General features: G+C 41.5%; 50 protein-coding genes (1 of these 50 running past the window's edge). 31 read left to right on the forward strand and 19 right to left on the reverse strand.

The features are described 5' to 3' along the window. Window positions 1-277: 277 nt before the first annotated feature. The 3 genes from RMX89_RS09405 to RMX89_RS09415 all read right to left on the reverse strand — a co-directional run bounded on the left by RMX89_RS09405 (window position 278) and on the right by RMX89_RS09415 (window position 6,248). Entirely contained in the window at window positions 278-1,336 is a 1,059-nt protein-coding gene (locus RMX89_RS09405) for a zinc-dependent dehydrogenase (RefSeq protein WP_322688818.1), read from the reverse strand. Between the two features lie 161 nt (window positions 1,337-1,497). Further along, complete coding sequence (locus RMX89_RS09410) at window positions 1,498-2,922, reverse strand: efflux RND transporter periplasmic adaptor subunit (protein WP_322688740.1); 1,425 nt, start codon at window positions 2,920-2,922, stop codon at window positions 1,498-1,500. Between the two features lie 89 nt (window positions 2,923-3,011). Next, window positions 3,012-6,248, reverse strand: coding sequence for an efflux RND transporter permease subunit (locus RMX89_RS09415; RefSeq protein ID WP_322688741.1), 3,237 nt, complete (start codon window positions 6,246-6,248; stop codon window positions 3,012-3,014). Between the two features lie 452 nt (window positions 6,249-6,700). Here RMX89_RS09415 and RMX89_RS09420 point away from each other — a divergent pair, with 452 nt between their 5' ends. Together RMX89_RS09420 and patX are read left to right on the forward strand one after the other, a co-directional pair. Continuing rightward, entirely contained in the window at window positions 6,701-8,446 is a 1,746-nt protein-coding gene (locus RMX89_RS09420) for an FAD-dependent oxidoreductase (RefSeq protein WP_322688742.1), read from the forward strand. 107 nt (window positions 8,447-8,553) lie between these two features. Continuing rightward, window positions 8,554-8,781 carry a heterocyst-inhibiting protein PatX gene (gene patX / locus RMX89_RS09425; protein WP_322674719.1) on the forward strand — a complete coding sequence of 76 codons (228 nt, stop codon included), beginning with the start codon at window positions 8,554-8,556 and terminating at the stop codon, window positions 8,779-8,781. Between the two features lie 833 nt (window positions 8,782-9,614). Here the strand turns inward: patX and RMX89_RS09430 are convergent. Then, window positions 9,615-10,514, reverse strand: coding sequence for a ferritin-like domain-containing protein (locus RMX89_RS09430; protein ID WP_322674718.1), 900 nt, complete (start codon window positions 10,512-10,514; stop codon window positions 9,615-9,617). A 391-nt stretch (window positions 10,515-10,905) separates the two neighbouring features. Between RMX89_RS09430 and RMX89_RS09435 the strand changes: the two genes are divergently transcribed. Next, window positions 10,906-11,106 (forward strand): hypothetical protein, encoded by a 201-nt coding sequence (locus RMX89_RS09435; protein ID WP_100899525.1) that lies wholly within the window; start codon window positions 10,906-10,908, stop codon window positions 11,104-11,106. Window positions 11,107-11,221: 115 nt separating this feature from the next. Here the strand turns inward: RMX89_RS09435 and glnA are convergent, their stop codons facing one another. Next, entirely contained in the window at window positions 11,222-12,646 is a 1,425-nt protein-coding gene (gene glnA / locus RMX89_RS09440) for a type I glutamate--ammonia ligase (RefSeq protein WP_322674717.1), read from the reverse strand. A gap of 356 nt (window positions 12,647-13,002) precedes the next feature. Between glnA and apcB the strand changes: the two genes are divergently transcribed. From apcB to RMX89_RS09460, 5 genes are all read left to right on the forward strand, one after another. Continuing rightward, window positions 13,003-13,512 carry an allophycocyanin subunit beta gene (apcB, locus tag RMX89_RS09445; RefSeq protein WP_322674716.1) on the forward strand — a complete coding sequence of 170 codons (510 nt, stop codon included), beginning with the start codon at window positions 13,003-13,005 and terminating at the stop codon, window positions 13,510-13,512. 150 nt (window positions 13,513-13,662) lie between these two features. Beyond that, entirely contained in the window at window positions 13,663-13,788 is a 126-nt protein-coding gene (locus tag RMX89_RS34485; protein ID WP_416211975.1) for a hypothetical protein, read from the forward strand. After that, a complete protein-coding gene (locus tag RMX89_RS09450) occupies window positions 13,776-14,111 on the forward strand; it encodes a XisI protein (protein ID WP_322688743.1) in 336 nt (111 codons plus the stop codon). Before RMX89_RS34485 ends, RMX89_RS09450 begins: the two co-directional genes overlap by 13 nt. Window positions 14,112-14,250: 139 nt before the next feature. Beyond that, window positions 14,251-14,685 (forward strand): DUF29 family protein, encoded by a 435-nt coding sequence (locus tag RMX89_RS09455; RefSeq protein ID WP_322688819.1) that lies wholly within the window; start codon window positions 14,251-14,253, stop codon window positions 14,683-14,685. Continuing rightward, window positions 14,686-15,504: a TlyA family RNA methyltransferase gene (locus RMX89_RS09460; protein ID WP_322688744.1), complete on the forward strand. Its 819-nt coding sequence runs from the start codon at window positions 14,686-14,688 to the stop codon at window positions 15,502-15,504. Window positions 15,505-15,646: 142 nt separating this feature from the next. On the opposite strand, the gene RMX89_RS09465 is transcribed toward RMX89_RS09460, so the two are convergent. Together RMX89_RS09465 and RMX89_RS09470 are read right to left on the reverse strand one after the other, a co-directional pair. Then, window positions 15,647-15,904 (reverse strand): Calvin cycle protein CP12, encoded by a 258-nt coding sequence (locus RMX89_RS09465; protein WP_322688745.1) that lies wholly within the window; start codon window positions 15,902-15,904, stop codon window positions 15,647-15,649. Between the two features lie 332 nt (window positions 15,905-16,236). Next, window positions 16,237-17,592: a GTP-binding protein gene (locus RMX89_RS09470; RefSeq protein WP_322688746.1), complete on the reverse strand. Its 1,356-nt coding sequence runs from the start codon at window positions 17,590-17,592 to the stop codon at window positions 16,237-16,239. Window positions 17,593-18,443: 851 nt separating this feature from the next. On the opposite strand from RMX89_RS09470, the gene RMX89_RS09475 reads away from it, so the two are divergent. From RMX89_RS09475 to RMX89_RS09505, 7 genes are all read left to right on the forward strand, one after another. Beyond that, window positions 18,444-21,080, forward strand: a complete 2,637-nt coding sequence (locus RMX89_RS09475; RefSeq protein WP_322688747.1) for an EAL domain-containing protein — start codon at window positions 18,444-18,446, stop codon at window positions 21,078-21,080. A gap of 73 nt (window positions 21,081-21,153) precedes the next feature. After that, window positions 21,154-22,074 (forward strand): histone deacetylase, encoded by a 921-nt coding sequence (locus RMX89_RS09480; RefSeq protein ID WP_322688748.1) that lies wholly within the window; start codon window positions 21,154-21,156, stop codon window positions 22,072-22,074. Window positions 22,075-22,211: 137 nt separating this feature from the next. Next, entirely contained in the window at window positions 22,212-22,514 is a 303-nt protein-coding gene (locus RMX89_RS09485; protein WP_322674709.1) for a HAMP domain-containing sensor histidine kinase, read from the forward strand. Window positions 22,515-22,743: 229 nt separating this feature from the next. Further along, complete coding sequence (locus RMX89_RS09490; protein ID WP_180277588.1) at window positions 22,744-22,881, forward strand: hypothetical protein; 138 nt, start codon at window positions 22,744-22,746, stop codon at window positions 22,879-22,881. Between the two features lie 176 nt (window positions 22,882-23,057). Next, window positions 23,058-23,504 carry a tellurite resistance TerB family protein gene (locus RMX89_RS09495; protein WP_322674708.1) on the forward strand — a complete coding sequence of 149 codons (447 nt, stop codon included), beginning with the start codon at window positions 23,058-23,060 and terminating at the stop codon, window positions 23,502-23,504. Between the two features lie 147 nt (window positions 23,505-23,651). Further along, window positions 23,652-25,007, forward strand: a complete 1,356-nt coding sequence (locus tag RMX89_RS09500) for a UDP-N-acetylmuramoyl-tripeptide--D-alanyl-D-alanine ligase (RefSeq protein ID WP_322688749.1) — start codon at window positions 23,652-23,654, stop codon at window positions 25,005-25,007. Next, window positions 25,004-25,561: a GNAT family N-acetyltransferase gene (locus tag RMX89_RS09505; protein ID WP_322688750.1), complete on the forward strand. Its 558-nt coding sequence runs from the start codon at window positions 25,004-25,006 to the stop codon at window positions 25,559-25,561. The genes RMX89_RS09500 and RMX89_RS09505 overlap by 4 nt, the downstream gene beginning before the upstream one ends. A gap of 141 nt (window positions 25,562-25,702) precedes the next feature. Here RMX89_RS09505 and RMX89_RS09510 read toward each other — a convergent pair whose 3' ends face one another. Both RMX89_RS09510 and RMX89_RS09515 read right to left on the reverse strand, forming a co-directional pair. Beyond that, the gene (locus tag RMX89_RS09510) at window positions 25,703-26,032 is read right to left on the reverse strand and encodes a hypothetical protein (RefSeq protein WP_322674705.1); all 330 of its coding nucleotides are present in this window, start codon (window positions 26,030-26,032) and stop codon (window positions 25,703-25,705) included. A 201-nt stretch (window positions 26,033-26,233) separates the two neighbouring features. Continuing rightward, a complete protein-coding gene (locus tag RMX89_RS09515) occupies window positions 26,234-26,635 on the reverse strand; it encodes a fasciclin domain-containing protein (protein ID WP_322674704.1) in 402 nt (133 codons plus the stop codon). 169 nt (window positions 26,636-26,804) lie between these two features. Here RMX89_RS09515 and RMX89_RS09520 point away from each other — a divergent pair, with 169 nt between their 5' ends. Together RMX89_RS09520 and RMX89_RS09525 are read left to right on the forward strand one after the other, a co-directional pair. Beyond that, entirely contained in the window at window positions 26,805-27,746 is a 942-nt protein-coding gene (locus tag RMX89_RS09520; RefSeq protein WP_322688820.1) for a putative 2-dehydropantoate 2-reductase, read from the forward strand. A 663-nt stretch (window positions 27,747-28,409) separates the two neighbouring features. Beyond that, complete coding sequence (locus RMX89_RS09525) at window positions 28,410-30,767, forward strand: tetratricopeptide repeat protein (RefSeq protein ID WP_322688751.1); 2,358 nt, start codon at window positions 28,410-28,412, stop codon at window positions 30,765-30,767. A 15-nt stretch (window positions 30,768-30,782) separates the two neighbouring features. Here the strand turns inward: RMX89_RS09525 and RMX89_RS09530 are convergent, their stop codons facing one another. Beyond that, window positions 30,783-31,253, reverse strand: a complete 471-nt coding sequence (locus RMX89_RS09530) for a GAF domain-containing protein (protein ID WP_322688752.1) — start codon at window positions 31,251-31,253, stop codon at window positions 30,783-30,785. Between the two features lie 176 nt (window positions 31,254-31,429). On the opposite strand from RMX89_RS09530, the gene RMX89_RS09535 reads away from it, so the two are divergent. Both RMX89_RS09535 and RMX89_RS09540 read left to right on the forward strand, forming a co-directional pair. Continuing rightward, window positions 31,430-31,972, forward strand: a complete 543-nt coding sequence (locus tag RMX89_RS09535; protein ID WP_322688753.1) for a Uma2 family endonuclease — start codon at window positions 31,430-31,432, stop codon at window positions 31,970-31,972. Window positions 31,973-32,148: 176 nt separating this feature from the next. Beyond that, on the forward strand, window positions 32,149-32,892 hold the full coding sequence (locus tag RMX89_RS09540) for a DUF561 domain-containing protein (protein WP_322688754.1): 744 nt from the start codon (window positions 32,149-32,151) through the stop codon (window positions 32,890-32,892). A gap of 119 nt (window positions 32,893-33,011) precedes the next feature. Here RMX89_RS09540 and RMX89_RS09545 read toward each other — a convergent pair whose 3' ends face one another. Next, window positions 33,012-34,160, reverse strand: coding sequence for a DegT/DnrJ/EryC1/StrS family aminotransferase (locus tag RMX89_RS09545; protein ID WP_322688755.1), 1,149 nt, complete (start codon window positions 34,158-34,160; stop codon window positions 33,012-33,014). Between the two features lie 317 nt (window positions 34,161-34,477). On the opposite strand from RMX89_RS09545, the gene RMX89_RS09550 reads away from it, so the two are divergent. Next, window positions 34,478-35,254: an ABC transporter permease gene (locus RMX89_RS09550; protein ID WP_322688756.1), complete on the forward strand. Its 777-nt coding sequence runs from the start codon at window positions 34,478-34,480 to the stop codon at window positions 35,252-35,254. A gap of 587 nt (window positions 35,255-35,841) precedes the next feature. Then, window positions 35,842-36,060, forward strand: a complete 219-nt coding sequence (locus RMX89_RS09555; protein ID WP_094350008.1) for a hypothetical protein — start codon at window positions 35,842-35,844, stop codon at window positions 36,058-36,060. Between the two features lie 169 nt (window positions 36,061-36,229). Here RMX89_RS09555 and RMX89_RS09560 read toward each other — a convergent pair whose 3' ends face one another. The 5 genes from RMX89_RS09560 to RMX89_RS09580 all read right to left on the reverse strand — a co-directional run bounded on the left by RMX89_RS09560 (window position 36,230) and on the right by RMX89_RS09580 (window position 41,289). Then, complete coding sequence (locus tag RMX89_RS09560) at window positions 36,230-36,886, reverse strand: Uma2 family endonuclease (protein WP_322688757.1); 657 nt, start codon at window positions 36,884-36,886, stop codon at window positions 36,230-36,232. 324 nt (window positions 36,887-37,210) lie between these two features. After that, complete coding sequence (ftsH3, locus tag RMX89_RS09565) at window positions 37,211-39,052, reverse strand: ATP-dependent zinc metalloprotease FtsH3 (protein WP_322674696.1); 1,842 nt, start codon at window positions 39,050-39,052, stop codon at window positions 37,211-37,213. A 139-nt stretch (window positions 39,053-39,191) separates the two neighbouring features. Continuing rightward, complete coding sequence (locus RMX89_RS09570; RefSeq protein ID WP_322688758.1) at window positions 39,192-39,986, reverse strand: aminotransferase class IV; 795 nt, start codon at window positions 39,984-39,986, stop codon at window positions 39,192-39,194. A 17-nt stretch (window positions 39,987-40,003) separates the two neighbouring features. Next, window positions 40,004-40,423 carry a GNAT family N-acetyltransferase gene (locus RMX89_RS09575; protein ID WP_322688759.1) on the reverse strand — a complete coding sequence of 140 codons (420 nt, stop codon included), beginning with the start codon at window positions 40,421-40,423 and terminating at the stop codon, window positions 40,004-40,006. An 80-nt stretch (window positions 40,424-40,503) separates the two neighbouring features. After that, window positions 40,504-41,289 carry a hypothetical protein gene (locus RMX89_RS09580; protein ID WP_322688760.1) on the reverse strand — a complete coding sequence of 262 codons (786 nt, stop codon included), beginning with the start codon at window positions 41,287-41,289 and terminating at the stop codon, window positions 40,504-40,506. A gap of 528 nt (window positions 41,290-41,817) precedes the next feature. Here RMX89_RS09580 and RMX89_RS09585 point away from each other — a divergent pair. The 3 genes from RMX89_RS09585 to RMX89_RS09595 all read left to right on the forward strand — a co-directional run bounded on the left by RMX89_RS09585 (window position 41,818) and on the right by RMX89_RS09595 (window position 44,232). Beyond that, window positions 41,818-42,327: a hypothetical protein gene (locus RMX89_RS09585; RefSeq protein ID WP_322688761.1), complete on the forward strand. Its 510-nt coding sequence runs from the start codon at window positions 41,818-41,820 to the stop codon at window positions 42,325-42,327. A gap of 100 nt (window positions 42,328-42,427) precedes the next feature. After that, window positions 42,428-43,264, forward strand: coding sequence for a hypothetical protein (locus RMX89_RS09590; protein ID WP_322688762.1), 837 nt, complete (start codon window positions 42,428-42,430; stop codon window positions 43,262-43,264). Beyond that, on the forward strand, window positions 43,261-44,232 hold the full coding sequence (locus tag RMX89_RS09595; protein WP_322688763.1) for a hypothetical protein: 972 nt from the start codon (window positions 43,261-43,263) through the stop codon (window positions 44,230-44,232). The genes RMX89_RS09590 and RMX89_RS09595 overlap by 4 nt, the downstream gene beginning before the upstream one ends. Before the next feature lie 266 nt (window positions 44,233-44,498). On the opposite strand, the gene RMX89_RS09600 is transcribed toward RMX89_RS09595, so the two are convergent. Both RMX89_RS09600 and RMX89_RS09605 read right to left on the reverse strand, forming a co-directional pair. Then, the gene (locus RMX89_RS09600; protein ID WP_322688764.1) at window positions 44,499-45,716 is read right to left on the reverse strand and encodes an acetate kinase; all 1,218 of its coding nucleotides are present in this window, start codon (window positions 45,714-45,716) and stop codon (window positions 44,499-44,501) included. A 588-nt stretch (window positions 45,717-46,304) separates the two neighbouring features. Then, window positions 46,305-46,805 (reverse strand): hypothetical protein, encoded by a 501-nt coding sequence (locus RMX89_RS09605; protein ID WP_322688765.1) that lies wholly within the window; start codon window positions 46,803-46,805, stop codon window positions 46,305-46,307. Between the two features lie 716 nt (window positions 46,806-47,521). Here RMX89_RS09605 and ltrA point away from each other — a divergent pair. Both ltrA and RMX89_RS09615 read left to right on the forward strand, forming a co-directional pair. Then, window positions 47,522-49,174, forward strand: coding sequence for a group II intron reverse transcriptase/maturase (gene ltrA / locus RMX89_RS09610; protein WP_322688766.1), 1,653 nt, complete (start codon window positions 47,522-47,524; stop codon window positions 49,172-49,174). A gap of 206 nt (window positions 49,175-49,380) precedes the next feature. Continuing rightward, window positions 49,381-50,259: a M48 family metallopeptidase gene (locus RMX89_RS09615; protein WP_322688821.1), complete on the forward strand. Its 879-nt coding sequence runs from the start codon at window positions 49,381-49,383 to the stop codon at window positions 50,257-50,259. Between the two features lie 138 nt (window positions 50,260-50,397). On the opposite strand, the gene cimA is transcribed toward RMX89_RS09615, so the two are convergent. Continuing rightward, complete coding sequence (gene cimA / locus RMX89_RS09620) at window positions 50,398-52,095, reverse strand: citramalate synthase (RefSeq protein WP_322688767.1); 1,698 nt, start codon at window positions 52,093-52,095, stop codon at window positions 50,398-50,400. Window positions 52,096-52,170: 75 nt separating this feature from the next. Between cimA and RMX89_RS09625 the strand changes: the two genes are divergently transcribed. From RMX89_RS09625 to RMX89_RS09645, 5 genes are all read left to right on the forward strand, one after another. Beyond that, the gene (locus RMX89_RS09625; protein WP_289795169.1) at window positions 52,171-52,509 is read left to right on the forward strand and encodes a 2Fe-2S iron-sulfur cluster-binding protein; all 339 of its coding nucleotides are present in this window, start codon (window positions 52,171-52,173) and stop codon (window positions 52,507-52,509) included. Window positions 52,510-52,526: 17 nt separating this feature from the next. Next, entirely contained in the window at window positions 52,527-52,925 is a 399-nt protein-coding gene (locus RMX89_RS09630; protein WP_322673556.1) for a hypothetical protein, read from the forward strand. 139 nt (window positions 52,926-53,064) lie between these two features. Continuing rightward, window positions 53,065-55,083 (forward strand): glycine oxidase ThiO, encoded by a 2,019-nt coding sequence (gene thiO / locus RMX89_RS09635; RefSeq protein WP_322688768.1) that lies wholly within the window; start codon window positions 53,065-53,067, stop codon window positions 55,081-55,083. 260 nt (window positions 55,084-55,343) lie between these two features. After that, window positions 55,344-55,523, forward strand: a complete 180-nt coding sequence (gene psb34, locus RMX89_RS09640) for a photosystem II assembly protein Psb34 (protein ID WP_322673558.1) — start codon at window positions 55,344-55,346, stop codon at window positions 55,521-55,523. A 266-nt stretch (window positions 55,524-55,789) separates the two neighbouring features. Continuing rightward, window positions 55,790-57,671, forward strand: partial view of a tetratricopeptide repeat protein gene (locus RMX89_RS09645; RefSeq protein WP_322688769.1) — the 5' portion only. The gene runs 332 nt beyond the window's last position; 1,882 of the gene's 2,214 nt are visible here — the first part of the coding sequence; it begins with the start codon at window positions 55,790-55,792; its stop codon lies off the right edge, out of view.

The following is a 57,671-nucleotide window of genomic DNA, read 5'->3' on the forward strand; positions in this document are numbered from 1 at the left end:
TAGTTCTTGATACTCTATTAATTAGTGTACCTCACAAACCTCGAAAGTGCTGTATGTGGGTTTAAGTCCCCCGCTTCTATCAAGCGGCAAGTTTTGCGGTGGGGTTAAAATCCCCATTGCAAAACTTACAGCAGAATTCAGAATTCAGAATTCAGGAGTCAGAAGTAAAACAGGCTTATACTTGGCTTTGAGACGCGAGCTTGTGTACCTCACTAACTTGAAATCTGCTGTAATTACGAATTACGAATTACGAATTATTTAACACTCTCCTATCTCCCTAATCTTCCTTTGACGGATAAATTAAGATTTTATAAGTATCCGGTGTGGGTGCGATCGCAACTTCCACGGCTGCTGATAAATCTTTTAATGGATAGCGATCGCTAATCAATGCTTTTACATCAATTCGTTGATTAAACACAATATCGGCTGATAAATTCTGAAGCCGGTAAGATGAACTGTAACTGCCGATCAAGTCAATTTCCCGACGGTAGAGGATATTTGGGTTAATGGGAATTTCCACTTCATCAGGAAATTCGGCGAAAAACAAGATTTTACCGCCTTTGCGAGTACTATCAAGTGCTTGAAAGAAAGCTTTTTCACTCGGAACCGCCAGCAGTGTAACATCAACGCCTAGTCCACCAGTTAAGGCAGAGATTTTGGCGGGTAAATCGGGATCGCGAGCATCAAAAGCCGCTTCTGCACCGACACTCAAGGCTTTTTCAATTCTAGAGGGTAGTAAATCAGTAGCGATCGCTTTTGCTCCGAAATACTTCACCAACATGATAAACATTAACCCAATTGGCCCAGCACCAGTAACTAATACAGTTTGTCCTGGGGCAATTTGAGCTTTTCTCACTGCCTTCAAACAGCAGTTAGTTGGTTCTACAAAACTCGCTTCTTCAAAACTGATGTTATCCGGGATGGGAATCAACCCACCATTTTCCACAATATGTCCAGGAACCTTGACATAATCGGCAAAACCACCACCACTAGCATTAAAGCCTGCGGTTGTGGAGATGTTCTTGTAAACATCGCACATAGAGAAATTATCATTTAGGCAGTAGGCGCAACGCATACAAGGGATATGGTGCATCACCGCTACCCGTTGTCCAACTTGCCAACCTTTGACATTATTGCCTATTGCTGCGATCGTGCCGGTGGTTTCATGTCCAAAAATGCGCGGCGGTTCATAAAGTGGATAACGAATTTTTTTAATATCTGACTGACACAATCCCACAACCCGCACCTGTACCAGCACTTCATCTGGTTCCACAGTTGGAACTGGGATATCTTCGTAAGACAGTTGATTAACGCCTCTAAATACCTGTGCTTTCACGTTGGTTTTTCCCCGCTCAACCATACTAGATGTAGCATTAGTGGTCAACGTTAAGCTATTTATTATCGGTTAACTTTACTTTGTTGTAACCCCAGTCACTTCGCTTGCTTCCCCATTCGCAGAACGTCCCGTAGAGAGAGGGTACGCTCCAAATTCAAAATTCAATTCTTAGTCTTATGCTTAGATGCAAGTACCTGAACCGATTTCCCATCTTGAAGAGCATCCGTAGGATTAGTAATTAACCTAACATTAGGGCTTAAACCAGAAACAACTTCAACTTCAGTACCATAATCTCTTCCAAGCTCTACTTTCTGGTACTTAACTTTCTTTTCCTTCGTCACAGTGGCTACTTGTATACCATCTGCATTAATCACTAAGGTATTAGCTGGTACTAATAAAGGTGGATTGGCACGTTCAGTCTTAAAAGTGACTTCAGCATACATCCCAGGACGCAAAAGATTCTCTGAATTCTGTACTTCAATTTCAGTTAAAAGAGTATTAGAAGTAGCATCCAAGACATCAGCAGTCCGAATAACTTTACCAGAAAAAGATTTTTTCGGTAACTCACGAACGCGAACAAGCGCATTTTGTCCAGGGTGAATTGATTGCACAAAAGCCTGGGGAACATTAATTCGGATACGTAAATTCTTTGTCTGAGCAATCTTAAATAACCAGGAATTTCCACTATTATTATTGCTACCCGCAGAAATTAAAGCTCCTGAATCTATGTTGCGAGCAGTAATTACACCCGCAAAAGGGGCAACAATTTGTTTGAATGTTTGTAAAGCAGTTATCCGTTGTAAATCTGATTTACTAACACTCCTACTTGCAATAAACGCATTAATGTTAGCTTTCTGGGAATTAATAGCTGCAAGAGCAGTATTTACACTTTCTTGCTCTGAATTAACACGAGCAATTAAAGTATCTACATTAGCTTGACTTGCATTAAAAGCACTTTCACGTTCATCAGCAGCTTGTGTAGTCACGGCTCCTTGCTTTTGAAGTAATTGCCAACGTTGCCAAGTTTGACGTGCTAGCTCTAGGTTAGTACGTGCTTCGGCTAATTCCGCCTGTCTAGCCTTTAAGTTGGCTTTTGTTTGAGAAAGATTACTTTGCTTTTGTGCTAAATCTGCCTGAACTTGAGCGAGATTAGCCTCAGACTTCACCAATTCTGCACGAGCTTGCTGTACATCTTGGTCAGTTTCCGGCGCATCAATTATAGCTAGTAGCTGCCCCTTATTTACGCGCTCGCCAATATCCACTAATTTTTTTTGTAAATAGCCACTGGTACGGGCATAAATCGTGGTTTCTTGGCTGGCTTGAATGCTGCTAGGTAGAACTAATTCGGTGAAATTAGCAGCAACTTTTGGTTTAACTACATTAACCGAAGAAGCTTTTTTTGTTGTAGATTTAGCGAAAGCATTTAATTCTGATTGCTTTTGTAAGCGAGGTATAATACCAAGTGCTAAAAGTCCAGTAACAACAAAAGTAGTCGTAGCAATAATGGTGATAAAATTGAAGCGACTTTTTTTAGTCGTTGCTGCGATATCAGAATTATCAACTTTGGTATTTTCTTGAGTATCCATACTATATAATTCTATTTGATTTGTTGATGAAATTCTTTAAGATCCCCGACTTCTTAAAGAAGTCGGAAATCTAATTATTCCCGAATAATTTACCGATTGGCTACAGTTAATTTGATAGTAGAAGATAATTCTTCCTCTAACTCTAAATTTTGGGGTTGTTTTCTGCGTAAAATACTGTAAATTACAGGTACAAAAATTAAAGTTGCCACTGTTGCTGCTAATAATCCACCAATTACAGCACGTCCTAAAGGAGCATTTTGTTCACCACCTTCTCCTAAACCAAGAGACATTGGCAACATCCCCATAATCATGGCCCCAGCAGTCATTAATACTGGACGCAAACGGGTATAACCAGCAGCTAAAGCCGCAGAAACAGCTTTTTCTCCTATTAGACGTTGCTCATTAGCAAAGGTGACGAGCAAAATACTATTGGCAGTAGCAACTCCAATACTCATAATTGCACCCATCAAAGAAGGTACGCTAAACGTTGTATTCGTCACAAATAGTATCCAAACAATTCCTGCTAAAGCATTTGGCAGTGCCATCATAATAATGAATGGATCAATCCAAGATTGAAAATTGACTACTATTAAGCAATAAACTAATCCAATAGCAAATATCAATCCTACTTCTAATCCGAGAAAAGACGAATTCATCGTTTCTACTTGGCCTTTTACGATAATTGAAGTTCCCCGTGGTAACTTCTGCTGAAATTGTCCAACTATTTTATAAATATCGCTGGCTACACCACCTAAATCACGACCTTGAACATTGGCGTAAATATTAAATACAGGCTGTACGTTGTAATGGTTAACAACAGCAGCAGCTTTCCCACGCTTAACAACAGCAAGATTGCTTAAAAGTTGTGACGAGTTAGAACCGTTAGCTACAGGAGTATTCTGAATTTTTTCTAGCGAGTTAAGTTTGTATTGAGGAACTTGTACTGCTATTAGATAACTGACTCCTTTGATAGGATCAAGCCAAAAATTGGGCGATGTTTGACCACTAGAACTTAATGATGTGAGTAGATTATTGGCAACATCTCGTTGAGTTAAACCGCTACGTTGTGCTTGAGAACGATCTACATTAATACGTAGGTCTGGGGCATCAACGACTTGATGTAAATGAACATCAACTGCTCCCGGAATTTGAGCTATTTGGGTTTTGATTTGTTTGGCAATCTTGTAATTATCCCGACGATTTTTAGCTGGGCCTATGACTTGAATATCAATAGGGGCTGGTAAACCGAAATTGAGAATTTGAGTTACTATATCCGCAGGTTGGAAAAAGAAAGTTAATTCAGGAAATTGGGCGGTTAAGTTTTGGCGTAGTTGTTTAACATATTGCCAAGTAGAATGATGTTTACCTTCTTTAAGACCTACAAGAATTTCTCCATCACCAGGCCCTATGGTTGCTGTGTCGCTAAAAGCCAGGTTGACTCCACCTACAGGTAGACCAATATTGTCAAGAATAATTTCTAATTCTTCCTCAGGAATAATTTGGCGAATCTCATTTTCAACTTGAGTGAAAATCTGTTCTGTCTTTTCAAGTCGTGTTCCCGCAGGAGCGCGGACATGCAACCGAAACTGACCTGCATCTACTTGCGGGAAAAAGTCTTGACCAACAAAAGGTAGTAAAACTAAAGCGCTTACCCAAAAAGCACCAAACATCGCAAAAACTACACCGCGATGATTTAGAGCTTTGGCTAAAGTATTTCGATAGTTTTGGCGAAATTTCTCAAATTGGCGGTTAAACTGCTCATGAATTCGCCAGAAAATATCTTTTTTAGGAATTACATGACCATTACCGTTATTACTTAAATTTTCATGTTCAGTATAAAGATGTAGTTCTTTACCAAGCAGAAACTTTGCCAACATTGGTACTACTGTACGCGACAGTAGATAGGAGGCAAGCATAGCAAAAACAACCGCCATTCCTAAAGGCATAAATAGCGATTGTGCTACTCCTGTTAAAAAGACAATTGGGATAAAAACAATACAGATTGCTAAGGTAGAAACGAAAGCTGGAACAGCTATTTGTTGTGCGCCATCTAAAATAGCTTGTTGCAGAGGTTTTCCTTGTCCTAAATTGCGGTGGATATTTTCAATTTCTACTGTGGCATCATCAACTAAAATCCCAACTGCTAGAGATAGTCCTCCCAAGGTCATAATATTCAGAGTCTGTCCTATCAACTTCAGAGCGATGATAGAACAAAGAATTGATAAAGGGATGGAGATTGCCACAATTAAAGTGCTACGCCAACTGCCTAAGAATAATAAAATCATCGCGGCAGTTAAACAAGCAGCAATCAATCCTTCGGTTAATACTCCGTGGATGGAAGCTTTAACAAATATCGATTGGTCAAATAAGATTTCTAAATCTAATTCTTTAGGTAATGTAGCTTGAATTTTTGGTAGTCTTTCTTTGACTCTAGCTACAACATCTAAAGTTGAAGCACTACCATTTTTGAGAATAGTTAATAAACTAGATCGTCGCCCATCTCGACGAACAATATTGTTCTGCACTGCAAAGCCATCATGGACTTGGGCAACATCACGTATATAAATTACAGTGCCGTTAATTTGTTTAATGGGTAAATTGTTTAACGCGTCTAAGACTTGGGGGCTACTATTGAGTCGAACACTGTACTCGCGATCGCCTAATTTGGCATTTCCCCCAGGTAAGATAAGATTTTGGGCGCTGATTGCGGTTGTGACATCTGTAGCTGAAAGACCTTTGGCAAATAGTGCCTGCGGGTCAATGTCTACCATAATCTGCCGAGGTTTGCCGCCATAAGGTAACGGTACAGACGCGCCTTGAACAGTCGCTAGCTGAGTCCGCAGAAAATTATTGCCATTATCGTAAAGTTCTTGCTCTGATAGGGATGTGCTGCTAACACTTAGCTGAAGAATAGGCACATTAGAAGCATTGTAGCGAATAATTAAAGGAGGTGTAATTCCTGGAGGTAAACCTCGAAGAATTGTTTGAGTGTTAGAAGTAAGTTGAGCTACTGCTGCTTCAATTTTTGCTCCTGGCTGGAAGAAAACTTTAATGACGCTAACACCATTGAGTGATTGTGATTCGATGTGTTCAATATCATTAACAGTGGTTGTAAAAGAGCGTTCGCTCGCTGTCACGATACGCTGTTCCATTTCTTCTGGTGAAACACCACCATAAGACCAAATTACACTGACAACAGGAATATTAATTTCTGGAAAAATGTCCGTTGCCATGCGCGTAATAGTAACTACTCCTAAAACAAAAATAAGTATGGAAGTAATTACAAAGGTGTAGGGGCGACGAAGAGCAAGTTTAACAATCCACATTATTTTTTAGTTTCAAGTCTTCTTTTTTCTTTAGTCTGTCAGTGCGATTTACATTAAAGGAAATTATTATTTAAATTTTAGTTATTCATTGCTAATTGCCAAATGAATACTTGCTGAATGCCTTTATTTGCAATCAGTTAGATTTAAAAGCACTAAAACTTATTAATCCGGTAAGTCGATAGATTTACAGTATTTTATGTAAAATTATCTTTGCATACAGATGTGTAAAATGCAAGACCCTGTAACTTACCAAAACAAATATGTAATATTTCATACGTAATTGCGATAGTACATTTTAAATGTTTGTAGTAAGCACTTTAGTGTTTAGAAAAGTCCTCTTAAACTTGACAAAAGCTGATTTCTAGAGGTGAATTATAAACTCAGCTGATAAAAGTAGAGCCAAGGATCAACCGAAATCAGCTAGATAGCTAACCCTGGTGGAGGACTTGGTCATGGTTCATCAGACATACATAGCTGATGTCTTAGTTGTTGGTGGAGGAACCGGAGGAACTGCGGCTGCTATTCAAGCGGCACGACGGGGAGCCAAAACCATTTTGGTGAGTGAATTTCCTTGGTTGGGAGGAATGCTAACTTCGGCTGGAGTGTCTGCACCCGATGGCAATGAATTAGAAGCCTTTCAAACAGGGTTATGGGGTGCGTTTTTGCAGGAATTGCGACAACGACAGCCTGGAGGATTAGATAACAGTTGGGTAAGCTTTTTCAGTTACGATCCCCGAATTGGAGCAGAGATTTTTGCAGATTGGGTGCAGGAATTGCCCAATTTGCATTGGATTTCTGGACAAGTGCCTTTAGAGGTGTTCCGACAAGGTGATTCTATAATTGGTGTTCGCTTTGCTGATTTTGCTATCACAGCCAAGATTATTCTTGATGGCACAGAATTAGGAGATTTATTAGCTTTAGCTGACATACCTTACCGTTGGGGTTGGGAATTGCAATCAGAGTGGGGAGAACCCAGCGCCCCAGTAACTTTTAACTCTTTAACCCAAAAATATCCTGTGCAAGCGCCCACTTATGTAGTGATTATGCAGGATTTTGGTGAAGCGATTGCACCAGAGATTCCATCTGCGCCTAACTATAATCAATCACAGTTTACAGGTGCTTGGGATGACTATGGAGCAGAGACATTTTTAAATTATGGACGTTTGCCCAGTGGCCTGTTTATGATGAATTGGCCAATCTGTGGCAATGACTACGGCGAAGGGGTAGGACGGTTGATAGAGTCAGATGTATCCAGAGGTGAATTCATCCAAGAATCTCGCTGGCACAGCCAAAATTTTGCTCATTTCATCCAAAAACGGCTTGGTCGTCGCTATGGTTTAGCCGAAAAAGTATTTCCTCACACTTCTACAGCTTTTGCACTGCATCCCTATTACCGGGAAAGCCGCCGCTTGGTAGGGCTAACTACTGTCCGAGAACAGGATATTTTGCCGATCGCAAAAGGTAGAGTTGCATCTATATTTAATGATGCAATCGCAGTTGGTAATTACGCCAATGACCATCATTATCCTGGTGTTCAATTCCCACTGCAACCTAAATCCATCTGCTGGGGAGGGCGTTGGACTGGAACTCCTTTTATAATTCCCTACAGTTGTCTAATTCCAGCCACAACAGATGGTTTCTTGGTGTGTGAAAAGAATATTTCTGTATCCCACATTGCCAATGGCGCTACCAGATTACAACCTGTGGTTATGGGCATTGGTCAAGCAGCAGGGATGGCGGCGGCGATATGTGTTGAATTAAACTGCCAGCCGAGGGATTTACCTATTAGAAAGCTGCAAACGGCTTTATTAGAAGATAATCGCTCAAAAGCGCTAATTATTCCTTTGTTTAATCTTCCCCCCAATCGTTCGGATTGGCGGCACTGGCAACTGTATTACTTAGATAACCCACAAGCCTATCCAGTTAGTGGCGATTGCACTGACTTTGCTTTTGACAAGGCATTAATTCAGGAAAGTAACTGTTTCAAAGGGATTTTTTACCGCTTGGAACAGCAGGAATACAAATTCACTGTCACAGCACCAGCCGCATATCAAGGGCAAAATTGGCAGCTTGTGACTTTGCGATCGCATATTGACGAGCAATTACGCGCTTATCCCCACGAACAATTAGTTACATTGTGGGGTCGTTACAATCGCTCTGGTAATTGGTTATTAGTCGAACATTTAAACGGAGGATAAGAAGAGTTTATTTTCAGTAAAACAGAATACTTTTTGATGAATTGTCCGGATATTAATCAAAAAGCTAAGTATCAGTGAAGTGGAGAGTTCCAAAATAGACATTTGCTATGCGTGCTGCCATTTCACTTTTAGTCTCGAGTCTGGTGTTCGGCCCCTTAGCTTTTAACTGCCAAGCAATGGTCAATCACTTATCAACAGGGCTGCCTTCCACGCCTACTTCGGAACAGTGGCTCTCGGCGGCATCTGAACAAGCTTCAGATGATGCGCCACGTCATCGCGGTAGTGGGCGCAGAGAAGTGACACAAAAAGTCCGAACTATCTATGCTGTGGTTTAACTACTGTAAGGTAATGCCTCTTTTCTCAAAGGAACAGAATTACCAGAAAACAGGATGTTGGGCTAACGTCTTTTACACAGCTTTTCTGGCAAAGATATATACAGTTGACACACGAAAGTCTTCAGCGATCGCTTAGTATTTCAACTGCAAACTTTGTATATATAGTTGGTCTCAATCCTGCCGATCGAAAAGCAAATCAAATTAAGTGCTTGGATCGATAGCATTACCAACTCCTCAAAAGCTCTACAACTGTTGCTCATATTCGATGGAAAGCTTTGCATCTCAATCCTCAACGGCTCTATAAATAGATGTTACTTAGGCTATGAGTTAATCTAAAGCACATCTAATTCAAACATTTTGCTTGTTGAACAAACAGCCTTAGGGCAACTTCACTTTATTTCCCAATAAATTTTCTTCTCATACATCCAGTAGCCGATTATCTACATAAGCAAGTAACCGATCTTTGCTCTGACATCTGTTTAGCGTCTTTTCCCGAAGCATAAAATCCCTTTCGTTTCATCTCTTGCTTATCTAGGTAGGCATTCACACAAGTAGTATAGGTTTATTACGCTTGCTAACAAATTTACTAATGTAAATCTACTTTTGTTCCTTAGTTTGTTCTCTTCGTAGATAGCTCCCGACAAAATAAATGTTAAGAAGGATCTGCCAGATCATCTTAGTCTTTTTAATTATTTTACACCCAAGGCCAGATGCAAAACTTTGCATCTGGTCTTTTTATATGAATTTTCCTTAAAGAAAAGGGAGTGGAGAGTGGGGAGCAGGGGAAAAGTTGCAGTAAGTTTTTCCCCTGTGCCCCTCTGCCCAATGCCTTTTTACACCGTTGTGTTCTTGCGGCTACTTTCTCTTCCCTGGATGCCGTTGAGGAACATTGGCACAAACTTCTCGATGAATGTCTGTGGATCTCGCTGCCAAGCCTTTTGTGCAGCCTGAATCCTAGTAAATTGCAACTCCGGCGCTAGCAAAGTCTGGGGTAAACGTTCCATCAAGTATTGGGGACGTTGCCAAAGCGGCATAGTATTTGCGACTTCCACCAGGTTGGCAACTCCCCGTAGTTCTGCACCCAAGGTGATATCCATTCCTGATTCAAAGGCCGCTTGTTCAATTGCAGTATATTTTCGCTTGGCTTGCTCTACCTTTTGCTGATGTTCTGGACTCTTACGCGCAAGTTCTCCTAGCCAACGATTACCCCAACGGACATGTCCTGCTTCCTCTGGGAGAATTTTTTCAAGAGTTTCCCGAATTTTGATGTTTTCTTCTGTCTGCGGTGCTTGTTTAAGCGCGTGAATGTGAGCAGAGAAATACTCACAACCCCGCTTTTCGGTAATGTTAATTGCGGCCAAGGCAGCAATCATGCCGTCCTCTAGGTTGTGTTTTGGATCGTAGGTGTCTTTGTCGAGCAGCCGATCGAATTCATCAATATAGGAAGTTCCGGGGGGAGTTCCTACATCGCTTCCCAAATCAATCAACAAGTCAGTTAGCCACATGGCATGACGAGCTTCATCTGAGACGTGATGAGACAAATCCCGGATCAGTTCCCGTGGCTGTCCATTCAGTTGTTCAATTACCTCAGTTAGGTCTTTGCAACTGCGTTGTTCGCTGTAACGGTAGCGATTGAGAGTAATTAGATGGATTTCGCGATCGCATACCACCCGTTTTAATATATCTCTGGCACTCAAAACATTCTGAAATTTACGCGGATAGGTAACTGCCATAGTTTATGTAAATTTTTGTAAATCTTTATTCGATCGTAACTTAATTTTTTGCAACTGCTGTATTCGTGTCGCTTCACCGAAAAAAAATCAAAGTTACAAAAATTAATCACTTGAGTTGACCTTAAGTGTAGAAAAAAGTAACGAATAAATGTTCAGCCTTGGGTAAGGTGTGTTTTTTTAGGTTAGACCAATCTGAAGCTAGATGATTTTAGTTATCAAAAGTAGATTGGGAAGATTTTTCCGGCTTTTGGAAACAAATAGTTGATATTGTCAGCAAAGGCAAATATAAACTTTTGCAAAAAGTAGCTTATGTTACAGAATTTTTGTTATATTAGTCTTGTAAGTAAAAAACCAAAAATTATATATTCACAAAATAGAGAGGACTATGGTTATGTCTATCGCAGATAAATCCCGTGCGTTAATGGTGCGCGAACATCAGCAAGTCAAGAATCGCCAACAATCTATGCTGATGCGGGCTGCACAAGAACTTGGTCTTCCTGAAGAAGCATCCCACTACTGGAACCCGATTCAAGGGAAGGTTGATGCTAACACTCGGATGATTTATGGGCCGAGTCATGCTTCCATGAGCTAAGTTTTAAGGTTGATTTTTTGAGTGAATATCTCAACCGACAACTCTAAAAAAAGCCACCCTTTACTCTAGGGTGGCAAAACTTACTTATTACTTTTTAGTTAGATACGACTCTTAATTAAGCATCGTAATAGAGGTAAAACTCGTAAGGATGAGGACGCAGCTGCAACTGTTTGACTTCGTTACCTAGTTTGTAGTCAATCCAATTTTCGATAAAGTCTTCCGTGAAGACGCCTGATTCGGTCAAAAAGGCGTGATCTTTTTCTAGTGCTTGCAGAGCCAACTCTAAAGAACCTGGAGTTGAAGGAACCTTTGCCAGTTCTTCTGGAGAGAGTTCATAGATATTCTTATCTAAGGGTTCACCAGGATGGATTTTGTTCTTGATGCCATCGAGACCAGCACAAAGCATTGCAGCAAATGCCAAATAGGGGTTAGAAGTAGCATCTGGACAACGGAATTCCAAACGTTTGGCTTTGGGGTTAGTACCAGATAAAGGAATACGGATAGAAGCAGAACGGTTCCCTTGGGAGTAAGCCAAGTTCACAGGAGCTTCATAACCAGGTACTAGGCGCTTGTATGAGTTGGTGCTAGGGTTGGTGATTGCCAACAGCGCTGGGGCGTGTTTGAGAAGACCACCAATGTAGTACAACCCCATATCGCTCAAACCAGCATACTTATCACCTGCAAACAGAGGTTGGCCGTCTTTCCAAATGGACTGGTGACAGTGCATTCCCGAACCGTTATCGCCAAAAATTGGTTTTGGCATAAAGGTAACGGTTTTGCCGTATTTCTTGGCAACGTTCTTGATGACATATTTGTAAATCATCAACCAGTCAGCCGCTTCGATCAACTTACCAAAACGGAAACCTAGTTCGCACTGACCACCAGTAGCAACTTCGTGGTGATGCTTTTCAATGGGTACACCTAATTGTGCCATCGTCAACAGCATCTCTGTACGGATATCTTGGAAAGAATCCGTCGGTGAAACTGGGAAGTAACCTTCTTTGAAGCGTGGTTTGTAACCCAAGTTGGGTTTGTTATCTGTACCAGCTTTACCGGAATTCCAAGCACCTTCTTCGGACTCTAAGAAGTAGTAGCCTTCGTTGGCGGTTTGGGCAAATCTAGCACTGTCAAAGATGAAAAACTCAGCTTCAGGGCCAAAAAAGGCTGTGTCACCAAGACCAGTAGAAACTAGGTAATCTACTGCTTTTTGGGCAATAACGCGTGGGCAACGGTTGTACCATTCACCCGTGCGGGGTTCTTTAATACTACAAATTATACTTAGCGTTGGCACTTCCATGAAGGGGTCGATCCAAGCAGTGTTGGGGTCGAGTACCATCGTCATGTCCGATTCGTTGATCGCTTTCCAACCCCGGATGCTGGAACCGTCAAACGGAACGCCATCAGTGAATGCAGTCTCATCGATTTGGTTTTGGTACAGTGTGAGGTGCTGCCAAGTCCCTACTGTATCGATGAATTTGAGATCGATCAGCTGAATTTGTTGGTCTCGGATCAATTCCAAGACTTCTTGTGGTGTTGTCATTGTTACTCCTTCTCTACCAATTTCCTAAAGTAAACCAAAATCTTACATTGCATCCTAACCCTACCGATCTCAATCAGGCCGTGACACACCAGAAATATCTTAAATACTAGACATTAGCTGATTTTGTAGCTTGTGCTACAGATATCTGGATTATCAGGTTATATTAACCTTTCGGCGATCATCTGTACAAAACTGGAAAGTTCATCATATAGGGTCAACTTTGACATAAAATCCTTATGTAGTGGATAGATTGTTTTTGTGCCGAATCTATTTTTAATAGCACAAAAATTTACTGGTGCATAAGTGCAGCCAAATAAATATCAAACCATAAATAGCAATGATTGGGAGAAGAAGGAATGCGCGATGCAGTAACAAGTTTAATTAAGAATTATGACTTAGCTGGTCGTTATTTTGACCGGAATGCGATCGATAGCCTAAAGTCTTACTTTGATAGTGGTACAGCAAGAGTACAAGCGGCGGCGGCAATCAATTCTAATGCGGCTGGACTTGTGAAGCAAGCTGGTTTACAGTTATTTGAAGAACTGCCAGAATTGATTCGCCCTGGTGGAAATGCTTATACAACTCGTCGTTATGCAGCTTGTCTGCGCGATATGGACTACTATCTGCGCTACGCCACTTATGCGCTGGTTGCTGGGAACACCAATGTGTTGGATGAACGAGTGCTGCAAGGGCTGCGGGAAACTTACAATTCTTTAGGAGTACCTATTGGGCCTACAGTTCGCGGTATCCAGATTCTCAAGGAGCTAATTAAGGAGCAAGTAGCAGCAGCAGGTGTGGTTAATAGTGCTTTTGTAGATGAACCATTCGATCACATTACACGTGAGTTGAGCGAGATAGATATTTAGATTTTAGGTGGGCAAGGTGTCTGCCCCGACATAAACTTAAATAGCGATCGCACTTTGGTTTAATGGAGCGATCGCTTTTTTGTGAACTCTAGACGTTGAGAAGGGCTTTATTCAAGATTTTGCCTGCAAAGGGCAAAATCATAACCAGCAATTCCCAAGCGGGTTTACGAAGGTATATTTTCCGAACGCTTTGGTCAGCTAATTCTTAATAGTATAGGAATAAACCTAATTGTCTTTGACGAGCAACTAGAAAGGATTATCAGATGGATAAGCTAGCTCGGTATCGTGAAATTATTCGTCAGTTGATATTTGACTATGCTAGTCACAAGCTTGCTAACGGTCAAATAGACACAGAAGCAGTGATTGACTCGGAGCGAAACCACTACGAAGTGTTACACATTGGCTGGGATGGAGTGCGCCGCGTACATGGTTCGGTGGTACATATAGATATTATTAATGATAAAGTGTGGATTCAATATGATGGTACTTCTCAGCAAGTTGCAGAGGCATTATTAGAAGCGGGTATTTTGCGCGAAGATATTGTCTTGGGTTTCCATCCTGCTGAACTACGGCAATACATCGATTTTGCTGTATCTTAATTATCTGAATATTGTGTATTTGCAAAGAATAATACATTTAAGTAGCGATCGCTCATAGATGAAACGCATTAGCCTATCTTATCTAGACTGGAACCTCTATAAGCCACAATAGAAGTTGCCGATGTTTGAGGCGCTGATGATGGAAGAATTATTAACTCTGAAAGACTTGCTTGTTAAAGGCGATGTTCAAGGAGCATTGATTATAGTTGAAGAATTAGAGGAAATGAGCCGAAATGACATAATCAAAACGATTCGTAGCTATGCAGTGATTTTGCTGTTGCTTCTGATTAAACAACAAGCGGAAAATCGCACGACTCGTTCTTGGGAAGTCTCAATTCGGAATTCAATTCGGGAAATTCAACGAGAAAATAAGCGGCGCAAAGCTGGAGGCTATTATCTTACGCCAGAGGAATTGTTAGAAATCTTAGCAGAAGCCTATTTAAATGCCATCGATCGGGCTTCTCTAGAAGTAGAAGAAGGTCGTTATGAAGCCCAAGAATTAGAAAAGCTGGTTAACCAAGAAGAAATTATCAATCGTGCTTTGGCTTTAATCTTACCAGGAGAGTCTAGTTAATTGGCTAAACAGCGACTCGACACACTATTAGTAGAGCTAAATTTATGTTCTTCTCGCGCCTTAGCACAACGGTTAATTCAGGCGGGGGAAGTTACTGTTAATCAGCAGTTAGTTGATAAACCTGGTACTGAAGTTGATATTTCGGCTCAAATAAATATTAAAAAGCGATCGCCTTTTGTTTCTAGAGGCGGTGAAAAACTCTCCAAAGCTTTATCAGTATTTGCCATTCCCGTAGTAGAGCGCATTTGTTTAGATGGTGGGATTTCTACTGGTGGTTTTACTGATTGTCTCTTGCAAGCTGGAGCAAAACAAGTTTACGGTATTGATGTTGGTTACGGACAAGTTGACTGGCGGTTGCGAAATGATTCGCGGGTGATTTTACGGGAACGCACCAATTTACGGCAACTACGACCAGATGAGTTATATGGCGAAAATGACCCGATTCCTGATTTGGCGGTGGTCGATGTATCGTTTATTTCTTTAACAAAAATTCTGCCTGCTTTGTGGCAACTAACTCAAGCTAACCGAGAAGCTGTATTGTTAGTCAAGCCACAGTTTGAAGTCGGCAGATCCCGTGTGGGTAAAAAAGGTGTTGTGCGCGATCCAAACGACCAAGCTGATGCCATTTTCCAGGTTTTGCAAGCTGCCCACGAATTAGGATGGAAATACAAAGGCTTAACTTGGTCGCCGATCGTTGGCCCTGCTGGGAATATCGAATATCTTTTGTGGTTGGCAATGGAAAGTGAAACACCACCACTTGATTTAGAAGCAATTAAGCGAATAACGCAATCAGCAACAACTGATTTACGCAAGAGTTAAATAAGAATGCAGAATTCAGAAATCAATTAGTCGGGGACTTAAACCCACATGTTCCGCGTTCGACTGAGCGCTCACGCCAAAGTCTGCACTCGAACTCCAATTCATACTGAATTCTGATTCCTGACTCCTGAATTCTTTCTTATTAAAGGTCGTAGATTAGACATTCTACGGAATCTGGATGGCGATCGCAGTAATTTTCCAAAGAGGTTTTCTTGGATTTTGCTTGGTGTTGGTGAGATTTTTCGGCTTGCAATTCTTCCACAATGTCCCAGGCTACAGCACAACCAGCAGAATTACTGCCATCTAGATCGCAAGTTGTTCGGGCTTCATTAATGGCATTAGTAATGGCTTCTTCGAGATTTGCTGCCCCAGCAATTTCAACTTTTAGGGTAGTTGTCATGATACTTTCACCTTATAATTTACAGACAGAGTTATTAGCTGCAAGCTCTTAATGACCTCAATCAGCTCACATTTCTAGTTTAGATAGGCTTCCCACAATAAGTAGTGGTAAACACCGCCATCTTTTTCGCAAAATTGAGTGGGATTACCCTCTTGTCATCTTTAGATTCAAAAAGGTATGGGAATTCTACTAGTTGCGATCGCAAGCAGAGGTGGTCATGTTCTCAATCTTGCATCCCAAATTGAGAATGTCGGTTAATTGTCAGAAGACTTTGATAGAAGTTGATAAACGCTTATAAACGGTAACAAAAAGATAGCAGTTTTTAATTATTCTCAATACTTTATGTTTAACTCTTGTCGCAAACGATACAGAATTGTATTTTGGTCAACTTGAGAGAGAATTTCTTGAATGACGCTGCTAGCGCCTAATTGTCCCCAAGTGCAGCCTTTTTCGAGATAGATTTGGGCAGCTTTGCCAACAGAATATGCGCCATAACCTGCGATACCAGCTTGAGCGATCGCACTGCCAGCAAAAGCAGTAATATTGCTGGGATTGTCACCACTAGTTATTGCGGCAGTACTCTTACCTAAACCCAAAAGAAAACTACTACCTAGTTCTCCAAGTAGCAAACCGCCAGAACTAAATAAAATCGTTTTTAAAATTTTCCCGGCTTCATAGCTAGTCATCGGCAAACCATACAATCTAGCGAGAGCGCGAATTAAAGCTAAATCAGCAACAGTTCCGCCAAGGATATCTAAGAAGGCGATGGGATTGAGCATTACTGCCAAAGCTTTGTATTTGGTAAATTGCCAAATAATTTCTTCGGCTTCCTTTTCGCGTAAATCGATGGTTTTTTGAGTGATCGCGGCTTCTGCATCCCGTGCTTGGATGAGTGCATTTAAAGCCAGAAGCGATCGCCCTTCCCGATTCAGAATATTCAGAATTATCTCTTTGAGTTCGTCTACTTGCGGTGGTGGTGTCTCCCATTCATAAGTGACACGCCCATCAGGCCATTCAACTCGCACTTCTATTGGCGCTGGTTCTGCCGCCACCATGACAATTTCATCAGGTAGTAGAGGTTTTGCTTGAGGATGTCCAGCACCCAGTTGTTGCAAATTTTGGTAAATTGCTCCTTTGTCTGTATCTGGGTAAAGGTCTATTTTGTTAAACACTAAAATCAGGGGTTTTTGCGATCGCCTTAATTGCAGCAGCGCTTGATATTCAGTGCGTGTGATATCACCAGACACGACAAACAAAATCAAATCCGCTTGATGTACTACTTCTCGTGCCATATCCGCCCGTGACTCCCCCTCAATTTCATCTAATCCAGGGGTATCAATTAACTCTACTAGTACCTTATCGCTGGGCTGCCACCGCACGGAACGGGGCCATTGGGTGACACCATTCAGAGGCCCAGTTTGCAAAATCTTGTCTCCCAACAAGGCATTTAAAACTGCTGACTTTCCCCGACTCACCAAACCAAAGACAGCAATTCTAATGACGTTTGAATCTAGCTTGTTGAGTGTGGCTCTCAAAGCTTCCAATTCTGGTTTCATCAAACCTGCTAATTCTGGGTTAGATGATAACTGTCCTGACTTGCGAAGATATCCATACCAAGAAAGCCCTTGTCTGAGACTGGCGCGGGCACGATTTAAGTGAGTTTCTTGCAGATTACGATAAACCGACATAATATCAACGCTTCAGCCTTCACTCTCTCTAAAATGCTCATCCAATGCTCAAAACACTTACTTTCAGCATTCGATTGTGAATAATAGGTATGAATTCGTACTCATTAACCATACTCAATCAATGCTCACTTTTTCAACCCCATTATCAGGGAAAGGAAAAGTTAAACATACTTCTCTATCTTATATCCCTAAGCTCTTGTACTAATAATCTATATATGGGACATAAAAAGTCTCTAAGTTTATGAGGTCGGAGATTAGGTATTTTATAAAGTCTTAAAAAACATGTGACTAATAGATAGCTGTAAAGAGAGACTAACGCCAAAATCTACACTGAGATCGAAGGTGCATTGGCTCCGACTTTATTCAGTTTTAGTCGGCTTTGAAATTTTCTTATGTAACTCTCTTCTCTACAAGAGGCTGCCGCAACATCACGTTACGCCTAGCTTGCTTCCCTGTAAGGGTGCAATTTTCAAATTTTAATTTTGAATTGTTAATCTGGGTATCCTAAGAAAGACAAGGTTAAATGATATAGATGAAGGAACAAAATTTATAACTTATCTATGAGTAGAGAAAAAACTATAATTTCTACTACAAAAACTGATTGAATAATTAGCCAACTCATTCTATAAAAAGAAGAGTGCTGAGTGCGGTCAATCATGAAGGTAAAAGCTCGTTTACACCCTTATACCAATTTTGCGATGCTTGCGGTAAATGCTCGCCTACGCAGATGGTGAGAACTTTGATTGAGCAAGTTTTCCCATAAGTGCAGCCTGAAATTCTGGACTTATAGGAGCAGTCTTTTTCAGACTAAGACATAAATATTAATTATATGAGAAATTTGAGGAACAGCCATGCAAGGAAATGAGCGGGAAAAAATACGCCATCTGTTGGTCATCCAAGACCTAGAAGGGCGGCGAACTGTCCCTTTACGAGAGACTACTTATTCTCTGGGGCGGCATCCTGCAAACACTATTGTCTTGGCTTCCCGCTCGGTATCAATGCAACATGCAATTTTATTGCGAGTCACTGTTCCAGAAACTGACCAATACGGCTTTCAGATTATTGATGGTAACTATAAGGGGAAAGGAAGCACTAATGGGTTATTTGTAAATGGCACTAAATGCTTTTCTCATAATCTTAGGCATGGAGATATCATCGCTTTTGGCAGTAATAAAGCTCAGGCTAAATATTATGCTATTTCCAACATTTCCGAACAAGCATTTTCTGAATCTTTTGATGTTGAAGACTTATCTGGTTTTTTATCAGAGCAAGCCAGTCCTGCCAATCCTTTTCAAACCTTAGCCATCGATCCCAGCTTTGAAGCAGCTAGTGAGTCTGCTCTAGCTCGCCTAGCATCCTTCCCTGAACTCATCCCCAATTCAATTATTGAGATGGATTTCGAGGGAAGAATTACGTATCTCAATCCAGCCGCAGCGATCAAGTTTCCCAATCTTAGGGAAGTTGGGACAGAACACCCAATTTTAACGGGACTGTTGATTGGAGCTAAAAATCTAGAAAACAATTCTTTTGTGCGCGAGGTGGAAGTAGGTACAGAAGTTTTTGAACAATCCGTACTTTATCTTCCAGAAAGTGATTTAATTAGAACTTTTATTATTAGAGATATTACAGAGCAAAAGCAAGCTACAGCCGAACTACGCCAGCGCGATCGCTTGCTACAAGCAGTTGCAGAAGCTGCCAATTATTTGCTAGGAGAAATGAATTACGAAACTGGTATCGATCTAGCTCTAGCTGTAGTGGGTGAAGCTGCCAAGGCAGATCGTGCCTATCTCTTTCAGAACCATCTACATCCTATTACAGAGGAAATGGCAGTCAGCCTACGCTTTGAATGGACACAATCTGGGATTGAATCTACCCTCCACGATTGGCAGAATCAGCTTTATCAAGCTCCTGAATTAGCCCGTTGGTACACAGTTCTCTCTAGCGGCCAGTCAATTAGCGGCATCACTCAAAAATTTCCTGTCGCCGAACAAGAATTTCTGATTCGAGATGGCATTAAATCCCTTCTCTTGGTACCTCTTCGCTTGGATAATCATTTCTGGGGGTATCTTGGCTTGGCAGACTGCACCTTTGAACGTCATTGGTCAAAGCATGAAGAATCTACTCTTTTGACCATGGCCGCCAGTATCATTGGGGCGCGGCAGCGTCAGCAAGTAGAAGAAAAGATTCGCCATCAAGCCCTCCATGACTTGCTGACAGGATTGCCAAATCGTCTACTATTTAACGAATTGCTCAGTAAAACTCTGCCCAACGCCACTCGAAATGGCGAAAGTTTAGCTGTGATTTTCCTCGATTTGGATCGCTTCAAGGTGATTAATGATACTCTGGGTCACACTCTGGGAGACCAATTGTTACAAAGCGTCTCTCAAAGATTAAAAAACTCACTCAGAGATGGAGACACTGTAGCCCGTTGGGGAGGCGATGAATTTACTATTTTACTTCCACGAATCAATGATATTGAAGAGGTAACTTTGGTGGCGCAGAGAATCTTACAAGCCTTAGAGGATGCTTTTCATCTCCAAGAGCATGAACTTTATGTAACTGCTAGCCTCGGTATTGCCTTACTCGATCGCAACAGCCCTGACACCGAAACACTAATCCAGCACGCAGATGCTGCTCTGTACTACGCCAAGGACAAAGGGCGGAATAACTATCAATTTTACAGTGTTTCTCTGAGTGCTAAAAATCCTGAACTCCTGACTTTAGAAAAGAGCTTGCGCTATGCCCTAGAACGCAATGAATTTAAGCTTTACTATCAGCCTCGTGTGAACATTGCCACAGGAGAAATTACTAGTATGGAGGCTCTGTTGCGTTGGCAGCACCCAGAGATGGGATTGGTCGCCCCCAGTGTATTCATTCCTCTGGTCGAAGAAAGTGGATTAATTGTCCCCATCGGCGAATGGACTCTACAGACGGCCTGTAGCCAAAATAAAGCATGGCAAGATGCTGGATTGCCACCGATTAAAATCGCTGTCAATCTTTCTCTGAAGCAGTTCCGTCAACCCAAATTGGTAGAGACTATAGCTAAGGTTTTAGAACAAACGGGTCTGGAGCCGCGCTTTTTAGAATTAGAAATTATGGAAACCACAGCGATTGAGGACTTGGGTTTTACCAGAAGAGTGTTAGAGGAGCTACAGCAGATGGGTGTTTATATCTCCATCGATGACTTTGGTACAGGTCATTCTTCGCTCTCGCGCCTACAGCTTTTGCCACTCCACAATCTGAAAATAGATAAATCTTTCATTCAATATTTGACGCAGGATGCCAAAGTAGCTCATATTATCCAGGCCATAGTTACCTTGGGACACAGTTTGGGATTAAAGTTAACAGCCGAAGGGGTAGAAAAGGAAGAGGAATTGGAGTTCTTGAAATCTATCAACTGCGAGGAGGTACAGGGCTTTTTATTCTACCGCCCACTTTCTGAACAGAAAGCAACAGAAATCCTCGAAAGTAAACGACCAACGAGCTAGTACAAGGGAAAAGTCTTTGTACCAGTGAGGATACAATAAAATTCATTATCTTGCTGCCGACCTTTTTCGTCCTATGCTACCAGTCATTTATTCCGACGAATTTTTAGATCACAAGACTGGAAAATACCATCCCGAAAAACCAGAACGTTTAAGTGCGATCGCAAATGCTTTAAAAGCAGCTACATTCGCAGATAAAATTACCTGGTATTCGCCTACACCAGCATCAGAACAACCATCACTGATGTCTTCGTTGGTTAAAGCACATAGCCCAGCCTACATCAAAAAACTGTGGCAAATCGCTTCTAGTGGTGGCGGCCCTTTGGATGGAGATACGCCAGTTTCCCCACGCAGTTATGATGTGGCATTGTTAGCAGTCAGTGGATGGTTGGATGGAGTTGAGGTTGTGTTAAAGTCGGCTAATCCAGCTTTTGTATTAGCGCGTCCCCCAGGACACCATGCTGAAAGTGATGCAGGGATGGGCTTTTGTCTATTTTCTAATGCCGCGATCGCCGCTTTATTTGCTCTAGAACAACCTGGAATTAACCGCGTCGCCATCCTTGATTGGGATGTACATCATGGTAATGGTACTCAGGCGATCGTTGAAACTGAAGCACGCATCGCCTATTGTTCTCTACATCAGTACCCATGCTATCCCGGTACGGGAAGATCGACAGAACGGGGTTTTCACAATAACGTATTAAATTTACCAGTACCCCCTGGTAGTGATATTGCAATATATCAGCCACTATTTGAAAAACAGGTAGTACCGTTTTTAGCCAACTTCCAGCCAGATTTACTAATTGTCAGTGCTGGTTACGATGCCAATGCAGAAGATCCTTTGGCAAGTATTAATTTACAGCCAGAAGACTATGCTTTATTTACTGATTATTGTTTGGGGCTAACTCGTAAAATTCTGTTTGGCTTAGAAGGTGGTTACGACTTTGATACTCTTTCTCAATCAGTTGTAGCGACGATTGAACGCTGTTTACTTTAAGCTTGTCTTGTTTATCCCATTTCACGAAATACCTGATATATACACCGACGATCGCAGTTAATAAAGGTAATAGCCTAAATTCTCTGCGAAGATTTGGGAACACTGAATACTGACGTGGTTATAGCTGACATACAGTTATGAAAATTTCTCACAAACTGGTTGCAAGCTTTGTTGGTGTTTCCTTATTCAAAATTGTAATTGATACGGTTGCGATCGCCGACAATGGTTGTGCGATACCTGAAACAGTGCGATCGCGCATTTTTAATCCTTTTTTCACCACGACACCTATCGGCAAAGGTACTGGTATGGGCTTATCCATCAGCTACAAAATAGTCATAGAAAAAAATCGTGGCAAGATATGGTGTGATTCCACACTAGGAGAGGGCACCAAATTTGTGATTGAAATACCAGTTCATCAACCTGAACCAATACCGAGTTGAGACTTCAGGGAAGCAGATGAAGAACCATTGATTATTGACCAATGCCCCATGCCCCATTCCCTTTTTTATAAACTTCATAGAATCTTCAGAAAGAAAAATTTTCAGCGGGGTTCTGAAAGAGCTAAAGTTTTGTTAAGATGCAATTGCTAGCAGTTTCTCAGCGAAATTCACCTATCGGGGTGTGGAGAAATAAAAAGCACAAGCAGCACAAATTCCCAAAGGTGAAGCAATGACCACCTATATTTTTTTCGACGAAGCTCTACAAATGCTGACCAACGCCTATTTGATCTCAGTAGTACTGTTAATGGCAGCTTCTGGTATAGGTCTGGCGGTAATTGAGACAATAGAAAAGACAGGAGAACGCTAAGTTTACGGATGGCAATGTAGTTCCTACCAAAAACCTTTGGATACGAGTGTTCGCCGTGAATAAATCCTGGGAACACTAAAGGATGAAAGTCTCAAGCGTCACAGTCTTACCTGTAAATCTACCAAACATACAGGTAACAGTAACGCTATTGGGACTCTAACCAAGGAGCTACTACAATGGGTCTATTCGACGCTGTGTTGGGTACAGATAGCCAAACCCAAGCAGCACTCAATCCAGCGGAAGCTTTTGCTGTCATTATATTGACGGCAACTGCTTCAGACGGTTATCTTTCTGTTGAGCAAACAAATTCTATCATTTCTGTGCTGTCTCGGATGAAACTTTTTAAAAGTTATCCCAATGAAATGATGAACAGGCTGTTTGACAAAATTTTGGGCATTCTCCAAGGCGATGACTTTAATGCTTTGTTTAATGCAGCCAAAGATTCTCTATCTCAAGAGTTGCGGGAAGCAGCCTTTGCAGTAGCTACCGATTTAGTCCTAGCTGAAGGTATTATACCTGAAGAAGAAAAAAACTTCTTAATTGATTTATATCAAGCTTTAGGGGTTTCGAGTGAGATAGCAATACAAATTGTGCAAGTAATCTTGATTAAAAATCGTGCATAGGGCGATCGAACATAACTTGTTATGCCCATTGTCCTTACTTGATTAAACTGTATAAGTAGCTTATAAATAAAGCGTGGCACGGAAGTTAAGCTTCTTTGCCACTATTTTTTGCTTTTATGATTTTGAACTTTAAATTATCAATTGCTTATGCGTTGTTCTGCCACCCTAACCCAACTGGTTGAAGTTATTTTGGCTCATTCTGTAAACTTATCTGAAACTGCTTTAACACAAGTAACTAGCGGTATCCAAACAGATAGCCGTACCTTGAAGCCGGGTGAAGTATTTGTCGCTTTGAGAGGTGATAAGTTTGATGGACATGAATTTGTGCCAACTGCGATCGCAAAGGGGGCAATAGCTGCAATCGTAGATTTTGAATACGAAAATCCTGGTTTTCCTGTACTACAAGTAAAAGATACTCTCAAGGCATATCAAACAATTGCTCGATGGTGGCGCGATCGCTTCAATATTCCTGTAATTGGTGTAACCGGTTCGGTGGGTAAAACTACAACCAAAGAATTGCTCGCCGCAGTTTTAGGAACAAAGGGACGAGTTCACAAAACTTATGGAAATTACAACAACGAAATTGGTGTTCCGAAAACTCTTTTAGAATTTGGCGCAGAACACGATTACGCCGTGATTGAAATGGCGATGCGCGGTAGAGGACAAATTGCCGAACTGACGCAAATAGCGCGGCCAACAATTGGAGTAATTACCAATGTGGGGACGGCGCATATTGAGTTACTCGGTTCCGAAGAAGCGATCGCTGAGGCAAAATGTGAGTTGTTAGTCGAAATGCCTGCTGATAGTGTGGCAATTCTCAACCACGACAATCCTTTATTAATGGCCACGGCGGCGAAATTTTGGCAGGGAGAAGTTTTGACTTACGGCTTTTCTGGTGGAGATATTCAAGGGCAGTTAATTGATAACGACCAGGTGGAAGTCGCAGGAATCCAACTACCTCTACCTTTGCCTGGTCGTCATAATGCCACTAATTTCTTGGCAGCTTTAGCGGTGGCAAAGGTGTTGGGGATCGATTGGGCATCCTTAAAAGCAGGTGTGATGGTAGATATGCCTACAGGGCGATCGCAGCGATTTACCTTACCCAACGATGTGGTAATCTTAGATGAAACTTATAATGCTGCACCAGAAGCTATGATTGCAGCATTGCAATTATTGGCAGATACACCCGGAAAACGGAAGATTGCCGTATTGGGTGCAATGAAAGAATTGGGAGAGCGATCGCAGCAGTTGCACCAGCGAGTGGGCGAAACAGTACGTAACTTGAATTTAGACGGTTTGTTGGTTTTGGTAGATGGACAAGATGCCGAAGCGATCGCTCTTAGTGCAGAGGGTGTTGCATCGGAGTGTTTTGCAACTCATGCCGAGTTGGTGGCTAGATTGAAGACATTTGTGCAAGCAGGCGATCGTTTATTGTTCAAAGCCGCCCATTCCGTGGGACTAGATCGGGTAGTCAGTCAGTTACGTGCAGAATTTCCCAAATGATACCACTAGAAACCAAACGTCTTATACTGCGAGACTTTGTAGAATCAGATTGGCAAGAGGTTCATCAATATGCTGCTGATGCTGAAGTTGTGCGTTACTTGACTTTTGGCCCGAATACTGAAGAAGATACCAAAAACTTTTTGCAAAAAGAGATTTCATTACAAGGCGAAAAACCCCGTCAGCATTTTGCCTTGGCAGTGACTTTAAAACCCCAAAAGCAATTAATTGGTATCTGTCGTATATCCGTTCGGGATACTGACAATCAAATAGGCTCTATTGGATACTCTTTTACTAAGGAATTTTGGGGGCAAGGATATGCAACTGAAGCTGTAAAAGCAGTTGTATCATTTGGTTTTCATGAGTTAGGCTTACATCGCATCTTTGCCACTTGTCACCCAGAAAACATTGCCTCAGCAAGAGTTATGCAAAAAATCGGAATGCAGCAGGAAGGGTATTTGCGAGAACACCATTGGATTAAGGGAGAATGGCGAGACTCTTGGCTATATGCCATCCTTGAGCATGAATGGAGAGGCGACAACATAATTCGTAATTGATAATGACGCTCGCAGACTCGCTACCGCTACGCTAACGTAATTCGTAATTTAACTTCATAATTACGAATTACGAATTAGTAATTATTCGATCGAATGATGATTGATTTGCTGAAAATATCATCCATAGATGTCTGATAGACTTCAGTTGGAAAGACTAGGGCTGTTGCTGTAGCGTCTTTGAAAAAGAATTGCTGCAAAATTAGTCACTAAGCAGGTGATTGCTAGCCACATCAAGATATAAGTAGGAGCCATCACCACACCAATCATGAACCAAGTATATACGTGCAGTATCATTACAGAAGCAAAAAAGCTAGCGATTCCAGCAGATTGCCACACTTGAGGCGATGGACGACGTAAGGCAACTAGGCTCATCGTTAAAATTGTGACAAGTAAGTTCGCTGGTACGAGAAATGTACAAATGCTTACGCAGTTGCCACGAGAGAACTCAGCTAAGGTGGTAAAATCGAGCATTAATTTCCTGGGATAGATGTTGGCTTTTTAAGAATTTAATTTATTTTAAAACAACGAAATTTACATTAACATAACAGTGAGTACTCACATTGCAAACATAACACAAACTAAACTTTTGAGTTGCGTTTTGATAGTACCAATAGTTAGTTAATTATAAAGATTTTGGATCGGTAGGGTGGAAAATACCCACCCTAGCCAGAATTAACCTGGTAAAATCACCGTATCGATAACGTGTACCACACCATTATCAGCTTCGATATCTGCTGCTAAAACTGTGGCATTTTTAACTTCAAAACCATCAGAAGAATGAATTTTAATGGGTGAACCTTCCACAGAATTAACCGTACCGAGTTGTGCCAAATCAGCCTCTAGCAGCTTTCCGGGAACGACATGATACTTTAAAATCCGTGTTAGCTGGGGAATATTCTGTAACAAAGTTTGGATAGTTCCCGGTGGTAACTTGGCAAAAGCATCGTCATTTGGTGCAAAAACAGTGAATGGGCCAGGACTTTTTAATGTTTCTACTAAACCAGCAGCTTGTACAGCCGCTACCAGTGTTTTAAACGACTCAGACGTAACTGCAATATCAACAATATCAGCCATATATCTTACCTAAATCTCTGCAAAAGATTTTAAAGGATAATAAACCTATTTTAAGTTTTATTAAACAAAATAAATTTAAAATCAGGTGTTGAATAAACTACACCTAGACGCGTACCCTCGCCAGACATCACCTTATGATGTTTCTAGGAAAATTCCGTTATCTAAAGAAATGTCCGATCGCACGTATGCCATTCTGGGAACTGGAGCATTAGGTGGGTTCTATGGTGCCAGACTGCAAAAAGCTGGGTTAAATGTCCACTTTTTGCTCAAGAGTGATTACGAACAGGTAAAGAAATATGGTTTAGTGGTAGAGTCCAAAGACGGTGACTTTACCCTTCCTGAAGTCCACGCCTACAACGACGTAGAAAAGATGCCACAATGCGACGTGGTGGTGGTGGCACTGAAGACGACGCAAAACCATTTACTACCAAAGATGTTGCCACCTGTAGTTAAAGATAATGGTGTGGTGTTGGTATTGCAAAATGGACTTGGTGTAGAAGAGGAAGTCGCTGAAATTGTTGGTAATGTAACTGTTATCGGTGGATTGTGCTTTTTATGTTCTAATAAAGTGGGACCAGGGCATATACACCATCTAGACTATGGGCAAATTAACTTTAGTGAATATACTCCTAATTATCAGTCTAGTGGGATAACTCAGAGGATGCAGCAAATTGCTGATGACTTTGAAAGCGCTGGTATCCCAATTGAATTAGCCGAAGATTTACTCCTAGCACGTTGGAAAAAGCTGGTGTGGAATATCCCATACAATGGGCTTTCTGTGATTCTCAACGCTAGAACTGATGAATTAATGGCGTATGAGTACACCCGCGAGTTAGTTGAACAGTTGATGTATGAAGTAGCAACGGGGGCAAAAAGTTATGGGCGGACGATTGGCGATCGCTTCATTCAAACAATGCTCGATTATACTGTCAAAATGACACCTTACCGCCCCAGTATGAAAATTGACTACGACGAACATCGTCCTTTGGAGATAGAAGCAATTTTCGGCAACCCATTACGAAAAGCCCAAGCAGTAGGTGTAGATTTAGTGCAGATTAGCTGTTTATACCACCAGTTAAAGTTTTTAGATGCGAACAGCAGGGAACTTTGAAGGTTAAGTTTTGAGTTTAAGAAATTTTTTATCTTAAATTCTACTTTGAAAGTGTCAGACTTAGATAATTTCTGCTTTCAAAATTAATCGAAGTATTGCGGGTAATATTTTAATCTTCTTTCACACTAAAAATTAAGATTTTCGGATATTACTTGCAACAGATATTCCATAAAGTTATAATCACAACAAGAAAAACCTGCGCTTAAAGTTTTACTTACAAGCGCAGGCTCTGTTTATACAAACTTGAGTCTCTTTTATTATGAATCTAAGAGCGTATCTTGAGCCATCGCTGTTTTTGTTGCGGTCTTTGGTCTCTTTTGCGTATTTTTTGGAGCGTACCTTGCGCTACAAAAAATTAAGCAAAAAATTCCGTTCGAGAATCGTCACAACAGCTTCTGTCCTAAACTTTTTTTGTTGTTTGGTCAATCTGATTCAATTTGTGATTTCACTTAACAATTAATTAATCAAACAAAATTCAAATTATCGGTCAAGCTCAAAATGAACTTGGCTTTTTTTATTCTATTATTATGAGAGTACTGATGTCAGTAGGATAAAGTAGGTTTACTACTTGGTATGAAAAAGTATGTTTTAGTAGTATTTAAAGCAAGGAAAAATACTTTTAAGGGTGTTAGACTAGGATAGATAAGGTTTATTGCATAGTGAATGGGTTCGGAAGAAGCTTTAGAGTTCATAGATAACTTGGTTTATCTTAAAACGGGAGAACACTTAGATAAAACTCAAAGAATTATCTTCCGTCATTTGTGGGAAGATGAAAGGCAGACTTACCAGGATATTGCCAACAGGCGCGGTTATACAGAAGCGCATTTAAAATCAGTTGGCGCACAACTTTGGCATCTACTATCAAAAGTCCTAGGAGTGAAAGTCTCTAAATCAAGCTTTCAAGGGATAGTTCAGGGATTTAGAACAAGCCAACAGTCGCAAAAAATCCTCCATATTGCCAATTTAGCGACTAATGGTACTAGACCCCAAGATTTAGATTCTAACTTTGTAGGGCGCGATCGCCAAATAGCCGAACTTCACACCCTCGTTAGTCAGGGAGCAAAAGTTATCCTCATCCAGGGTGAAGGTGGTGTTGGCAAAACCACATTAGCACGCAAATATTTTAAAAGTCAAAAATTTAATTTTGTCCTGGAACTGTGGATGGCTACAGAAATCCAAAACCTCACGCCAGTGGAAAGTGTGGTTGAAGAATGGCTGCGGCGATACTTTAACGAAGAACCAGGAGGTGACTTTGGTATCAGCTTAGAACGACTACGGCGCAAACTCCGAGAGCAAGCTTCTAAAATTGGGGTATTTATCGATAATCTAGAAACTGCTCTCGATAAAAATGGCAAGTTTTTAGAATATCGTCGTCCTTATGTTGAGTTATTGAGAGTATTAGCAGATTCAGATGTGCATTCAGTTACTTTAGTAACAAGTCGTGAGCGTTTGCGGGAGTCTAGTGTAGAAGTTCATCTTTATCCACTCGAAGGTTTAGATGATGAAGCATGGCGACAGTTTTTCAGCCGTCACCATATCAATTGTGATTCTACTATTCTCAGTGAAATGTGTAGAGCTTATGGAGGTAATGCCAAAGCAATGCAAATTCTCCGAGGAGCAATCTTGACAGATTTTTCTGGTGATATACACGCCTATTGGCAGGAAAACTGTACATATTTATTAATAGAAAGAGAGTTAAAAGATTTAGTTGCCAGTCAATTTACGCGACTCCAAACGAATGATTTAGAAGCCTATTGCCTCTTGTGTCGCTTAGGATGCTATCGTTATCAAGATATTACTTCAGTGCCTATTGAAGGAGTTTTATCTTTGCTTTGGGATGTACCAGAACAACGACGTAGACGGGTAATTAAAGCTCTGCAAGATTTGTCTTTAATAGAAGCAAAAAAAGGACAATATTGGCTGCATCCGGTAATTCGTGATGAAGCAATTAGCCGATTAAGGTTAGTCAATGAAGAATGGGAATTAGTAAATCGAAAAGCCGCAGAATTTTGGACGCGAAGAGTTGCAGACATCACAAATATCACAGATGCTTTGACTGCTTTAGAAGCTTATTATCACTATGTAGAAATTAATGATTTTGAGCAAGCTGGTGATGTAATTTTACAAGGACGAGGTAAACAGTGGAGTATAGGTTTGCCTTTGGGTTGCTCATTTTACCAACTGGGACTACTCCAGAAAAACATCTCTGTCATTAAACGGATAATAGACGATATAAAATCGCAAGAAAGATTAATTAAACTTTACAATATCCTTGGCTATACATATCGAATTATCGGTTGCGTTAGAGAAGCTATAGAATGCTATGAAAAATCAGGAGAAATATTAGACGAGTTAGATGTCAAGCAAACAAAAATATCTATTTTGTTTAATATAGGACTTTGCAAGCTTCAATTATGGGAAATAGAAGCAGCCGAAGATTGTTTTAATGGTGTTTGTAGCCTTGCTGAACAAAATAGCAATCTTGATGATTACATGGCATACGCTCAATGCTGTTTGGCTTTGATAAAATCATCCTATGGTAGTAATGAAGATGCTTTTTATTTTGCTGAACAAGGCCTTACTGCTATGTCATTGTCAAGTAGAGTGACTTTATGGGGAATGGGGCATAGTTTAGTAACTCTCTGCATAACTTATATAAATTTAGGTAATCTAAAAAAAGCCTTTAAGTTCTGCCAACAAGCTATATTTCATGCTGAAGAAAACAATTTTACCCAGATTAAAGCTAAAGCTATAAGTTGTCTGGCGGAGATTTTTCGAGAACAGAGGGAATTTACTATAGCAATTTTTCATCATTCAAAAGCAATAGAAACTCTTGATAAAATCGGTGCTAAATCAGACTTAGCTGAAGCTTATTATCAGTTGGCATTGACTCATAAAAAAATGGGTGAAATTGAGCAAAGTAGGGAAAGTTTTGTCCAAGCGATCGCCCTCTTTAACGAAATGCAAGCACCCAGACAAGTTGAGAAAGTACAAACAGCAATGAAGTATTTTGAAAAATAGTAATAGTATTTGATTTTAACTGACGATTTTCCGGCTAATAGCCTCTCCAATCTCCATTAGTATCTCTTCCTCTTCGGCAGTAAATTCGTAGGGAACCGGCTTTGCAATGCCCAAAGTACCATGCAATTGACCATTCAGCATCAGTGGCACTGCCATAGAACCTTTTACCTTCGTTTCTTTTGCTGAGGGTCTAACCACTCCTGATTCGTCGGTTTGCAGGTTGCAAATCTGTACGGGTCGCTTGCGTTCGGCGGCGACACCAGCCATCCCTTTGCCAGTGGGAATTATCGTCATTTTAGGCAAAAGCAATTCTGGAATGCCTTGGTAAGCCTTTAGGTGTAATAACTGGCTGTCTTTATCTAGGGTATGGATGGTAGCTGTAGAGCAATCGAAAGCAGTCAAGATTTCGGTAAGCAGTCGGTTCCAGTCGATGGTAGACCTTTTATCAGTCAAGATAGCAAAAATGGTTTTGGTATCTGAAATCATAGTCGCAGAAAATAAAGTTTGATTGTAAACGCGAAAAATAATTAGGAAATTCATTTAGTAAAATCAATGTACCCTTTCTACATTCCGTAAAAAGTCAAGGTAATTCATGGAGCGATCGCACCTGGAGAGGTCTGTTGTCTCCATAATTAATATAGAGGCGTGTAACTAGAGGTTTTATGTCCCTAACACTTGAAGACTTGGAACAAATGCAGCAACAGCACCCTGACTTCCGCATGGAACTAGTCAAGGGTAATATTATTGTTATGAGTCCATCAGGATACGAATCAGATGAAGTTGCAGCTGAAATGGTAGCCCAGCTACGTAACTGGGTTAGACCGCGCAAACTGGGGCGAACAGCAGCTTCTAGCGCCGGTTTCAGGTTGCCTAATTCCGATTTGCGCGCACCGGACGCTTCATTTGTTTTAGCCGAACGCTTGCGTCGCAGTCCGAAGTCTTTTGCTCAATTGGCTCCCGATTTGACTGTAGAGGTGAAGTCCCCTAGCGATAATTTAGAGGATCTGAGAGCCAAAATTCAAGAATTTCTGAGTTTGGGAACTAAGGTAGGAATTTTGCTCAATCCAGATGAGCGGATTGTTGAAGTTTACAACTTTGGACAAGAGCCAATAATACTTCATGATGGCGATATTTTAACAGTTCCCGAACTGCTCCCAGGATGGGAAGTACCAATTGCAGATTTGTGGCCTCCAGAGTTTGACTAGGATAGTGGTAAAAACCCTACAGACTTAAATCGCTTTCAGTACAGATGGCAAAATTTTGATTAATGGCAATAAGGATAAAATTATCAATATTTGGCAACTACCATACTGATTTAGTCTCTCATCAACATGAGGGACGGTAGAATATACCTAATTTTCGTAGCTTCAAAAGCCAAACTATGACGATGCATTCCACACTCCAACGTGCATTTACTAACCGCCGCGTTCTCAAAGTGATTAGCGGCTTGAATAACTTCGACGCCACTAGCGTCGCTGCTACAGTCAAAGCTGCTGAATTAGGCGGTGCTACTTTTGTCGATATTGCCGCCGATGTAGCCTTAGTCCAACTAGCTAAAAGTTTGACAATTTTACCGATTTGTGTGTCAGCAGTAGAGCCAGATAAATTTGTACAAGCAGTGGCAGCTGGTGCTGATTTAATTGAAATCGGGAATTTCGATTCCTTTTATGCTCAAGGACGCCGTTTTGAAGCTCCAGAAGTGCTAGCACTGACTAAGCAAACTCGCGCTCTTCTCCCGGAAATCACCCTATCTGTCACCGTTCCCCACATCCTGGAACTAGATCGACAAGTACAGCTAGCAGAAGAATTGGTGAAAGCTGGAGCAGACATTATCCAAACCGAAGGCGGTACTAGCAGTAACCCAGTTCACCCCGGAACTCTAGGATTAATTGAAAAAGCTGCTCCCACCTTGGCAGCAGCTTTTGAGATTTCCCGTGTAGTGTCAGTGCCCGTATTGTGTGCTTCCGGCATTTCTAACGTTACCGCACCATTAGCGATCGCTAATGGTGCTGCTGGTGTTGGTGTTGGTTCCGCCATCAACCAACTCAATAGCGAAGTTGCAATGATTGCCGCTGTGCGTGGACTAGTAGAAGCCTTAGCAACTGCAAATGCAGTAATTAAGTGAGTTAAGAGTTAGGAGTTAAGAGTTAAGAGTTATGAGTTATGAGTTGAAGGAACTTATTCATTCCTAACTTCTAATTTCAAACTCCTAACTTCAAACTCCTAACTCCTAACTCCTAACTTCTAACTCATAACTTCTTTCAACGCATAAATCACCTGGTCTTGCTGCTGTTGTGTCAGTTCTGGGAACATAGGCAAGGATATAACCTCATGGCAAGCTTGCTCTGCTATTGGTAAGTCCCCAATTTCATAGCCCAGACTTTGATAAACTGGCTGCAAATGTAAAGGGTGGGGGTAGTAAATCATTGAACTCACGCCCTGTTCTTGCAATTGACTACGCACCCAATCTCGATATTTAGCGCTAGAACCATTGCGCCCTTCGCCGGATATACGAATAGTGTATTGATTCCATACCCCAATACCCCCAGGTAATTCTTGGGGCGGGACAATCCCCGGAAGTTGACTGAGGAACTGATAGTAATAGTTGGCGATATCTCGGCGGCGATCGTTCCAAATATCCAAATAACGTAGCTTAATCTGCAAAATGGCTGCTTGGAGAGCATCTAATCGGCTATTTACACCGATTTCTTCGTGTAAATATCGAATTTTACTACCATGATCTCGTAGTATTCGCAGTTTAGTGGCGATCGCTGGATCGTTAGTCGTTATTGCTCCACCATCGCCGCAACCACCAAGATTTTTGGTAGGATAGAAACTAAAGCAACCAATATGTCCAATACTTCCGACTTTTTCACCGGCCCAAATCGCGCCTGTAGACTGAGCGCAATCTTCAATTATGGACAAATTGTGAGACTGAGCGATCGCCATTAATGATGTCATATCCACAGGTTGTCCAAAGAGGTGAACTGGGATAATCGCTTTGGTTTGCAGTGTAATCGCTGCTGCAACTTGCTCTACATCTAAATTAAACGTAGTCGCGTCAATATCAACGAAAACAGGCTTTGCACCGACGGCGCTAATCACTTCAGATGTTGCAATAAAGGTAAAAGGCGTTGTAATCACTTCATCGCCTGCACCAATGTCCAAAACTCGTAACGCTAAGTAGAGCGCATCAGTACCAGAATTACAAGCCACACATTCAGTAACAGTATTATAAGCGGCAAACTGTTGTTCAAAGCCTTCGACTAAGGGGCCGCCGATATAGCGGCCGGAAGCCAAAACCTCTAAAACAGCCGCACTTACTTCTGCTTCAATGGTGGTGTATTGCTGCTTGATATCAAAGGCAGGGATGGGATTTACACTTTGGATCATGAGTTCTCATTTTATCGGGAGATACAAAGGATGCACTTCGACAGTCAATTTTTGCTGATTGAATTGTTAATCAAAAAGGAGCTACTAAAAGACTATCGCCCAAGATACGCATCTATTAGGGTTTTTACTTAAATTGTGGTGCAAACCACCGCACATTTAATTTACAGATAGTAGGCATACTAGGTGTTTGCCTTGTTAAGGTCGTACCATTTTGAATTGATGAAAGTGATATATATCAACCAAGATCCAACACATCAGGTCAAAGTTCCTCTTGTGTGGGTTGCTTTGAGCAGAAAATACCAGGAGATAGAGAACCCATGCAGGATCTGATCGAGCTGGATTTCGGGGATTTAGCTATTGGTGTGGGATTGATGGCGATCGCCATTGGTTTATCTGCCTGGGAAAAATTAGGATTAGAGTTGAACTTAGCCCTTGCTACTGGGAGAACCATCTTACAACTTCTTGTATTGGGATACATTTTAGATTTCATCTTGGCTTTAGACAATGCTTGGGCAGTTTTGGCGCTATTAGCAATAATGCTGACAATTACGGCGATTGTCGCACGAAATCGCATTACTCCAAAAATTCCTCATGTGTTGCCTTTGGTGTGGGGTGCAATTTTAATTAGTACCGCCGTGACAGTGTTTTACATCAACTTCTTAATCGTTCAACCAGAGAGATGGTACGAACCACAGTATATAATTCCCCTAGCAGGGATAGTCTTAGGTAATGCTACCAATGCAGCTGCGATCGCAGGCGATCGTCTTGTCAGCACCATTAATTCCAGCCATCTCGAAATAGAAACCCATTTAAGCTTAGGTGCAACTCCACAGCAAGCAGTTAGTCAATATCGCAAAGACGCCATCAAAGCCGGATTGATTCCTACTCTCAATCAAATGATACTCATAGGTATGGTCGCAATACCAGGAATTACCACCGGACAGTTATTAGCTGGTGTCAAACCTCTAGATGCTGTCTCCTACGAAATTTTGATTATGTTTATGGTTGCTTTTGCTAACTTGTTGACAACAGTTTTAGTCACGAAAGGGTTGTGTCGTCAATTTTTTAATTCCGCCGCGCAGTTGGTGAGGTGAAGAGTACTGAGTAGGGTAAAGGGCAATACTTTTCGGTTAAGGGGGAAAGGTGAAAGGGAAAGGGTTTGATATTTACCTTTACCCCTTGGCCTTTAACCTTTTCCCAGCCCAAAAGAGAGATTGTTGGATTTATCCGAAAAGTATTGGGGTGAAGGGATTAATCTACTCCAAAATAAGTATTTCATTTCCTTGTAGGGGCGCATAGCTAGCTGCGCGCCCCTACGAAGTCTCTACAGAATTGAAATATAAAGATATTTTGCAAACGCATCTATCCTATGAAGTATTTTATGCAAAGCATAAATAAATATTTATATGGTTATTTAAAAATCATGTAATTTCAGTATTCAAACCTGACGCTGTAAAGCTGAGAACTCAACCTATTGCCGTCTATCGGAGGTAACAGAACCAAAAGAGGAATGTCATCATTAGGAGATGTCCCTTTAGGTAGGGATGTCAAGTAGGTGAAATATTTATTAATATTGTTAATAGATAGTAAATGTAAATTCAGCGTCAGGAATCCGAAAAAATTCCTAATGGCAGGTATTTAGCATCAATCACCAGATTGTTCACCAACGGAACAGAAGATTATGAAAGATCAAAAACGATCGGACTCTAAAGAATTCGTCGGAAATCTCAAGAATGGGATTTGGCTGTTTGGGCTATCATCCTGGGTATTTGGCATTACCGATCGCAGTATTGCTTCATTTGCAGATGGCTATCTATCTGCTTTGGATTTGACACAACTATTTACGGCAGCTACATTCTTTGTGGCATGGCTATTTTTGAAACCGACATCTAGAGTTTAAGTTAACCAACTGATTAGTATCCAGTCACTTTTGATGCTAGTCCGATCGAGATTTAGAAAGTTATCTATTTGATGCCATAAGGGGTGTGCGACAGAATGCATAAATTATTTTGCAGCGATCGCAATCAAGGTAATTCGTAAAATCTCCGAGTTACCCTGATTTCGAGTGATTACGGGAGAGAATCAGGATCGATACCAAGTTCGCGTAACCTCTGTGCCAACATTTGGGCACGTTCTTCTGGCGTTAGTAAACGTCGTTCTTGCTCGTTATACCAGTACAGCCACTCTCGCGTGATACCGTGATATACTCCTCGTTCTATGCCAATTCCCAAACCTACCTCTGGTAGCCAAACAGGATTTCCTGACAGCAATTGATACTCGTTATTGACTAATTTATAGACCTCTAAGTGTTGCTTGCGGCGGCGAGTAGGATTATAAACAACATAGTACAAGACTTTGAGCTTTGCGTACTCGTTTTTTTTGGTAGTGTATTCCCCGCGATAAGTTTGAGATACTACTTCCAGTACCAATATAGGAACTTTTTCTTCTTCCCAAATTGCATAACTTAGACGGAGGTTTTCATCAAAAAATCGCTCGACTCCCAGGCTTAAAAATGCATCTGGCACTATCGCTGGTAGATTGGGGTCATAGTAAACAGCCATATCAGCCCCGAAAAACCAGTCCATTCGATCTGCCCATGCCATTGCCAGTACGGCTTTAAGTAAACTAGGAATTAAGTCTTGTAGTTCATTATCCACAGGGGTATCATCAGAGTCGGGCAGTTCCTCAGAGGAAGGCAAGCAAGCTAATGGATTGTACTCTAACATGATGGGTTCGGGGATTTTTTCACAATCCAGACTTCTTAAATTGTAGCTAGATTGTATCTTTTCCCTTGTGAAGTCAAAGTTATAGCTCTTTTGATTTTGGTGTATCTAAAAAATTTTTTCTAATTTTCCGGAACTGATTATGCTCGCGTGGTAGTCTTTATCATCAGATGAGCGATTTATACTGAAACTCTATAACGAATCTCCGGGGAATATAACCCCATTACGGATTAAAAGCCCGATCGTGAAGACCGGGCTTTTGCCATTAACTCCTAACTCTTATAAAGACGCGATTCATCGCGTCTCTACTCCTAACTATTCATTAAATTAGGCAAACGCAGCAGTTGTCACATCGTTATTCGATAGAATTTCTTGCAACTCTTCAGCGTCTACTGTTTCTTTATCAACCAGCATTTGCGCTAGTTGATCTAGAATATGGCGGTTGCCTACTAACACTTCTTTAGCGCGTGTATAGGCTACATCTACAAGTTTGCGAACTTCTTCATCAATAGCAGCAGCGGTTTCTTCAGAAAAATCGCGCTCTGACATAATATCGCGTCCGAGGAACATGTTACCTTGTTGACGACCAAGAGCAACAGGGCCTAAGCGATCGCTCATCCCAAATCGAGTAATCATTTGACGCGCAACACGGGCTACTTGTTGGAGGTCATTAGAAGCACCAGTGGTAACTTCTTCTTCACCAAAGATTAATTCTTCAGCAAGCCGACCACCCAAAGCCACAGCCATCTGATTTTCCAGATAAGCGCGGCTGTACAAACCTGTGTCCATCCGGTCTTCACTAGGAGTAAACCAAGTTAAACCACCTGCGCGACCGCGAGGGATGATGCTAATTTTTTGTACTGGGTCATAGTCTGGCATCAAAGCACCAACTAAAGCGTGACCAGCTTCGTGATAAGCAACCAAGGTTTTGCGCTTTTCGCTCATTACTCGATCTTTCTTCTCTGGCCCAGCTAATACGCGATCGATCGCGTCGTTGATTTCATCCATTGAAATCTCAGTCAAATTCCGGCGTGCTGCCAGAATTGCGGCTTCATTCAGCAGGTTGGATAAATCTGCGCCAGTAAATCCAGGGGTACGACGGGCGATTTTATCCAAGTCCACATCTTTCGCCAAGGTCTTACCACGGGCGTGTACCTTGAGGATTTCGCTGCGTCCGGCGTAGTCGGGACGGTCTACCACAACTTGACGGTCAAAGCGACCAGGACGCAACAGCGCTGCATCTAGGACATCAGGACGGTTGGTAGCGGCAATAATGATGATGCCAGTGTTACCTTCAAAACCATCCATTTCGGTGAGCAACTGGTTGAGGGTTTGTTCCCGCTCATCGTTACCACCACCTAAACCTGCACCCCGTTGACGACCTACGGCGTCAATTTCATCGATGAAGACGATACAAGGAGCATTGGTTTTAGCTTGTTCAAACAAATCGCGGACGCGGGATGCACCCACACCAACGAACATTTCCACAAATTCTGAACCAGAGATTGAGAAGAAGGGTACACCTGCTTCACCAGCTACAGCACGAGCTAGGAGGGTTTTACCTGTACCAGGAGGGCCAACTAACAACACACCTTTAGGAATTTTTGCACCAACGGCGGTAAAGCGATCGGCGTTTTTCAAAAAGTCTACGACTTCGTTTAATTCCAACTTGGCTTGGTCAATACCAGCGACATCGCCAAATGTCACCTGAGTTTGTGGTTCCATTTGCACTCTGGCTTTGGATTTGCCAAAGTTCATCGCTTGGCTACCTGGGCCACTTTGAGCGCGACGTAGTAAGAAGAATAAGCCAACCAAAAGCAATACAGGGAAAAATAAGCTGCTCAGTGCCTTAAACCAAAATCCTTCGTCGGTTTGAGGCAAAACAGAAATATCAACGCCTTTAGAAGTCAGAGTATTAATCAAGTCTGGATCGTTGACTAAGGTCACAATCCGTTTATTTCCGTCATATTTGGCTGTAACCAATGCTGTAGAGCGGTCTGCACTCAAACTGACTTTTTCTACTCTGCCTTGCTGAACTTCTTGAATAAAGCGACTGTATCGCCATGTTTCTCTGCTTTGGGGTTGTTTGTCAAAAAATGCTGTTCCCAGCGCAATTACGACAATAAACAGCAGCGCGTACAGCCCTGCATTTCTCCATCTTTTATTCACTAAGGTCTATCCTCCGGTACTTTTTGCGCGTTAGCTTTCAGCGGGTGCTTTGCGCCATCGCCTAGCGTCTGCGATCGCAAATGTGATTATTAAGAATTATGTTAACTTATCTTAAGATATAACAAATTTGGCGTGGTTGTCATGCTAAAAAAAGCTCCCTTATTAGCTGAAAACTATCATGGTAGGGATTACATTGTAGCGACCCTGAAGGCAGATGAACTGTATGAATGGGAATAATTTCTACCACACTATTAGTGTAAGCGATCGCTTCAAATCTCTGGACTAACTCGACGCTCCAAGTTTCTTCTCGCACTGACTGTTGGTGGTTTTGTAGCCAGTTTACAAGTTGCGATCGCCCAATTCCCGGCAAAATTCCGGCTGTCAACGGTGGCGTGTACCAAGTGCGATCGTACCATCCCCAAAGGTTGCCTGTACTGGTTTCTAGCCAATTTCCTTGAGCATCGACTAATATTGCTTCTTGAGCATCTGAGCTAGTTTTTGCCAACCAAGCACTCAAATAATTTCCAGTTTTATGAGAGGGGAGCGAGCGAGAAAATTCAGGACTCGCAACTACACACGAAATACCATTTTTTTGTTTTTCTATCAAATTTTGTGGTAAGAATCTGCCAGTTATCCATTCCCGTCCATCGGGAAAGAGGGTGATTCTGAGAACGGGGAAGTGTGCCAGAAGAATTTGAGCGCCTTGACGCAGACGGTTCCAATCGGGTTGCTGCCAACCAAAAGATTGTATTGAGAAAAGCAAGCGATCGCAATGTGCTTGCCAATTAGTTAAATTACTATCTAGGGAGTTCTGATAAACTCGCAATGTTGTAAAAACAGTTGCCCCATAAAGTAAACCCGGATCGTTAATGTTTAATTCTAGGGTTTGAGAGTGAATTAATTTGCCGTCATACCAAAAAATATTATTTGTCACAACCAAATTTATTGTCTCTACAACTCCATTGAAAAGTGATGACTTGTAATGCTCATACGCTGCATGAGATAAAATCTGTGCGCTGCAAATCGTTGAACGCCAGAATCCAGACTCAGGTGTTTACACTCATGATTTCTGGCATATTCAATTAGCCACTGAAATAATTGTTGACCATAGCTGTGCGACCGTTTCAACTCATCAACCACTAAATCATCAATATATAAAAATTTTCCCAATGCTAAACAATGAGAAATACGAAATCCAGCGATCGCTACAGCTTGCTTTTCTACCTCCAAGAATGCAAGTTGATATCCTTCTTTCATTTGATATCGAACTTTTTCTACAAAATTATCCTGCTCAAGGTGCGGGCGCAACTGAGAAATAACAGGAAAACACCCTAATATTTGAAAGTCAGATTCTGCCAATTGTATTGACATCAGTATTACCCTACTCAATCCTACATGAGAAACTTGTAACTTATTGAGTGAATCTAATCCTCGATTAGACTTGCAATAATTTAATCTTTAGGGGGAAATATAATTTTATTAGTCCCTTCAGGAGTTGTAATTATTTTTCCTCCCAAAGCTTCGATTTCCCTAATTGCGCGTTTTTGAGTTCTCTCATCAGCATGATTATTTAAAACCATTGACCATGTAGAAATTTGAGCATATTTACTATTAGGATTTCGACTCAGAAATTCCGCAGTTCTTTGGGAAGTATTAGCTATAAGTTGACTCTCTGAATCTGAAAATTTACTCGCCCAGTTTGCCGCCGTTGCAAAAGACTGTTGGGCAGCTTTCGCATTGCCTAAAAATAATAACTCATCGACTCCTTTATAACGCCAAACGTAATAAGACCTTTCTGGAACTGAGGGAGATAGTGATTTTAAGCCTTTCTCTGATATTGCGATCGCCCGTTCTGGCATACCAGCATATAATGAAGTACTGATCGAAAGACTGTGATAGGCTGCTAAAAATCGCGGGTCACGTTCTAGAATAACTTCAAAATATTCTGGACTTAAACTGTAACCTGTTTTATCCCGAATTTCATCATTTCCAAAATATTGGAGGAAATTGAGATATACCAAATCTGCAACAAAGTTATCATAACCAAAACTAGGTGTTTTTTTGAGAAAATTTAGACGGATATTTTCAGCTTTTATTTCTTTTTTTAAACTTTCTAAAGAGGCAGATTGTTTTCTATTTATTAGTTTTTGCAATTGGGGGAATTGAATCAAGCCAACTCCTAAAATACACATAGAAATTAAAAAAGGTGTAGCAAAAGCTTGACGAGATAACAACATATTTTCCTTGGCTTTGCGATCGCAGTCATATCATTGTATACACAGTGGTATAGCAAAAGTCAGGCCTACTTGTGTGTCTAAGCTTTGCTAGGTAAGATAAAAAAGTTGACTAAAATAAACTAATTTTATTATTAAGTGCCTGTTGATACTTTAATTTTATCTTTTGTCTGAGATATACTTAATTCAGTTTTGTATAAAAATGATATCTAATTTATACTGATTTGAAGGAAACGTCCAAAAGCTAATTAAATAATTATTTCAGAATCACGCTACATAGAACAATGGGGAAACCCTACGATAGTGCTGGATTCACTGCAACGCAGTTATTCCAAAATCTAAAATGGTATTATTCTTTTTCTAAGATAAATTTTGCTCTAGGAAATCATAATTTTTTTTAGTAAAAATTTCTAAAATATTAAGTTGTTTTGACTTTAATTACTTTTTTGTAGTAAAAGCCTGAAAACTTTTGACATCACCTATAGTTGTATCTTGTTTATATTTAAATCTGTCTGTAACCTCTAAAACATCATGGTGAATAATACTCTTAATGAAAACACAGAAACTAATGGTCAAGCCATAGAAAATTCGGAAAACAATAGTCAATATAGTAAACCAAGTAGTGAATTTAAAATCAAAGTTAAGAAGCTGAATAGTAATAAAGAAGGATTCAATATTGATGAAATTATTGATGCTATTCAAACAGCAATAGTTGAAGTTATCGAACTAGAAATTACCACTTGGGTTCCAGAATCATCTACTCAGTTAGAACAACTAAAAGAGCAGCAAATTGCTCAACCAGGTAATCGAATGCGCACTATAATCAATCTAATTGATGGTGATATAACTAATGAAGTTGGTAGTCAATTTGTTGGGAGCGGGCCATATACAGAACTTCGCGAATTTCATCTAACTCAAATCAAAGAAAGTCGGGAAATTATGCAAAAAAATATAGAAAGTTTGCATAAGCTATATGGATTTTTTATAGAAATTATGAAATCTCGTAAAACTTCACAACAATCGCTATCTCGTCCACAGTAATTATTAATATTAATTAATAGTTAGTAAACCTAAAATACCTACAGAATAGGAATTTATCCAAACCTGTAGGTTAATTTGCTTTAAATAAATCAAGAAAATTATGACTATGCCTAACAAAATTCAAGAACAAGCCAAAGATTTGCTAGAGAAAGTAGTCTCATCTGTACATGAATTAGTTGATGATATTACAGCTTTAGAAATAAATACAATGGTTGTGGATCAAATTACTGGTGCAAAGTTTAATGCTTGGCAAGCGTATGAAGAGATTTATTCAATAAATGACAAAGACTACTTTGATGTCAAAGGAATTCCAAATCCAGACGATTTACCAGAACCACAAAAAACTCAAGCTCAAGAATTACGCAAGCGTTATACAAGTCTATTTTCGCAACTTGAAAGAGAATATTTTTACATTCTCCTAGAAAAAAGTAATGAGAGTAGTGAGCCAGATTCCAGAATAATCCAATATCAAGAGCGTCTTAAATATCAGGTGGAACATAAAGCGAATATTCTTCCAACTGACGAGGTATACATAAAGTTAGCTCGACCAATATTGCCTGCTCCCACTCCTGTTGCAGATCGAGAAGAAAATAATCTAAAAAGTTTGCAGCAAAGATGGAAAGAGATTGAAGAACTTTTAAATAATGATAAATTTATTCGTACTTTGCGGAAAATGTCTGAACTAAAAGCGGCACTTAATAGTGGCAATATTACCACCGTAGATATTGATGTTATTTATGCTCAAACTGTTATGCAATTAGATGGAGATATTATTAGTCGTTATCATAAAAAGCTATTTCAATTACCTGAAGGAGATAGAGATTTAATTCTAAAAATACATAATGAAGGGGTAGTTGCTGGAGAGAAACAGTGGCGTGGAACACTAGATTTTCTGATTGGTATTGTACAAAATATCGCAAAATTATCCCGACAATGAACTCTGAGAAAACACACACAGATAATGAAGCTGATGTTCAACTCTCTTTCTTTGTACAAATACCTCAAGGCACTCCTATTGAACTAGAAATTAAGGTTGAACCAGGACAGTATACTTTTTATCTAAATAAAACCGTTTTAAAACAAATTGAAGAAGCACGAGAAATAGGCTGCTCTTTATACATTCCACCAAAATTACTAGCTTATCTTTGGTACTACAATTGTTTTAGCGATAAAATTTGCTTTAGTACTAACACTACGTTATACACTCAATTAGTAGTTAATAAAAAAAACTTTAAAATATTTGACAATACTTTTATCGTAAATTTTATCAAATTATTCTGGAGTAAAGCATTACAAAATAAATCGAAATTACAGTATGGACTTACTTTTAATTCTTATTATAGAGAAGATACATCAGCTTTATATTTTTGGAAAGAACAAGATATTATTTTACAAAGCAATATCTTATTTTATGGCGACATAATTCACAAAATTAGGAGTGATGTTATCCAAAATCCTCAGTGTTTAAATATTGTTTCTGTTCATTATTGGCTTATTGAACAAATACTAAGCTGTCTTCGGAGTAAATTAAATCTGCTAGTTTGGGAGATAGCTTCTCTCTTTCCTGCTGGTTTTCTAGTTTACAATCTTCATCCAGCAAATTGGATGCTAGTAATATTTGCTTGGTTAGGGTTAACTATATTATTTGCTACTACTCGCTATATAGTTGTTAATCAACTTCAAAGTCGTACTTCCATAAACTCTAAATTTATAAATAGCTTGATATGGACGCTGATTTGTTTCATTCCTAGTGTTGTTGCTACTACTAGCTTTAGTAACATTACTGGCTTATTATTACCGCTTTTTTCACTGATCGCCCCAAAACTTGTAAAGTACATTTTAAGCTTTACATGGGGGCGAGTTGTTAAATTGATTATGCGTCCCTTATTAAGAAATTTCAATTAAATAAAATCCTTTTAACTCTCTTTTTTTCACTATCGCTAGAGTAAAATCCAAAATTCTTACTCAGAATTGAGCTTTGAATATTCTCTCCCGAAAGTGATTAATCAGAATTCAGAATTCTGAATTCTGAATCGGCTACGCCCCGGTGCGCTAAAAGAATTAGAATAATCTCTCTGTCTAGCTTTAAGACCTAAATACTGTACAACACTTTCCTTGAAATCTGCTGCAATTTAGCTAACTTATAAAAGGGGTTGGCTTTTTGATGATTTTTACTTTGTCAATATTTGCCAACAATGTCCGGCGATCGCCCAATCTTCTTGAGTATGTATAACTAATATTCTCACTGTTGAGTCAGGTGTGGCAATATCTTTATTGACTGGCTGCTGTTGATTTTTCTCAAGGTCTATTTTCAGTCCGATAAATCCAAAGGCTTCACAGGCGGCTTGGCGAATTTCCGCAGAGTGTTCACCTACACCTGCTGTGAATACTAAAGCATCTAATCCCCCCAAACTAGCAAGCATTGCGCCGATACCAGAACGCAAGCGATGCACGTAGATATCCCACGCCAGTTGAGCGCGGGAATTACCTTGAGCCATCGCTTCTCTGACTTCACGCATATCGCTAGATACACCCGAAATTCCTTTTAACCCAGAAGCTTTATTTAGTAACTCATCCAACTTTTCGATAGAGTAATTGCAGTGTCGCAACAGATAAATCAAAATCCCCGGATCGACTGAACCAGAACGGCTACCCATCATTAATCCGTCTAAGGGCGTGAATCCCATAGTAGTATCAATACTGCGACCGTTTTTAATCGCCGCTAAAGAGCATCCATTCCCCAGATGGCAGATAATTAATCGCTTAGGTGCAACATCTCGACCGAGAATTTGGACAGCACGTTGAGAACAGTATTGGTGACTAATACCATGAAACCCATAGCGGCGAATACCTTGCTCTACCCACTGATACGGGCCTGGATAAATTGCTGCTGCATCGGGTAAAGTGGCGTGAAATCCGGTATCAAACACTGCTACTTGAGTGACATCTTTTAGGATGTGTTCAATTGCTTCTATGCCTTCCAAAGCAACTGGATTATGTTCGGGAGCAAGATTAGACAGATCGGCGATCGCTTTTTTGACATCTTCGGTAATTACCACACTATCTCGATAATCCTCTCCACCGTGTACGATCCGATGCCCTACCACATCGATTTCTGACAAGCGATCGATTACCTTGGTGGCATCACGATCGAGTGTATTGAGCATATAGGTGAGGTGCGCCTGTGGGGAATCACCAGAGATTGATTTTTGCAGCGTTCCACCCGTAACAGTTTTCACCTCAATTTCTGCCACACTCCGATCTTGAGTCCAGTTGATTTTTCCTTCCCAAAGGGGTTGGGGTGCTTGGGTGGGCAGAGTTTCACCTGCAATTTCGTACAAACAACTCTTTTGGCTGCTCGATCCGGCATTTAGCACCAATATTTTCATAGTGACAACACAAAAAGACGATCTCTTTTGATCGTGTCACTAATTCTAGCTTCATGCTTAGTACAGTCTTGCGTAAAAGCGTAGCCTTAACAATATGTGAGTTCGACAGACCTCTCCCAGACAGCCTCGCTCTCCTAAAAGGCGAACGCGTTGCGTCTCTCTAAGGAGAGGGAGGAGTAATGAGTAAGGAGGGTTTTTACTCCCCTCTCCTGGTAGGAGAGGGGCTGGGGGAGAGGTCAAAATAGCACTCGTCGAACTCATGTTAACAATACAAGCCGATGCATTAACAAGGCGGCCGTTGCATTAACAATACAAGCTGACGTATTAACAAGGCCGCGGCCGCATTCACAATACAAGCCGATGTATTAACAAGGCCGCGGCCGCATTCACAATACAAGCCGATGTATTAACAAGGCCGCGACCGCATTCACAATACAAGCGAACGCATTGGCATTGCACAGTATTGCCTTTCATGAATTCGCTATAAATTAATGAAATTCTGTACTTAGTTTTCTCACGGTACAACAAGACTTTGAAGCTTCTAGATTTCAGAGACTTGGAACTAGGAAGCGAAAAGAAGTGGCTTGGTCAATTATCATTTCGTAGTTTGATTGGGCGGATGTCGCGGATCTTGAGGGTTCTTTTGCCTGCGTTATCGTCGTCATCAATTGTTAGCAGAGATTTCACGACCGTATGGTTTGCATTTCCACCAGTCACGGTGAGAACAAATGCTGAGTAACTGTTAGTGTTTGTGCCACAACCACTCCGGTCATGGAAGGTTTGATTCCATTCACCAATACGGACACCCTCGCCTCGTGGCTCATCACCACTTTGTTTAATTTCATTGAGGAGAGCTACTTTCAGTTGAGATAGCTTTGATTTTTTATCGGCAAGCATAAGTTTAAGAAACTTCTCGCGATTTACGTTGTCAAGGTTGCCGCCGTTGCTGCATTTATCTTCGTAGTTGGCAAAAGCTGAATTTGGGCTAGTCATCACCAGTGCTGGGATGTTGGCAGACTCAGAGGCGTGCCCACTTGTTGCCGCTAGTGCGAGAACACATAAAGTTAAAGTACAAAAATCAAAGCGCATTCAATTCTCCAAGCGTGAATTAGTGTGTCCAATCAAGATTAACTGCAACGGACACTAAAGGAGAGGGTTTGCAGGCGTATGTAGCAAAGGGGTGACATGAGCAGGCGCGACCTGAACTGGTCGTTTAGAACGCGGAGCCTACTCCGCTAAGGGATTCACACCCCTTACCCTCACGGAAACGACTCTAATAAAGAGTTTGGTCACGCCCAAGTAAGTAATGAAACAGGCGGAGTGCAGACCCCGAAAGTAGCCGTAACTAGCAGCCTAAAACTGGTTATAGAGCAAGAGGGAGTTCTCTATGATGAACATTAAGTGAAGTGTCATTTTAAACTACGTCATTTGACAAAGAGCCAAATCAGGCTGATAGGCTTTAACCAAAAGGTAAATGGGTAGTTTTGGTGTTCTGCTCTCACCAAAACGTGTGAATACAAATCCCATCGTAGAAAAGACAACATCTAAGGAGAACATACAACTAAACGACGCAACAGGGTAAACCCTACAGAGTCTAAGAGAGGTCGAATACTCTTAGTAAGTCCGAGGCAACAAAGACCGAATTCTTTGGTGGGTAGAGGATGAAGTAAAAAGCGAACGCTAACCTGTAATGGGGTAGATAGGGGTTCAAAATTTGCCCTTGACCGAAAGGAATAGCCAACTTACTTTGGGTTTTACACGAAAAGACAAAAAGTTAAAAGAAACTTAATCTGAGGACAAGTTAGATGGTGACAGCAATGTCAACAAACGGACTGAGGAAACAACTAGAAGACTGGAGCCGTATTAAGTGGCAGAAAGTCAACAAACTTGTTAAGAATCTACGACAAAGAATCTTTCGTGCTAGAAAACTTGGTAACTTCAAAACTCTTCGGAGTCTACAGAAGTTAATGCTCACAAGCTACGCAAACTTATTATTATCTGTTCGACGTATCACTCAGACAAATCTTGGTAAAGCAACGGCAGAAATTGATAAAGAAATTATCAATACCCCAATGCAACGAGTGATTCTGGTAAACGATTGGAATGGGGGAAACCTGTTGCCAACTCGAAGGGTAGAGATACCAAAACCCAATGGAAAAAGAAGACCGCTCGGAATCCCAACCGTGCGTGACAGAATCGAACAGGCAATAATCAAGAATTCACTAGAACCCGAATGGGAAGCCGTGTTTGAACCAAATTCCTATGGTTTCAGACCTGGAAGAAGTTGTCAAGATGCTATAGAACAAGATTTTATCAGACTCTGTGGTGGTAGAGACACTTGGGTTTTAGAAGCTGATATTCGAGGATTTTTCGATAACATTGCTCATGAATCCATCCTTGACATGATTAGTAACTTTCCCAAAAGAGAGTTAATCAAAGGATGGTTAAAAGCTGGATTCTTCTACGAGGGAAAATTAAGCCCAACAGAGAAGGGGACACCACAAGGTGGCGTAATATCACCACTATTAGCCAACATAGGATTGCATGGATTAGAAAACTTTATTAAATCTACCAATCAAAAACTTGGCGTGGTTAGATATGCTGATGACTTTATCGTCACAGCTAGAGACAAGGAAAGCCTCGAAAAAGTCCAAATTCAGATTCAACAATGGTTATCAATTAGAGGACTCGAATTCAGTTCGGAGAAGACATTCATCACGTCAATAAAAGAGGGATTTGACTTCCTCGGCTTCAACCATCGTCACTATGACGGTAAGCTCCTAATCAAGCCATCGAAGAAAAAAGTCCTAGACTTTTGTAAGCGAATTGGGAATGAAATAAAAGCACATAACGGAGCCGAACAGGAAGTTGTAATCAATAAACTCAATCCAATTCTCCGTGGTTTTGCTAACTATTATAAAGGTGCAGTTAGCAAAGAAACCTTTGACTACATTTCGTACAGAGTGTGGCAATACCTTTGGGGTTGGGCAAAGCGTAGACACCCCAAGAAAAACGCAAAATGGGTAAGGAAACGTTATTTCAAAACCTTAAAATCCAAGCAATGGACATTCGCTTGCACTATCAGCGACCGCCGAGGGAAAGAAAAGAATTTAGTCCTTTTCCCAATAGCGTATACATCCATTGAACGCCATATCAAGGTTAAGGGAGAAGCGTCACCTGACGACCCCTCACTAAAGGAGTACTGGGAAAAGCGTCATCAGAAATTTGGTAAAAGTTACTGGGAGAAGAACTCTCGGAACTATAAAATAGCTCAAATCCAAAATTGGTCTTGTCCAATCTGCGGCGAACCATTACTTAATGGCGAGGAAATAAACACCCATCATATAGTACCCGTGGCTCAAGGTGGACTAGACGACATAGAAAACCTTCAGCATTTACACATAGCGTGTCACAAGCAGGTACATTCAAAAAACCCAAGTTTTTCTAGTTTGAAGTAAGGCTTGAGCCGGATGAGTGCAAAAGTCTCATGTCCGGTTCTTAGGGGAGGGGATGGAGGTGACTCCTGAACCTTACCCGACTGATACCAAAGGTTACGAATATGCAACAAACGAAACCCCTAACTGAAATCGTTATACTAACTGTGGGAGGCTGTTTATCTATCCAGCCAGATTCCATAGTTGTGTTTTTTATAGCTTGTTGCACTATGTCTTTCTTCAAAACCCCGCTGATTGGTTTAAAAGCTGACTCATTTCGTCATCCATTAGACCTGGAAGCTACCAGAGCGCTCAAGCAGATACCAGGCATAGATATGTTGGTGCGAAATTGGCTCGGGCCAATGGCAGAGCAGGTTTTTTATGTGGAAAATATTGCCTCTAGCATTTTGGTGGGTGAAAAGCAACTACCCGATTTATACAAGCTATTGTTAGATGCCTGTAAAATCCTGGATATCGATCCTCCCCAGTTGTACGTTCGGCAACATCCGGCTCCTAACGCCTATACTTTTGCTGTGCGCGGTAAGCAGCCTTTTGTGGTGGTACACACTTCCCTGATTGATATCCTTACACCAGAGGAAATACAAGCAGTAATCGCCCACGAGTTAGGGCATCTCAAGTGTGACCATAGCGTTTACTTGACACCTGTAAATTTATTAATATTAGCTGCGGCGATTGTGCCCAATGTCGGAACCTTCGTGGCTCAAGCTATACAGGCGCAACTTTTGGAATGGGTACGTTGTGCTGAGTTTACCTGCGATCGCGCTGCATTACTAGCAACTCAAGATCCGAAAGTGGTCATGTCCGTGTTGATGAAGTTGGCTGGTGGTTCTCCCACCTTAGCGCCACAACTGAATCTCGATGCCTTTGTTGCCCAAGCCCGCGCTTACGATGATATTAGCAAGACAGAACTGGGTGAAATGGTCAAAGCTGCTCGCACAGCCCAATTAAGCCATCCAGTGCCAGTACTGCGGGCGCGAGAAATTGACCGTTGGGCAAGCAGCACCGAATATCAAACTCTGTTGCACAGTCACGGACTGAAGTCTACTAATAATGAAGTTGCACCCAAAGGTGGATGGCGCAATTGGTAGAGCTTCTATTGACAACCGTTTTTTGGCTATATAAGCAGAAAAATTTTTAATAGATCGTGAGAAGCGATCGCCAAATAGCGATCGCTTCTCCTTTTGCTCAAAAAACGCAAACTCTAATTACACTACATATCCCTTTTGTCAACTAGAAGCTTTTAAAGCTGCTTCTGCTTGGGAATGTAACAACAAACCGTATTCTAAGCCCTCCACCACTGCTTGATAGGAAGCCGCCAAAATATTGGTGGAAACCCCTACCGTCGTCCAGCGTTGACGACCATTGCCTGATTCTACCAACACACGAGTTTTCGCCGCAGTGCCCGTATGTCCGTTGAGAATTCGCACTTTGTAATCTGTCAAATCAAAGGTTGCAATCTGAGGATAAAAGTTCACCAAAGCCTTGCGTAAAGCTGCATCTAAAGCTGCAACAGGCCCGTTACCTTCCGCCGCCTCCAAAATATTTTTGCCGTCAACAGCGACTTTGACTGTAGCTAGGGCATTGCTAGTTTCTTTCCCCTCAATCAAGTCACAGTGGACTTGAAAACCTTTGACTTCAAAAAACTTTTGGCGGCCTCCCAAAGCTTCGTGCATCAGCAACACAAAACTGGCCTCTGCGGCTTCAAATTGAAATCCTTCGCTCTCCAAATCTTTGAGGCGCTGGAGAATTTCTCTAGCATCTGCTTTTTGTTGATCCAATTCAATGCCAAAACTGCGGGCTTTGGCTAAAACATTGCTCAGTCCAGACTGTTCCGAAATCACAATGCGCCGACGATTCCCGACTTGTTCCGGCTGAATGTGTTCGTAAGTTAGGGGATTACGTTCTACAGCTGATACATGAATACCACCCTTATGGGCAAAAGCCGAACGTCCCACAAAGGGAGCGTGTTCATCTGGCGCAAGGTTGACCACCTCACTCACAAAACGACTAGCTTCTGTAAGTTGTGTGAGCTGGTCTTCTGTGATACAACTGTAACCCGCCTTCAGTTGTAAATTGGGGATTAGCGAACAGAGGTTAGCATTACCGCAACGTTCACCATAACCATTAATTGTGCCCTGTACCATCTTTGCCCCTGCCATCACGGCGGCTATTGCGTTAGCAACCGCCATTTCCGAATCGTTGTGAGTATGAATTCCAATTTGGGGCATTGGGGATTGGGGATTAGGGATTGGGAATTGGGAAGAGTCTTTCCTAGTCCCCAGTCCCCAGTCCCCAGTCCCCGATACCCAGTCCCCAGTCACCTTGACTACATCTTGCACAATTTGGCTAATTTCGTGGGGTAAAGTGCCGCCATTGGTATCACACAGGACTAGCCATTCCGCACCAGAGGCGATCGCAGCCTCTAATGTCTGTAAAGCATAATCTCGATTGTGCTTATAGCCATCAAACCAATGTTCGGCATCGTAGATAATGCGGCGCCCTTGAGAACGGAGGTACTCAATGGTGTCGCGAATCATCGCCAAATTTTCTTCTAATGTCGTCTTGAGTCCGGTTGTCACGTGTAAATCCCAAGACTTGCCAAAAATCGTTACCCAGCGAGTTCCCGCCGCCAAAATATCCTGTAGCATCGGTTCGGTGGCGGCAGTAGAGTTGGGGCGTCGAGTCGAACAAAAAGCGACAATTTCAGCCTGTTTGAGCGGATCTTCTTGGAGTTGCCAGAAAAATTGTACATCCTTGGGATTGGCACCAGGCCAACCACCTTCAATAAAGGGAATTCCCAGTTGATCGAGTCTACGGGCAATGCGTAACTTATCTTCTATCGATACAGATAGCCCCTCGCGCTGAGTGCCATCCCGTAATGTAGTGTCATAGAGCCAAAGTTGAGGTGAAGAATTTGTGGTCATAAAACTGGGACCGACGAGACAACTTTCGAGGCAATGTGTCAATATACAACAAAAAGCCAGTTTGGCAATTTAAAAATGCCTAAAGTAATAGCTGAAGGTAAAACAATAGATTGCGAACATGGAAGCAATCTGCGCAAGATTTTGCTGCAAAATGGTATTAACCTCTACAATGACGGTGCTAAGGTAATAAACTGTCGGGGCATTGGCAGTTGTGGTACCTGCGCGGTTAAGGTAGAGGGCAAAGTCTCAGCAGCGAACTGGCGCGATCGAACACGGCGTTCGCTTCCTCCCCATTCTCCTACAACAGACTTACGTTTAGCCTGTCAAACTCAGGTTTTAGGCGATGTGAAAGTGACAAAGTTTGATGGATTTTGGGGACAAGGTTCTCGAATAGTGTGGACACCAAAAGGTTAAAAAGGAGTTAAGACAAGATGGGTAGATGGACACCCTTAATTTTAATGGCTGGAGGTTTAGCCATTCTGCTTGGTACATTACTGGGCATCAACTTTCCGATGGGCGTACAAACTGCTAACGCTCCTAGTGACAAAAAATCAGAAGTCCTGCCAGCTAATATCAATGTTAATAGCAGTGCTGGCAGCAAAAATGAAGAAACTGCAACAGAAGGAAACGAAACAACTGAAACCAACCAAAACAGACGCTCTATTGTAGCTCCAAGACCTGACAACAGGAGTAACGTTGCTCAGAATTCTGGCGATGACTCAACATCACCTGCTGACACTACAACAGAGAATAATACAGATTCTTCAGGAACAAGCACACCATCCAGCGATACAAATCAAAGCAACGAACCAATTCGCGCCTTATGGTAACAATCAGATCCGTCTTCAGACCCGTCTTTAGTTACGAGTTATAAGTTATAAGTTATGAGTTATGAGTTATGAGTTATTAGTTATGTACCAATGACAAATGACAAATGACTAATGACTAATGACTAATGACTAATGACTAATGATTAGTGAGACTGTAATTATTGGTGGCGGCGTTATTGGTTTAGCGATCGCCATTGAACTAAAATTGCGCGGGACAAACGTCACCGTGCTTTGTCGTGACTTTCAGGCTGCCGCTACCCACGCCGCCGCCGGGATGTTGGCACCAGATGCGGAAAACATCGCTAATGAAGCAATGCGTTGCTTGTGTTGGCGATCGCGTGCCTTATATCCCGACTGGACGCGCAAATTAGAAGAACTGACCGGCTTAAATACTGGCTACCGTGCCTGTGGTATCCTTGCACCCGTGTTTGAAGAGCCAGGGGGGCAGGGGAGCAGGGGAGCAGGGGAGCAGAGGAGCAGAGGGGAAAGTCTTTCCTCCTCATCTCCCTCATCCCCCTGTTACTGGTTAAACAAGGAGGCAATTCATCAATATCAGCCAGGATTGGGAGCCGAGGTAGTTGGTGGCTGGTGGTATCCTGAAGACGCCCAAGTTGATAATCAAGCTCTAGCTCACGTATTGCGGACGGCGGCTGAATCTATTGGTGTTGAACTCAAAGATGGTATTACGGTAGAAGGATTTTTACAGCAGCAAGGACAAGTGGTTGGCGTGCAAACCAATGCTGGAATAATTCGCGCCGCGCACTATGTTTTAGCTTCAGGTGCTTGGTCAAATGAATTGTTACCGCTACCTGTGCTACCCAGAAAAGGACAAATGCTGAGTGTGCGGATACCAGAAGTTTCGCCGGAATTGCCCTTGAAGCGGGTTTTGTTCGGGCAGGATATTTACATCGTACCAAGACGCGATCGCCTGGTTATTGGCGCAACCAGTGAAGACGTTGGCTTTATGCCCAACAACACCCCAGAAGGTATTCAAAAATTACTACAAGCTGCCATCCGCCTGTATCCCCAATTAAAGCATTATCCCATCCAAGAATTTTGGTGGGGATTTCGCCCAACCACCCCTGATGAATTACCCATCCTGGGCACTAGCCACTGTCAAAATTTAACCTTTGCTACGGGTCATTACCGCAACGGAATTCTACTTGCGCCCGTAACCGCCGCTTTGATTGCCGATTTAATCTTAGAACAAAAATCTGACCCCCTACTTGCTGATTTTCACTATTCGCGTTTTCAGTCCAAGTCATCTACCTCCACCCCAATGCTGACTCACTCTGCTAATTTCTCTAACAGACATCACTCTGCTATATCCCCACTCCCCACGGATGCGATTAATCGCGTCTCTACCGATTCCCCATTGATTATCGCTGGCAAAACCTTCCAATCCCGCTTGATGACGGGAACTGGTAAGTATCGCAGCATTGAGGAAATGCAGCAAAGCGTCGCCGCCAGCGATTGCCAAATTGTCACCGTAGCAGTACGACGGGTACAAACCAAGGCTCCGGGACATGAAGGTTTAGCTGAAGCCTTGGATTGGACAAAAATCTGGATGTTACCCAATACCGCAGGTTGTCAAACTGCTGAAGAGGCGATTCGGGTGGCGCGTTTAGGGCGAGAAATGGCGAAATTGCTGGGGCAAGAAGATAATAACTTTATAAAGTTAGAAGTAATACCCGACCTTAAGTATTTACTCCCAGACCCAATTGGGACATTGCAAGCAGCAGAACAACTAGTTAAAGAAGGCTTTGCAGTATTACCCTATATCAATGCTGACCCGATGTTAGCCAAGCGTTTAGAAGAAGTAGGCTGTGCTACAGTCATGCCTTTGGCATCACCAATTGGTTCTGGACAAGGACTGAAAACAACTGCCAATATCCAAATAATCATCGAAAATGCAGGTGTGCCAGTGGTAGTAGATGCTGGTATTGGTTCACCTTCAGAAGCCGCTCAGGCAATGGAATTGGGAGCAGATGCCTTGTTAATTAATAGTGCGATCGCTCTTTCTCCAAAACCAGCAGCAATGGCTCGTGCGATGAATTTAGCAACAGTCGCCGGTCGTCTAGCATACCTTGCTGGCAGAATGCCTATTAAAGATTACGCCAGTCCTAGTTCACCTCTAACTGGGACGATTACTAGTTAGGCAATAGGGCATGGGGCATGGGGCATGGGGCATGGAGAATAAACAGACAAGACAGACAAAGGGACAAGGTGACAAGGCGACTTGAGTCAGAACTTGCAACAAGTCTTTCCCTTGCCCTCAATTTTCCTTTCCTAATGCCCAATGCCCAATGCCCAATGACAAATGACAAATGACAAATGTAACGATTTATCTAGCAGTTTAAGACCAGATTTAGCATTTATGTAACATTAAATTAACGATAAAGATAAAGGAATTCATTCATGCCCTATACCAATGAAGAAGGCGGTCTTCTGAATAATTTTGCCCGGGAACCAAAGGTTTATCAAGCAGAACCTCTCACGGAAGGGCAAAAGCGAACTTATATCATACTAGGAATTGCCGCTACAGCTTTGGTTGCCGGCTTGATTCTAGTCGCCTTCTTTGTTTCTAAGAGCAGTTGATCGTAAAACATTTTAAGAAAACTTCATCTTTTTTATAGTTTTTCAGGTTCCGATTTTAAGAGGGGCCTGCTTTTTTATTTTTTGTTAAAATTGAACTAGGAATGAAAGTATATAATTATACTTTATTGTTCCTACTATAATTGAAAGCTCAATATATCCACAGCAGCACAACATCTACTTATTAAAAATCATTTTTATTATGACTTTAGTCCACTTGAATGCACCCAGAAAGGTGATATGTACTATGTTTTGGCTTTTTAGCCGCTATGAGCGTGAATGATACTGCACACAACAATAATTCTACTTGGAATCGGCAAGTATACCACCGCCTGAAACTTGCCTTAAGTCTTGGCTTACGACGACAAATTCTTTTGGCAGTTTGTGATGATTTATACTTAAGAAATCAAGTAGCAGCCCGTTTGCATTCTACATTGGCTTATCCTGTTGGACAGGTGCTATATCAATCATCAAATGCTCAGGAAAATAGCACTCCAGCTTATCCGCGATTAGTCACGTTGCGTTTGAATTTAAACGATCCCAATCCCATAATTCAGATTAATCAATGGTTGACTAATTACCCACCGCCAATTGTTGAGGCATCAAAAGATACTCCTGGAAGACCTTTTCCAGTACCAGCATTTCAGATTGTCGGCGTGGAACATCTTACGAAGCAACCAGTTGCAACACAGCGTTTATTTTTGCACTATCTCCGCTTAAGCGAACAATATTTCTCTACACAAGAATCCAGCCGATTTCTAGAATCTAATTTGCTTTTGTGGATACCACGTCCTTGGTTAGCGGCTATTAAGCAATCAGCACCACAGTTTTGGCGTTGTCGTACTGGCGTATTTGTCTTTGCTGGAGAACCCACACCAGCAACTCAGAATTTGGCCTATCCAGAACGTTTTTCACGTTCTGGAAGCTTGGATTTAGGCAATATTGAGCAGTCGATTCTAGATGAATCAGCTAACCAAGCAGAACTCAGAACCGCAACTACCGAGTTCAAGTTTGATAATAATTCTGATTTCCCAGTAGAGATACAAGAAAATCGCGTACACAAAACTGAGGAAGTTTCACCATCAACAGCGGATTTATTGAAGGCTACGCCACAACAACAGGAATCTACAAATCGGTCTGGTAGCGGGAGTAATAATCAATCGCTGTCGTCTTTATCTTATATTAGCAATGAGTTAAAAGAGCTAGTAACAGCAACAATAAATACAAGTATTGCTCAAAATACAGAGGATTCTTTACAACCACAGCAGATTTTGTTGGAGATTGAAGAATTACACGAAAATCTTGCTTCAGAGGAGATACTGGCAGAGGCTTATCATCGCTTGGGTACTTTATATCGTCTTCGGATTGAGCAAGGAGAGGCAACTTTAGAAAACCTAATGGTGGCAATTATTGCCTATCAAGAGGCAATTAGCTATGACGAAAGCTCACCGCAACTCCCAGATATCTTGAATGATTTGGGTACACTCTACTGGATGCTATACCGCACACCACCCAATTCTGAAGAGGGACAAACTTATATAGAGCAGGCAATAGAATTTTATCAGTTGGCGTTAAAGATAATTTCGCCTCAGACACATTTGGAAACTTACGCTCGCGTACAAAATAATTTGGGGACAGCCTATGGTGATTTAGCTCGTTTCTCTCACCCATCGGAAAATTGGCAGCAAGCAATTTTGGCTTACAGTGAAGCACTCAGCTACCGTACAGCTGAAATGGATTCATTAAAGTATGCAGCTTGCCAAAATAATTTGGGTACTGCTTACTGGCATTTAGGGCAATACAACCAACCGATTGTGCATTTAAAGAAAGCGATCGCAGCTTACAATGAAGCACTTGCACACTACAACCCGGAAGCAGAACCGCTCAAGTATGGCATGATTCAAAACAATATCGGTACTGCGTTTTGGAATCTAGCACAATACGAACAACCTGCCCAAAATCTCCAGCTAGCCATAGATGTTTATAGCGAAGCTCTCAAGTATCGCACTCCAGCTAATGTTCCCAGTGCCTGCGCCGCTACACAAAATAATCTGGGTACTGCTTACTGGCATTTAGCAAACCTATCTGAAACTACTAAAGAGGCACGGCAAAAATATCTGCAACTATGTATCAACGCTTACGAAGAAGCTA

It is taken from the genome of Nostoc sp. DedSLP04, from assembly GCF_034530775.1.
In the GTDB taxonomy this organism is placed as follows: Bacteria; Cyanobacteriota; Cyanobacteriia; order Cyanobacteriales; family Nostocaceae; genus Nostoc.

Excerpts from the sequence above, each read along its gene's own strand:
- RMX89_RS09505 (WP_322688750.1), top strand. The coding sequence starts at position 25,004 with ATGATACCACTAGAAACCAAACGTCTTATACTGCGAGACTTTGTAGAA.
- RMX89_RS09600 (WP_322688764.1), bottom strand. The coding sequence starts at position 45,716 with ATGAAAATATTGGTGCTAAATGCCGGATCGAGCAGCCAAAAGAGTTGT.
- RMX89_RS09450 (WP_322688743.1), top strand. The coding sequence starts at position 13,776 with ATGGATAAGCTAGCTCGGTATCGTGAAATTATTCGTCAGTTGATATTT.
- RMX89_RS09545 (WP_322688755.1), bottom strand. The coding sequence starts at position 34,160 with ATGATCCAAAGTGTAAATCCCATCCCTGCCTTTGATATCAAGCAGCAA.
- psb34 (WP_322673558.1), top strand. The coding sequence starts at position 55,344 with ATGCCCTATACCAATGAAGAAGGCGGTCTTCTGAATAATTTTGCCCGG.
- RMX89_RS09420 (WP_322688742.1), top strand. The coding sequence starts at position 6,701 with ATGGTTCATCAGACATACATAGCTGATGTCTTAGTTGTTGGTGGAGGA.
- RMX89_RS09455 (WP_322688819.1), top strand. The coding sequence starts at position 14,251 with ATGGAAGAATTATTAACTCTGAAAGACTTGCTTGTTAAAGGCGATGTT.
- RMX89_RS09560 (WP_322688757.1), bottom strand. The coding sequence starts at position 36,886 with ATGTTAGAGTACAATCCATTAGCTTGCTTGCCTTCCTCTGAGGAACTG.
- RMX89_RS09495 (WP_322674708.1), top strand. The coding sequence starts at position 23,058 with ATGGGTCTATTCGACGCTGTGTTGGGTACAGATAGCCAAACCCAAGCA.
- RMX89_RS09470 (WP_322688746.1), bottom strand. The coding sequence starts at position 17,592 with ATGTCGGTTTATCGTAATCTGCAAGAAACTCACTTAAATCGTGCCCGC.
- patX (WP_322674719.1), top strand. The coding sequence starts at position 8,554 with ATGCGTGCTGCCATTTCACTTTTAGTCTCGAGTCTGGTGTTCGGCCCC.
- thiO (WP_322688768.1), top strand. The coding sequence starts at position 53,065 with ATGATTAGTGAGACTGTAATTATTGGTGGCGGCGTTATTGGTTTAGCG.
- RMX89_RS09490 (WP_180277588.1), top strand. The coding sequence starts at position 22,744 with ATGACCACCTATATTTTTTTCGACGAAGCTCTACAAATGCTGACCAAC.
- RMX89_RS09525 (WP_322688751.1), top strand. The coding sequence starts at position 28,410 with ATGGGTTCGGAAGAAGCTTTAGAGTTCATAGATAACTTGGTTTATCTT.
- RMX89_RS09430 (WP_322674718.1), bottom strand. The coding sequence starts at position 10,514 with ATGGCAGTTACCTATCCGCGTAAATTTCAGAATGTTTTGAGTGCCAGA.
- RMX89_RS09485 (WP_322674709.1), top strand. The coding sequence starts at position 22,212 with ATGAAAATTTCTCACAAACTGGTTGCAAGCTTTGTTGGTGTTTCCTTA.
- RMX89_RS09585 (WP_322688761.1), top strand. The coding sequence starts at position 41,818 with ATGGTGAATAATACTCTTAATGAAAACACAGAAACTAATGGTCAAGCC.
- apcB (WP_322674716.1), top strand. The coding sequence starts at position 13,003 with ATGCGCGATGCAGTAACAAGTTTAATTAAGAATTATGACTTAGCTGGT.
- glnA (WP_322674717.1), bottom strand. The coding sequence starts at position 12,646 with ATGACAACACCACAAGAAGTCTTGGAATTGATCCGAGACCAACAAATT.
- RMX89_RS09510 (WP_322674705.1), bottom strand. The coding sequence starts at position 26,032 with ATGCTCGATTTTACCACCTTAGCTGAGTTCTCTCGTGGCAACTGCGTA.
- RMX89_RS09575 (WP_322688759.1), bottom strand. The coding sequence starts at position 40,423 with ATGTCAATACAATTGGCAGAATCTGACTTTCAAATATTAGGGTGTTTT.
- cimA (WP_322688767.1), bottom strand. The coding sequence starts at position 52,095 with ATGACCACAAATTCTTCACCTCAACTTTGGCTCTATGACACTACATTA.
- RMX89_RS09410 (WP_322688740.1), bottom strand. The coding sequence starts at position 2,922 with ATGGATACTCAAGAAAATACCAAAGTTGATAATTCTGATATCGCAGCA.
- RMX89_RS09615 (WP_322688821.1), top strand. The coding sequence starts at position 49,381 with ATGTCTTTCTTCAAAACCCCGCTGATTGGTTTAAAAGCTGACTCATTT.
- RMX89_RS09630 (WP_322673556.1), top strand. The coding sequence starts at position 52,527 with ATGGGTAGATGGACACCCTTAATTTTAATGGCTGGAGGTTTAGCCATT.
- RMX89_RS09625 (WP_289795169.1), top strand. The coding sequence starts at position 52,171 with ATGCCTAAAGTAATAGCTGAAGGTAAAACAATAGATTGCGAACATGGA.
- ltrA (WP_322688766.1), top strand. The coding sequence starts at position 47,522 with ATGGTGACAGCAATGTCAACAAACGGACTGAGGAAACAACTAGAAGAC.
- RMX89_RS09535 (WP_322688753.1), top strand. The coding sequence starts at position 31,430 with ATGTCCCTAACACTTGAAGACTTGGAACAAATGCAGCAACAGCACCCT.
- RMX89_RS09480 (WP_322688748.1), top strand. The coding sequence starts at position 21,154 with ATGCTACCAGTCATTTATTCCGACGAATTTTTAGATCACAAGACTGGA.
- RMX89_RS09415 (WP_322688741.1), bottom strand. The coding sequence starts at position 6,248 with ATGTGGATTGTTAAACTTGCTCTTCGTCGCCCCTACACCTTTGTAATT.
- RMX89_RS09515 (WP_322674704.1), bottom strand. The coding sequence starts at position 26,635 with ATGGCTGATATTGTTGATATTGCAGTTACGTCTGAGTCGTTTAAAACA.
- RMX89_RS09540 (WP_322688754.1), top strand. The coding sequence starts at position 32,149 with ATGACGATGCATTCCACACTCCAACGTGCATTTACTAACCGCCGCGTT.
- RMX89_RS09550 (WP_322688756.1), top strand. The coding sequence starts at position 34,478 with ATGCAGGATCTGATCGAGCTGGATTTCGGGGATTTAGCTATTGGTGTG.
- RMX89_RS09530 (WP_322688752.1), bottom strand. The coding sequence starts at position 31,253 with ATGATTTCAGATACCAAAACCATTTTTGCTATCTTGACTGATAAAAGG.
- RMX89_RS09595 (WP_322688763.1), top strand. The coding sequence starts at position 43,261 with ATGAACTCTGAGAAAACACACACAGATAATGAAGCTGATGTTCAACTC.
- RMX89_RS09435 (WP_100899525.1), top strand. The coding sequence starts at position 10,906 with ATGTCTATCGCAGATAAATCCCGTGCGTTAATGGTGCGCGAACATCAG.
- RMX89_RS09555 (WP_094350008.1), top strand. The coding sequence starts at position 35,842 with ATGAAAGATCAAAAACGATCGGACTCTAAAGAATTCGTCGGAAATCTC.
- RMX89_RS09520 (WP_322688820.1), top strand. The coding sequence starts at position 26,805 with ATGTCCGATCGCACGTATGCCATTCTGGGAACTGGAGCATTAGGTGGG.
- RMX89_RS09605 (WP_322688765.1), bottom strand. The coding sequence starts at position 46,805 with ATGCGCTTTGATTTTTGTACTTTAACTTTATGTGTTCTCGCACTAGCG.
- RMX89_RS09465 (WP_322688745.1), bottom strand. The coding sequence starts at position 15,904 with ATGACAACTACCCTAAAAGTTGAAATTGCTGGGGCAGCAAATCTCGAA.
- RMX89_RS09580 (WP_322688760.1), bottom strand. The coding sequence starts at position 41,289 with ATGTTGTTATCTCGTCAAGCTTTTGCTACACCTTTTTTAATTTCTATG.
- RMX89_RS09590 (WP_322688762.1), top strand. The coding sequence starts at position 42,428 with ATGACTATGCCTAACAAAATTCAAGAACAAGCCAAAGATTTGCTAGAG.
- RMX89_RS09500 (WP_322688749.1), top strand. The coding sequence starts at position 23,652 with ATGCGTTGTTCTGCCACCCTAACCCAACTGGTTGAAGTTATTTTGGCT.
- RMX89_RS09475 (WP_322688747.1), top strand. The coding sequence starts at position 18,444 with ATGCAAGGAAATGAGCGGGAAAAAATACGCCATCTGTTGGTCATCCAA.